This window comes from Agromyces sp. Soil535, from assembly GCF_001428255.1.
Classification (GTDB): domain Bacteria; phylum Actinomycetota; class Actinomycetes; order Actinomycetales; family Microbacteriaceae; genus Agromyces.
The window spans coordinates 1-56,759 of record NZ_LMRW01000002.1; the positions used below are offsets into that span (position 1 = coordinate 1).

Annotated in this window: 51 protein-coding genes and 1 tRNA gene (1 of these 52 running past the window's edge); 13 read left to right on the plus strand and 39 right to left on the minus strand. The window is 70.5% G+C overall.

Annotated features, from left to right (window positions below; genetic code table 11):
* Positions 1 to 121 precede the first annotated feature (121 nt).
* From ASG80_RS03360 to dusB, 9 genes are all read right to left on the minus strand, one after another.
* A tRNA-Asn gene (locus ASG80_RS03360) sits at positions 122 to 194 on the minus strand.
* Positions 195 to 273: 79 nt separating this feature from the next.
* The gene (locus tag ASG80_RS03365; protein WP_056728536.1) at positions 274 to 1,137 is read right to left on the minus strand and encodes an ATP-binding cassette domain-containing protein; all 864 of its coding nucleotides are present in this window, start codon (positions 1,135 to 1,137) and stop codon (positions 274 to 276) included.
* Positions 1,137 to 2,825, minus strand: coding sequence for an ABC transporter ATP-binding protein (locus tag ASG80_RS03370; protein WP_056728538.1), 1,689 nt, complete (start codon positions 2,823 to 2,825; stop codon positions 1,137 to 1,139). Before ASG80_RS03370 ends, ASG80_RS03365 begins: the two co-directional genes overlap by 1 nt.
* Complete coding sequence (locus tag ASG80_RS03375) at positions 2,822 to 3,895, minus strand: ABC transporter permease (RefSeq protein ID WP_056728540.1); 1,074 nt, start codon at positions 3,893 to 3,895, stop codon at positions 2,822 to 2,824. Before ASG80_RS03375 ends, ASG80_RS03370 begins: the two co-directional genes overlap by 4 nt.
* Position 3,896: 1 nt before the next feature.
* Positions 3,897 to 4,991 carry an ABC transporter permease gene (locus ASG80_RS03380; RefSeq protein ID WP_056728542.1) on the minus strand — a complete coding sequence of 365 codons (1,095 nt, stop codon included), beginning with the start codon at positions 4,989 to 4,991 and terminating at the stop codon, positions 3,897 to 3,899.
* A gap of 87 nt (positions 4,992 to 5,078) precedes the next feature.
* Complete coding sequence (locus ASG80_RS03385) at positions 5,079 to 6,713, minus strand: ABC transporter substrate-binding protein (protein ID WP_056728544.1); 1,635 nt, start codon at positions 6,711 to 6,713, stop codon at positions 5,079 to 5,081.
* A gap of 193 nt (positions 6,714 to 6,906) precedes the next feature.
* On the minus strand, positions 6,907 to 8,799 hold the full coding sequence (gene dnaG, locus ASG80_RS03390; RefSeq protein ID WP_056728546.1) for a DNA primase: 1,893 nt from the start codon (positions 8,797 to 8,799) through the stop codon (positions 6,907 to 6,909).
* Between the two features lie 63 nt (positions 8,800 to 8,862).
* A complete protein-coding gene (locus ASG80_RS03395) occupies positions 8,863 to 10,119 on the minus strand; it encodes a deoxyguanosinetriphosphate triphosphohydrolase (RefSeq protein WP_056728548.1) in 1,257 nt (418 codons plus the stop codon).
* Position 10,120: 1 nt separating this feature from the next.
* A complete protein-coding gene (gene dusB / locus ASG80_RS03400; protein WP_056728550.1) occupies positions 10,121 to 11,317 on the minus strand; it encodes a tRNA dihydrouridine synthase DusB in 1,197 nt (398 codons plus the stop codon).
* Between the two features lie 91 nt (positions 11,318 to 11,408).
* Here dusB and ASG80_RS03405 point away from each other — a divergent pair, with 91 nt between their 5' ends.
* Positions 11,409 to 11,891, plus strand: coding sequence for an aminoacyl-tRNA deacylase (locus tag ASG80_RS03405; RefSeq protein WP_056728834.1), 483 nt, complete (start codon positions 11,409 to 11,411; stop codon positions 11,889 to 11,891).
* A 33-nt stretch (positions 11,892 to 11,924) separates the two neighbouring features.
* On the opposite strand, the gene ASG80_RS24695 is transcribed toward ASG80_RS03405, so the two are convergent.
* Together ASG80_RS24695 and ASG80_RS03410 are read right to left on the minus strand one after the other, a co-directional pair.
* The gene (locus ASG80_RS24695) at positions 11,925 to 12,053 is read right to left on the minus strand and encodes a hypothetical protein (protein ID WP_255355572.1); all 129 of its coding nucleotides are present in this window, start codon (positions 12,051 to 12,053) and stop codon (positions 11,925 to 11,927) included.
* Positions 12,050 to 12,715 (minus strand): DsbA family protein, encoded by a 666-nt coding sequence (locus ASG80_RS03410; RefSeq protein WP_056728552.1) that lies wholly within the window; start codon positions 12,713 to 12,715, stop codon positions 12,050 to 12,052. Before ASG80_RS03410 ends, ASG80_RS24695 begins: the two co-directional genes overlap by 4 nt.
* Positions 12,716 to 12,875: 160 nt before the next feature.
* Between ASG80_RS03410 and ASG80_RS03415 the strand changes: the two genes are divergently transcribed.
* Positions 12,876 to 13,433 (plus strand): AAA family ATPase, encoded by a 558-nt coding sequence (locus ASG80_RS03415; RefSeq protein ID WP_056728554.1) that lies wholly within the window; start codon positions 12,876 to 12,878, stop codon positions 13,431 to 13,433.
* A gap of 24 nt (positions 13,434 to 13,457) precedes the next feature.
* Here the strand turns inward: ASG80_RS03415 and ASG80_RS03420 are convergent, their stop codons facing one another.
* Together ASG80_RS03420 and recO are read right to left on the minus strand one after the other, a co-directional pair.
* On the minus strand, positions 13,458 to 14,261 hold the full coding sequence (locus tag ASG80_RS03420; protein WP_056728556.1) for an isoprenyl transferase: 804 nt from the start codon (positions 14,259 to 14,261) through the stop codon (positions 13,458 to 13,460).
* Positions 14,258 to 14,995 carry a DNA repair protein RecO gene (gene recO / locus ASG80_RS03425; RefSeq protein WP_056728558.1) on the minus strand — a complete coding sequence of 246 codons (738 nt, stop codon included), beginning with the start codon at positions 14,993 to 14,995 and terminating at the stop codon, positions 14,258 to 14,260. Before recO ends, ASG80_RS03420 begins: the two co-directional genes overlap by 4 nt.
* Positions 14,996 to 15,138: 143 nt before the next feature.
* Between recO and ASG80_RS03430 the strand changes: the two genes are divergently transcribed.
* The 3 genes from ASG80_RS03430 to ASG80_RS03440 all read left to right on the plus strand — a co-directional run bounded on the left by ASG80_RS03430 (position 15,139) and on the right by ASG80_RS03440 (position 17,963).
* Positions 15,139 to 16,119, plus strand: coding sequence for a phosphodiester glycosidase family protein (locus tag ASG80_RS03430; RefSeq protein WP_056728561.1), 981 nt, complete (start codon positions 15,139 to 15,141; stop codon positions 16,117 to 16,119).
* A gap of 4 nt (positions 16,120 to 16,123) precedes the next feature.
* Positions 16,124 to 17,212, plus strand: coding sequence for a bifunctional glycosyltransferase family 2/GtrA family protein (locus tag ASG80_RS03435; protein WP_056728563.1), 1,089 nt, complete (start codon positions 16,124 to 16,126; stop codon positions 17,210 to 17,212).
* A gap of 91 nt (positions 17,213 to 17,303) precedes the next feature.
* Positions 17,304 to 17,963, plus strand: a complete 660-nt coding sequence (locus tag ASG80_RS03440) for a trimeric intracellular cation channel family protein (RefSeq protein WP_056728836.1) — start codon at positions 17,304 to 17,306, stop codon at positions 17,961 to 17,963.
* 96 nt (positions 17,964 to 18,059) lie between these two features.
* Here the strand turns inward: ASG80_RS03440 and leuA are convergent, their stop codons facing one another.
* The 5 genes from leuA to ASG80_RS03465 all read right to left on the minus strand — a co-directional run bounded on the left by leuA (position 18,060) and on the right by ASG80_RS03465 (position 24,241).
* The gene (leuA, locus tag ASG80_RS03445) at positions 18,060 to 19,835 is read right to left on the minus strand and encodes a 2-isopropylmalate synthase (RefSeq protein WP_056728564.1); all 1,776 of its coding nucleotides are present in this window, start codon (positions 19,833 to 19,835) and stop codon (positions 18,060 to 18,062) included.
* A gap of 213 nt (positions 19,836 to 20,048) precedes the next feature.
* Positions 20,049 to 21,446 carry an ABC transporter permease gene (locus ASG80_RS03450; RefSeq protein ID WP_056728566.1) on the minus strand — a complete coding sequence of 466 codons (1,398 nt, stop codon included), beginning with the start codon at positions 21,444 to 21,446 and terminating at the stop codon, positions 20,049 to 20,051.
* Positions 21,446 to 22,207 carry an ABC transporter ATP-binding protein gene (locus tag ASG80_RS03455; protein ID WP_056728567.1) on the minus strand — a complete coding sequence of 254 codons (762 nt, stop codon included), beginning with the start codon at positions 22,205 to 22,207 and terminating at the stop codon, positions 21,446 to 21,448. Before ASG80_RS03455 ends, ASG80_RS03450 begins: the two co-directional genes overlap by 1 nt.
* Positions 22,208 to 22,379: 172 nt before the next feature.
* Complete coding sequence (locus ASG80_RS03460) at positions 22,380 to 23,054, minus strand: response regulator transcription factor (protein WP_056728570.1); 675 nt, start codon at positions 23,052 to 23,054, stop codon at positions 22,380 to 22,382.
* Positions 23,051 to 24,241, minus strand: a complete 1,191-nt coding sequence (locus ASG80_RS03465) for a sensor histidine kinase (protein ID WP_056728572.1) — start codon at positions 24,239 to 24,241, stop codon at positions 23,051 to 23,053. Before ASG80_RS03465 ends, ASG80_RS03460 begins: the two co-directional genes overlap by 4 nt.
* Positions 24,242 to 24,413: 172 nt before the next feature.
* Here ASG80_RS03465 and ASG80_RS03470 point away from each other — a divergent pair, with 172 nt between their 5' ends.
* Complete coding sequence (locus ASG80_RS03470) at positions 24,414 to 25,049, plus strand: hypothetical protein (RefSeq protein WP_056728574.1); 636 nt, start codon at positions 24,414 to 24,416, stop codon at positions 25,047 to 25,049.
* A gap of 12 nt (positions 25,050 to 25,061) precedes the next feature.
* Here the strand turns inward: ASG80_RS03470 and era are convergent, their stop codons facing one another.
* The 8 genes from era to hrcA all read right to left on the minus strand — a co-directional run bounded on the left by era (position 25,062) and on the right by hrcA (position 32,127).
* Entirely contained in the window at positions 25,062 to 25,955 is an 894-nt protein-coding gene (gene era, locus ASG80_RS03475) for a GTPase Era (RefSeq protein WP_056728576.1), read from the minus strand.
* Positions 25,948 to 27,264, minus strand: a complete 1,317-nt coding sequence (locus ASG80_RS03480; RefSeq protein ID WP_056728579.1) for a hemolysin family protein — start codon at positions 27,262 to 27,264, stop codon at positions 25,948 to 25,950. The genes era and ASG80_RS03480 overlap by 8 nt, the downstream gene beginning before the upstream one ends.
* 2 nt (positions 27,265 to 27,266) lie before the next feature.
* A complete protein-coding gene (ybeY, locus tag ASG80_RS03485; RefSeq protein ID WP_056728581.1) occupies positions 27,267 to 27,728 on the minus strand; it encodes an rRNA maturation RNase YbeY in 462 nt (153 codons plus the stop codon).
* On the minus strand, positions 27,725 to 28,741 hold the full coding sequence (locus ASG80_RS03490; protein WP_082589744.1) for a PhoH family protein: 1,017 nt from the start codon (positions 28,739 to 28,741) through the stop codon (positions 27,725 to 27,727). The genes ybeY and ASG80_RS03490 overlap by 4 nt, the downstream gene beginning before the upstream one ends.
* Before the next feature lie 76 nt (positions 28,742 to 28,817).
* Positions 28,818 to 29,177, minus strand: coding sequence for an HIT domain-containing protein (locus ASG80_RS03495; RefSeq protein WP_056728585.1), 360 nt, complete (start codon positions 29,175 to 29,177; stop codon positions 28,818 to 28,820).
* A gap of 24 nt (positions 29,178 to 29,201) precedes the next feature.
* Positions 29,202 to 29,936, minus strand: a complete 735-nt coding sequence (locus ASG80_RS03500) for a 16S rRNA (uracil(1498)-N(3))-methyltransferase (protein WP_056728586.1) — start codon at positions 29,934 to 29,936, stop codon at positions 29,202 to 29,204.
* Between the two features lie 11 nt (positions 29,937 to 29,947).
* Positions 29,948 to 31,048 carry a molecular chaperone DnaJ gene (dnaJ, locus tag ASG80_RS03505; protein WP_056728587.1) on the minus strand — a complete coding sequence of 367 codons (1,101 nt, stop codon included), beginning with the start codon at positions 31,046 to 31,048 and terminating at the stop codon, positions 29,948 to 29,950.
* Between the two features lie 56 nt (positions 31,049 to 31,104).
* Positions 31,105 to 32,127 carry a heat-inducible transcriptional repressor HrcA gene (hrcA, locus tag ASG80_RS03510; RefSeq protein ID WP_056728589.1) on the minus strand — a complete coding sequence of 341 codons (1,023 nt, stop codon included), beginning with the start codon at positions 32,125 to 32,127 and terminating at the stop codon, positions 31,105 to 31,107.
* A 188-nt stretch (positions 32,128 to 32,315) separates the two neighbouring features.
* Here hrcA and ASG80_RS03515 point away from each other — a divergent pair, with 188 nt between their 5' ends.
* Both ASG80_RS03515 and ASG80_RS03520 read left to right on the plus strand, forming a co-directional pair.
* Entirely contained in the window at positions 32,316 to 32,702 is a 387-nt protein-coding gene (locus ASG80_RS03515; protein ID WP_056728591.1) for a DUF4870 domain-containing protein, read from the plus strand.
* A 114-nt stretch (positions 32,703 to 32,816) separates the two neighbouring features.
* Positions 32,817 to 33,200, plus strand: a complete 384-nt coding sequence (locus tag ASG80_RS03520; protein ID WP_056728593.1) for a DUF4870 domain-containing protein — start codon at positions 32,817 to 32,819, stop codon at positions 33,198 to 33,200.
* Positions 33,201 to 33,206: 6 nt separating this feature from the next.
* On the opposite strand, the gene hemW is transcribed toward ASG80_RS03520, so the two are convergent.
* From hemW to lepA, 3 genes are read right to left on the minus strand one after another with little or no spacing between them, the layout of a single operon-like run.
* A complete protein-coding gene (gene hemW / locus ASG80_RS03525) occupies positions 33,207 to 34,433 on the minus strand; it encodes a radical SAM family heme chaperone HemW (RefSeq protein ID WP_056728595.1) in 1,227 nt (408 codons plus the stop codon).
* A gap of 3 nt (positions 34,434 to 34,436) precedes the next feature.
* Positions 34,437 to 35,087 (minus strand): DUF1990 family protein, encoded by a 651-nt coding sequence (locus ASG80_RS03530; protein WP_056728597.1) that lies wholly within the window; start codon positions 35,085 to 35,087, stop codon positions 34,437 to 34,439.
* A 7-nt stretch (positions 35,088 to 35,094) separates the two neighbouring features.
* Complete coding sequence (gene lepA / locus ASG80_RS03535; protein WP_056728598.1) at positions 35,095 to 36,954, minus strand: translation elongation factor 4; 1,860 nt, start codon at positions 36,952 to 36,954, stop codon at positions 35,095 to 35,097.
* Positions 36,955 to 37,035: 81 nt separating this feature from the next.
* Between lepA and ASG80_RS03540 the strand changes: the two genes are divergently transcribed.
* From ASG80_RS03540 to rpsT, 4 genes are all read left to right on the plus strand, one after another.
* Positions 37,036 to 38,259, plus strand: coding sequence for a sensor histidine kinase (locus ASG80_RS03540; protein WP_056728600.1), 1,224 nt, complete (start codon positions 37,036 to 37,038; stop codon positions 38,257 to 38,259).
* Positions 38,256 to 38,879, plus strand: coding sequence for a response regulator transcription factor (locus ASG80_RS03545; RefSeq protein ID WP_056728602.1), 624 nt, complete (start codon positions 38,256 to 38,258; stop codon positions 38,877 to 38,879). Before ASG80_RS03540 ends, ASG80_RS03545 begins: the two co-directional genes overlap by 4 nt.
* Positions 38,880 to 38,881: 2 nt before the next feature.
* Entirely contained in the window at positions 38,882 to 39,670 is a 789-nt protein-coding gene (locus ASG80_RS03550) for an alpha/beta fold hydrolase (protein ID WP_056728603.1), read from the plus strand.
* Positions 39,671 to 39,903: 233 nt separating this feature from the next.
* Positions 39,904 to 40,164 (plus strand): 30S ribosomal protein S20, encoded by a 261-nt coding sequence (gene rpsT / locus ASG80_RS03555; protein ID WP_056728605.1) that lies wholly within the window; start codon positions 39,904 to 39,906, stop codon positions 40,162 to 40,164.
* Between the two features lie 110 nt (positions 40,165 to 40,274).
* Here the strand turns inward: rpsT and holA are convergent, their stop codons facing one another.
* The 10 genes from holA to ASG80_RS03605 all read right to left on the minus strand — a co-directional run bounded on the left by holA (position 40,275) and on the right by ASG80_RS03605 (position 56,585).
* The gene (holA, locus tag ASG80_RS03560; RefSeq protein ID WP_056728606.1) at positions 40,275 to 41,321 is read right to left on the minus strand and encodes a DNA polymerase III subunit delta; all 1,047 of its coding nucleotides are present in this window, start codon (positions 41,319 to 41,321) and stop codon (positions 40,275 to 40,277) included.
* A 24-nt stretch (positions 41,322 to 41,345) separates the two neighbouring features.
* Complete coding sequence (locus ASG80_RS03565; RefSeq protein WP_056728608.1) at positions 41,346 to 43,742, minus strand: ComEC/Rec2 family competence protein; 2,397 nt, start codon at positions 43,740 to 43,742, stop codon at positions 41,346 to 41,348.
* Positions 43,743 to 44,435, minus strand: coding sequence for a ComEA family DNA-binding protein (locus ASG80_RS03570; protein ID WP_056728610.1), 693 nt, complete (start codon positions 44,433 to 44,435; stop codon positions 43,743 to 43,745).
* A 90-nt stretch (positions 44,436 to 44,525) separates the two neighbouring features.
* Entirely contained in the window at positions 44,526 to 47,099 is a 2,574-nt protein-coding gene (leuS, locus tag ASG80_RS03575) for a leucine--tRNA ligase (RefSeq protein ID WP_056728611.1), read from the minus strand.
* Between the two features lie 89 nt (positions 47,100 to 47,188).
* Positions 47,189 to 48,631 (minus strand): aminodeoxychorismate synthase component I, encoded by a 1,443-nt coding sequence (gene pabB / locus ASG80_RS03580; protein ID WP_056728840.1) that lies wholly within the window; start codon positions 48,629 to 48,631, stop codon positions 47,189 to 47,191.
* 105 nt (positions 48,632 to 48,736) lie between these two features.
* A complete protein-coding gene (locus ASG80_RS03585) occupies positions 48,737 to 50,593 on the minus strand; it encodes a PA domain-containing protein (protein ID WP_056728614.1) in 1,857 nt (618 codons plus the stop codon).
* A gap of 123 nt (positions 50,594 to 50,716) precedes the next feature.
* The gene (cydC, locus tag ASG80_RS03590; RefSeq protein WP_082589724.1) at positions 50,717 to 52,504 is read right to left on the minus strand and encodes a thiol reductant ABC exporter subunit CydC; all 1,788 of its coding nucleotides are present in this window, start codon (positions 52,502 to 52,504) and stop codon (positions 50,717 to 50,719) included.
* Positions 52,497 to 54,149, minus strand: a complete 1,653-nt coding sequence (cydD, locus tag ASG80_RS03595) for a thiol reductant ABC exporter subunit CydD (protein WP_056728617.1) — start codon at positions 54,147 to 54,149, stop codon at positions 52,497 to 52,499. The genes cydC and cydD overlap by 8 nt, the downstream gene beginning before the upstream one ends.
* Positions 54,150 to 54,153: 4 nt before the next feature.
* The gene (gene cydB, locus ASG80_RS03600) at positions 54,154 to 55,158 is read right to left on the minus strand and encodes a cytochrome d ubiquinol oxidase subunit II (protein ID WP_056728619.1); all 1,005 of its coding nucleotides are present in this window, start codon (positions 55,156 to 55,158) and stop codon (positions 54,154 to 54,156) included.
* A gap of 14 nt (positions 55,159 to 55,172) precedes the next feature.
* Positions 55,173 to 56,585, minus strand: coding sequence for a cytochrome ubiquinol oxidase subunit I (locus tag ASG80_RS03605; RefSeq protein ID WP_056728621.1), 1,413 nt, complete (start codon positions 56,583 to 56,585; stop codon positions 55,173 to 55,175).
* Positions 56,586 to 56,672: 87 nt separating this feature from the next.
* Here ASG80_RS03605 and ASG80_RS03610 point away from each other — a divergent pair, with 87 nt between their 5' ends.
* A protein-coding gene (locus ASG80_RS03610) for a BlaI/MecI/CopY family transcriptional regulator (protein ID WP_056728624.1) crosses the window boundary here: on the plus strand, positions 56,673 to 56,759 show its 5' end (the start). 285 nt of this gene lie beyond the right edge of the window; only the first 87 of its 372 coding nucleotides appear in the window; its start codon is at positions 56,673 to 56,675; its stop codon lies off the right edge, out of view.

The following is a 56,759-nucleotide window of genomic DNA, read 5'->3' on the forward strand; positions in this document are numbered from 1 at the left end:
GCAAAACGCTGGGCTGGGAAACCCCAGCCCAGCGCCTGCATAAACTCGTCAACACGGACTAATCACACGCGGTGTTGCAACGACCGATTGAATCCGCCGTCTGCCCGGACGGCCCTTGCTGCTCCCCCACTTGGACTCGAACCAAGAACCTATCGGTTAACAGCCGATTGCTCTGCCAATTGAGCTATGGAGGATCGCTTGTTCAGCAGAGACACTCTAGCAAAGGGAATGCCGGACGCCCAATTCGAGGGCGCCTCGCGAACCGCCTCGTCATCATAGGTTCGGGCCGTCCTCGAGGTCGTCGATCACCGCGTGGCCTGCGTCGAGCGCGCCGGCCAGGGCCATCACGTAGGGATGCCCCGGATCGTGGAACACCTCGTCGATGGTGCCGAGCGCGGCGAGCTCGCCACGATCGAGCACCGCGATCCGATCGGCGGTGCGACGAAGCACCGGCAGGTCGTGGCTGATGATGAGGGCCGAGAAGGAGTGGTGCTCACGGTCGCGGAGTTCGCCGATGAGCTGGGCGACCGCATCGCGCACCGTGAGGTCGATGCCCGCGGTCGGCTCGTCGGCGACGAGCAGCGACGGGCCGAGCACGAGGGCGCGTGCCAGCGCGACGCGTTGGCGCTGCCCGCCGCTCAGCTCGTACGGGTACTTGTCGAGCATGCCGAGCGGAAGCCGCACGCCGTCGATCATCGTCGCGACCCGAGTCTGCAGCGCGCGGCGGTTGTAGCGGCGGTCACGCTCGAGGATGGGGTCGCCGACGAGCTCCGCGATGGTCCGGTCGGGCGGGAGCGTCGATGCGGCGTCCTGCGGGAGGTAGCCGACGTGGAACCGGTACTCGGGCAGCTTGCGGCGTGGCAGTGTACGGAGTCGATGGCCGAGCACCGTGGCCTCCCCGCCCGTGATGACGGGCCGCACCTCGCCCGTGCGCTGCTCGAAGGCCACACCCGAGAGCACCTTCGCGAGCGTGCTCTTGCCACTGCCGGCGCTTCCGAGGAGGCCCAGCACCTCGCCCGGCGCGATGGTGAGCGACAGCCCGTGCAGCGCGACGTGCGCAGGGCTCGCACCGTGCGGCGGGTACTCGAGTGTGAGGTCGCTCAGTACGATCGGGAATCCGTGCGCTGCTTCGCGCATCACACCGCCTCCCGGAGCCGGCGGAGTTCCTCTCGACGTTCCGCTTGCGCGATCGGGTCTGGCACCGGCAGCGACGCGAGCAGGCGCTGCGTGTAGGGATCCGTCGGCGCACCGAGCACCTCCGCCCCCGTACCCTCCTCGACGAGGGCACCGTGGTAGAGCACCGCGATGCGGTCGGCGAGCAGGTCCACGACTGCGAGGTCGTGGCTGATGAAGAGCGACGCGAACCCGAACTCGTGCTGCAGCTCGGCGAAGAGCTCGAGCACGCGCGCCTGCACCGACACGTCGAGCGCCGACGTGGGCTCGTCGGCGATGAGGAGCTCGGGCTCCAGCGCAAGGGCGCGCGCGAGGCTCGCCCGTTGACGCTGGCCACCGGAGAGCTCGTGGGGGTACCGGTCGCCGTAGGCGCGCGGAAGCTGCACCGCCTCAAGCAGGTCGTCCACCCGCGCCCTCGCCGCGGCGGCATTCCTGGCCCGACCGTGGATGACGAGGGGCTCGGCGACGCACTCCGCTACGGTGAGCAGCGGATTGAAGCTCGACGCCGGGTCCTGGAACACGAAGCCGATGCGGCTGCGAAGCGGGCGGAAGTCGCGCTCGCGGATGCCGTTCATCTCTGCGTCGAGCACCTTCAGCGACCCGCCGGTCACCCTGGTGAGCCCGGCGATCGCGCGTCCGATCGTGGTCTTGCCCGAGCCCGACTCGCCGACGAGGCCGAGCACCTCCCCCGGCCGGATCAGGAAGTCGACGCCGCCGACCGCCTGGAATCCGGGTCGGCCGAATCGGCCTGGGTAGACGATCTCGAGGCCCTTCGCCTCGACCACAGCGGGCTGTTCCGTCCAGTTCGTCGGCCGCGCCGCCGCGCGCTCCGCCGCCCGCGCCGTGCCGTGCCCCACATAGGGCACCGCGGCGAGCAGCGCCTTGGTGTAGTCGGCCTGCGGCGCAGCGAACAGCGTGTGCACGTCGGCTTCCTCGACCACGTTGCCCTGGTACATGACGGCCACCCGGTCGGCGAGGTCGGCGACGACGCCCATGTTGTGCGTGATGAGCACGATCGCGGTGCCGAACTCGTCTCGGCATCGGCGTAGCAGGTCGAGGATCTCGGCCTGTACCGTCACGTCGAGCGCGGTGGTCGGCTCGTCGGCCACGATGAGTCCCGGGTCGAGTACGAGCGCCATCGCGATGACGACACGCTGCTTCTGACCTCCTGAGAACTGGTGCGGGAAGTGGTCGACCCGCTCCTCGGGGTCGGGGATGCCGACTCGCCCGAGGATCTCGATGGCCTTGGCCCGGGCCTCCTTCCTCGAGAGGTGGCCGTGGGCACGCAGCCCCTCCATGATCTGCCAGCCAACGGTGTAGACCGGATTGAGCGCGGTGGACGGCTCCTGGAAGACCATGGCGACGTCCGTGCCCCGCACCTCGCGCAATTGGTGCTTCGACAGGCTGATGACGTCGTTCTCCCTGGTGCCCTCCCGGTTGGTGAGCACGACCGCCCCACGTGTCGTCGCGGTCTCGGGCAGCAACCCGAGGATCGTCTTCGCGGTCACGGTCTTGCCGCTGCCGGACTCGCCGACGATCGCGAGCACCTCGCCTCCAGCGACGGAGAGCGAGACATCCTCGATCGCCTTGACGGCACCCGCATCCGTGGCGAACGAGACGCCGAGGTTCCTGATTTCGACCACCGTGCTCATCGCTTGACCTCGATCCCGTGCTCGTCGAACGTCTCTCCGTCTTCGAGGCCGCTGAGCCCACCCGGGCCGGCCGACAGTGCGCCGCCGGGAACGACCGACGTCGCTGCGACCTCGCCGGCCGCCTGGGCGACGCGACGGCGACCGCGGAGCCGCGGATCGGCCAGGTCATTGAGGCTCTCGCCGACCAGCATGATGCCGAGCACCGTGAACACGATGGCGAGGCCGGGGAAGAGCGCGGTCCACCAGATGCCGCTCGTGACATCGGACTGCGCCTTGAACAGGTCGTAGCCCCACTCCGCCGCCGCGGTCGGTTCGATGCCGAATCCCAGGAAGCCGAGGGCGGCGAGGGTGAGGATCGCCTCCGCGGAGTTCAACGTGATGATGAGCGGGAGCGTGCGCGTCGCGTTGCGGAAGACGTGCTTGAACACGATCCGGGAGTTGGACGCCCCCAGCACCTTCGCGGACTCGACGAACGGCTCGGCCTTGATACGGACCGTCTCGGCGCGGATGACGCGGAAGTACTGCGGGATGAACACCACCACGATCGACCCTGCCGCCGCAAGGACGCCGCCCCACAGGCTGCTTTGCCCGCCGGAGATGACGATCGACAGGACGATGGCAAGCAGCAGCGAGGGGAACGCATAGATCGCGTCGCAGATGACGACGAGGATGCGGTCGAGCCAGCCGCCGAAGTATCCGGAATAGAGACCGAGCGCGACGCCGATGAAGAGCGACAGGATGACCGCGACGACGACCACGAGGATCGCCGTCTGCGTGCCCCAGACCACGCGCGAGAGCACGTCGTAGCTCCCCACGGTGGTGCCGAACAGGTGCTCGGGCGACGGTGGCTGCTGCGAGCCGAACGAGCCCGACGCATCCGCTCGTTGCGCGAAGCCGTAGGGCGCGATCAGCGCGGCGAAGATCGCGGTGAGGATGAAGATCGCGAGCATGACGAGGCCGGTGACGAGCATGCCGCGCTGGAGGCCGACACTCTGCCGGAGCTGGTGCACGACCGGAATACGGTCGCGGAGCCGCCGCTTCGGGACGGCGGTGACGGGTGCTGCGGTCATGTCAGTACCTCACCCTCGGGTCGATGAACGCCGCGAGGATGTCGACGACGAAGTTCGTGATGGCGACGATGACCGCCAGCATCACCACGATGCCCTGCACGGCGACGAAGTCCCGTGACTCCAGGAACTCGGCGAGGATGAAGCCGAGGCCCTTCCATTCGAACGTCGTCTCGGTGAGCACCGCGCCCGAGAGGAGCAACGCGATCTGGAGGCCGATGACGGTGACGATCGGGATCAACGCCGGCCGGTAGGCGTGCTTGCGGAGCAGCCGGTACTCGGCCACGCCGCGTGAACGTGCCGCATCGACGTAGTCGGTCGCGAGCGTGCCGATCACGTTCGTACGGACGAGCCGGAGGAAGATGCCGGCCGTGAGCAGGCCGAGGGCGATCGCGGGGAGCACCGCGTGCGAGAGCACGTCGCCGAGGACCTCGGGATCTCCGGTCATCAGCGCGTCGATCGTGTAGAACCCCGTCTTGTTGGGGAGCGTCTGCATCTGCAGCTCCGCACCGACACTCGCCCGCCCGGCGATGGGGAACCACCCAAGCCACACCGAGAAGATCAGCTTCAGGATCAGGCCTGCGAAGAAGACCGGAACCGCGTACCAGTAGATGGCGAGCACGCGGAACACCGCGTCCTGCGGCTTGTCCCGGAAGTAGGCCGTGAAGAGTCCAAGGGGGATGCCCACCCCGAAGGCGACGATGAGCGAGTAGAAGACCAGCTCGAACGTGGCCGGACCGTACGTGGCGAGCACCTCGATGACCGGCTGGCTCGTGGTCAGCGTCGACCCGAAGTTGCCCGTGATGAGCTGTCCGAGGTACTCGAAGTACTGGATGAACAGCGGCCGGTCGTATCCGGCGGCGGCGCGCAGCTCTGCGAGTGCCTCGGGTCCGAGCCGGCCGCCCTGTGCCGCCGTGATGGGGTCGCCCGTTGTGCGCATCAGGAAGAACACGAGGGTGACGAGGATGAAGATCGTGGGGAAGATCAGCAGGAATCGGACGAGCAGGTACCTGCCGAACCCGCCGCCCTGCGATTTGGGCTTCGGGCGGCCCGAGACGGGCGCTCCCTCCGCCAGCGGAACGGTGTCAAAAGTGCTCATGGATTCCTCAGGGGGTACAGGGGAACGGGGGCGACCCGCGGTAGCAGGTCGCCCCCGTCGTCGAGCTTCAACGACTCTAGTCCGTCATCAGCCCTTTGAGAGCGCCGCGTAGCGGAACTTGAAGGACCCGTCGAGCGTGTCCTCCGTCCCCTCCACGTCCGTGCCGGTGACCGCGACCTGCGCGCCCTGCATGTACGGGATCGTGGACAGGTCGGCCGCGACCTTGTCCTGGATCTCGCCGATGAGCGCCTCGCGCGCGGCGGGGTCGGGCGTGACCGCCTGCTCGAGGATGAGGTCGGTCACCTCGGGGTTCTCGTAGTGGTTCACGAGGAAGTTCTCCGGGAGGAAGAACGGCGTGAGGTAGTTGTCGGCATCCGAGTAGTCGGGGAACCAGCCCATCTGGAAGACGGAGTACAGGTCGGCGACGCGGTCCTTCGAGTACTGGACCCACTCGGTCGACTGCAGGTTCACCGTGAACAGGCCGCTCGACTCGAGGCTGTCCTTGATGACGGCGTACTCGTCGCTCGACGACGGCCCGTAACGCTCGGCCACGTACTGGATGTTCAGCTCGACCGGCGTGGTGATGCCGGCGGTCTCGAGGCGGCCGGCGGCCTTCTCGGGGTCGGGCTGGCCGCTGCCGTCGCCGTACTGGTCCTTCAGCGCCTCGTTCGCGCCGGCGAGGCCGGCAGGAATGTAGGAGTAGAGCGGCGTGAAGGTGCCCTTGTAGACGTCCTCCGAGATCGCATCGCGGTCGATGAGGTCCGCGATCGCCTGACGGACGGCGAGCGCCTTGGCGGGGTCGGCCTCGGCGGTCGTGGCGCCGAACGGCATCGTGTCGAAGTTGAACACGAGGTAGCGGATCTCGCCGCCGGGGCCGTCGACGACCTTGACGTTGTCGTTGCCGCGGAGGTCCTCGATGTCGGTCGCGCTGAGCGTGCGGTTCGCGACGTCGATGTTGCCCTCCTGCACGTCGAGCTTGAGGTTCGACGCCTCGGTGTAGTACTTGACGTTCACGGTCTCGGTCTTGGCCGGGGGCAGGAGGCCCTTGTAGTCGGGGTTCGCCTTGTAGGAGACCAGGTTGTTGAAGTCGTAGCTCTCGATGACGTACGGGCCCGCGAACGCGTTCGCCTCGACGATCTCGTCGTCGGGAGTGATCTCGTCGGGCGAGAACACCTCGTCGTCGACGATGGCGCCCGGGAAGCTCGTGAGGATGAGCGGGAAGACCTGGTCGTTCTCCGCCTTCAGGTGGAAGACGACGGTCGTGTCATCCGGAGCTTCGACGCTGTCGAGGTTGTAGAGGAGCGACGACGGCCCGTTCGGGTCTGCGATCTTGAGCTGGCGGTCGAACGTGAACTTCACGTCGGACGAGGTGAGGTCGTTGCCGTTCGCCCACTTCAGGCCCTCGGGGAGCGTCACCGTGTACTCGGTCGGCGAGGTGAACTCGGCCGACTCGGCGAGGTCGGGCTGCACCTCGGTGCTCTGGTAGTCGGTGTTCAGCAGGTAGGGGAAGACCTGCGTGTGCACCGCGAGGGTGCCGTTGTCGTACGAACCCGCCGGGTCGAGCACCGTGATCTGCTCGGTCGTGCCGATCGTGATCGTGCCACCGGCCGCCTCGGTGCTTCCGCCGCCACCCGGCGCGCAAGCGGCGAGGGTGAGGGCGGCCACAGAGACACCGGCCGCCGCAAGGATGGCGCGACGCCGGTTCGTGGATGCGGATGTCATATCCGTCTACCTCTTCCTGTCAGGACTGAAACGCACAGCAATGGATGGCGGCGCGTTGTCGTATCCCCCAGACCTAGCACACGGGCCCGAGGATGTTGCACGGTCGGCCGGGCGGACGGCGGAATATTTACCGATCTGCAACCTTCGACGCAACCGATGCGCGTGCGGGCCCGCTTCGGGCGACGGATGCCGCTCAGTCGCCCCTGAGCGCCCGACGCTCGGTCTCGAGCTCGACGAGCGCGCGCTGCAGGCTCCCGTAGTTCTCCGTGTCGCTCCGGTCGGTGCGTTGGAGCCGGCCGAGCAGCTCGGACTTCTGGCGGAGCAGCTCGCGGTCGATGAGGGCGCTCACGACGCCGGTGACGTAGGCCGTGAGCTCCGCCTCGCTGCGCTGTGGCACGGGTGCGACGGCGAGCTGGCGCACCACCCCCGCGAAGGGCGCCGGCACCTCGTCGACCACGCGGTCGACCCGTACCGCCGGATCGGGTGAGGCCAGCACCGAGGCGATCCCGTCGCGCACGACGGCGAGCGAGGCGTTGCCGAAGCGGCTGTCGACGGCATGGCGGAGCAGGTCGGCGCCGAGGGTGTCGGGGTACTGCAGCATGGCCTGAAGGGCGTCGCGCTCGAGGCGGGTGGAGGGGTCGTTCGGCAGCTCGGTGATCGAGAACGGGCGGGTCGCGGCATCCGTGCCCTGGGCCTCGCCAACGCCTTGACCGGGCGACCCGGTGGACCCCGACGCCGCGGATGCACCCCGCTCCTCCGGTGCCTTCGACCGTCCGGTCGCCGATCGCACGGCCCGCGTGACCTCGCCGAGTTCCATGCCGAGCATGCGCGCGAGCTCGTGCGTGTAGCCGGGGCGGAGCGCAGGATCGCGGATCTCGGCGACGACGGGGGCGGCCGCCCGCAGCGCAGCGACGCGCCCTTCGACGGTCTCGAGGTCGTAGCGGGAGAGGGTGTGGCGGAGCACGAACTCGAACATCGGCGTGCGCGTCTCGACGAGGGAGCGCACCGCCGCGTCGCCGCGCGCGAGCCGCAGGTCGCACGGGTCGAGCCCGTCGGGGGCGACCGCGACGAAGGTCTGCGCGGCGAATCGCTGCTCCTCGGCGAAGGCCCGCATCGCCGCCTGCTGCCCGGCCGCGTCCCCGTCGAACGTGAACACGACCTCTCCGACCCCCGAATCGTCGCCGAGCACCCGCCGAAGCACCTTGATGTGCTCGACGCCGAACGACGTGCCACTCGCCGCGATCGCCGTGGTGACGCCCGCCAGGTGGCACGCCATGACGTCGGTGTACCCCTCGACCACGACGACGCGATGGGTCTTCGCGATGTCGCGCTTCGCGAGGTCGAGCCCGTAGAGCACCTGCGCCTTGTGGTAGATCGCGGTCTCGGGGGTGTTCAGGTACTTCGGACCCTGGTCGTCGTCGAGCAGGCGGCGTGCACCGAACCCGACGGTCTGCCCGGTGACGTCGCGGATCGGCCACACGAGCCGACCGCGGAACCGGTCGTACACGCCCCGGTCCCCTTGCGAGACGAGACCGGATGCCGCGAGCTCCTCGGTCGTGAACCCCCGGGCCTTCAGGTGGTTGGTGAGCGCTTCCCAGCTCTTGGGCGCGAAGCCGACCCCGAACCGGCGCGCCGCCTCTGCGTCGAACCCGCGCTCGCCGAGGAAGCGGCGGCCGACCTCCGCGTCTGGTGATCCGAGCCGTTCGACGAAGAACTCCGCGGCCGCCTGGTTCGCCGCGAGCAGCCGCGCGCGATTGCCGTGGTCGGACGCCTGGCCGCCGTCCTCGTAGTGGAGCTCGAAGCCGATACGGCCGGCGAGACGCTCGACGGCCTCGGCGAACGAGACGTGGTCCATACGCTGCAGGAACGTGTAGACGTCGCCCGATTCGCCGCATCCGAAGCAGTGGTAGTACCCGAGCTGCGGACGCACGTGGAAGCTGGGGCTCCGCTCGTCGTGGAACGGGCAGAGGCCCTTCAACGAGCCGACGCCGGCGGATTTCAGGCTCACGTGCTCGCCGACGATGTCGGCGATGTTCGTGCGGGCTTTCACCTCGTCGACATCGCCCTGTCGGATGCGGCCCGCCATGGCTCTCATCCTAGTTCCCGTCGCCGGGGCGGCCGGATGCGACGACGCTCACGGATGCCGACATCAGCGCTGCACGAGCCGCTCGTACCACGCCAAGGCGGACTGGTCGGTGAGACTCGCGACCTGGTCGACCACCACCCGCTTGCGTGCGTCGTCGTCGCCCGCCGCACGCCAGTCGGCGCCGAAGCCGGGGTCGAGGTGCTCGTCGCCCGACTCGAACAGCGCGTCGGCGAGCGACGTGAGCACCTGGCGCTGTTGCACGTAGATCGGCTGCCGGGTGTTCTTCGACATCACGAACGCGGCGACGATGCCCTTCAGCACCGCGATCTCGGCCTGGATCTCGCGGGGTACGACCACGTCGGCGTCGAAGCGGATGAGGCTCGCGAGCGGGAACGCCGAGCGAGTCGCCTCGGTTGCGGCGTGCGCGAAGCGCCCGATGAGCTGGCTCGTGAGGTTCTTGAGGCGCCCCTGCTCGTGCCTGCTGCCGCTCCACGTCTCGAGCCAGCCGTCGAGCGAGTCGAGGCGATCGAACGCGGCGATGAGCTCGTCGTGCGGGATGGCGCCGCCGATCCACTCGTACATGGACGACACGAGCGCGTCATGGTCGACGCGGGCGCCGAGGGCGGCGACATCGACGTAGCCGTTCACGATCGCGTCCTCGAAGTCGTGCACCGAGTACGCGATGTCGTCGGAGAGGTCCATCACCTGGGCCTCGATGCAGAGGCGCCGCTCCGGCGCCCCCGCGCGCATCCACTCGAACACGGCCAGGTCGTCGCGGTAGAATCCGAACTTCGCCCGGCCGCTGGGGTCGGCGACCGATGTCGCCTCGGGCCACGGGTACTTGCAGCTCGCGTCGAGGCTCGCCCGCGTGAGGTTGAGCCCGTAGCTGCGACCGTCGTCGCCGAACACCTTGGGCTCGAGCCGGGTGAGGATGCGCAACGTCTGCGCATTGCCCTCGAACCCGCCGATGTCGGCCGCCCAGGTGTTGAGCGCGCGCTCGCCGTTGTGCCCGAACGGCGGATGGCCGAGGTCGTGCGCGAGGCAGGCGGTGTCGACGACATCGGGATCGAGTCCGAGGCTCGTCGCGAGCTCGCGGCCGACCTGCGCGACCTCCAGCGAGTGCGTGAGCCGGTTCCGCGCGAAGTCGAGGCCCGCGGTGGGGCTGAGGACCTGGGTCTTCGCGGCGAGCCGCCGCAGCGCGCTCGAGTGGAGCAGCCTCGCCCGGTCGCGAGCGAAGTCGCTGCGGCGGCTCGTGTGCTCCTCGGGCAGCCAGCGTTCGGTGTCGGCGTCGTGATAGCCGCCGAAGAGTCGCTCCCGCATCTCAGCCGCCGCTCGTGTCGAGCTCGGCGTCGACGAGCGTGGTGCGGTCGTGGCCCACGAGCTCCTGCGAGTTCAGCCAGCCCTCGGGCAGCGCCGGGTTCTTCGGGGTGCCGGCTCGCCCGCGCGGCCCTTCGGCGCCCTCGCCCGGGTACGGCATCGACCAGTCGAGCGTCGCGAGCAGGTCATCGAGCTGCGTGAGCGACTCGACGGTGGCCAGCTTCGCGCGCAGTTCGCCACCCACGGGGTAGCCCTTGAAGTACCACGCCACGTGCTTGCGGATGTCGCGGCATCCTCGCTCCTCGCTGTCGAAGAACTCGGTGAGCAGCTCGGCGTGGCGTCGGAACGTCTGGGCGACCTCCCCCAACGATGGATGCCGCTTCTGATATGCCGGCGTTGTGACGCCGGGCGCGGCGCTACCGCCCCGCGCACCGCGGAACGCGGCGGCGAGGTCGCCGAAGAGCCACGGCCGGCCAAGGCATCCGCGCCCGACGACGACGCCGTCGCATCCGGTCTCGGCCACCATGCGCAGCGCGTCGTCGGCCGACCAGATGTCGCCGTTGCCGAGCACCGGCACGGTGGTCACGGCCTCCTTCAGCTTCGCGATGGCCGACCAGTCGGCCTCGCCGGAGTAGAACTCGGCGGCGGTGCGGGCGTGCAGGGCGACTGCGGCGACGCCCGCGCCCTCGGCGATGCGACCGGCCTCGAGGTAGGTGAGGTGGTCGGCGTCGATGCCCTTGCGCATCTTCACGGTGAGCGGGATGTCGCCTGCCGCGCGCACGGCACCTTCGACGATGTCGCGGAACAGCCTGCTCTTCCACGGCAACGCCGCTCCCCCGCCCTTGCGGGTGACCTTGGGCACGGGGCATCCGAAGTTCAGGTCGATGTGGTCGGCGCGGTCTTCGGCGGCGAGCATCGTGACCGCCTCGGCGACGGTCTTCGGGTCGACGCCGTAGAGCTGGATCGATCGCGGCGTCTCGGACTCGTGATGCGTGATGAGCCGCATGGACTCGGGCGTGCGCTCGACGAGCGCACGCGAGGTGATCATCTCGCTCACGTAGAGCCCTGCACCGAACTCGCGGCACAACCGCCGGAACGCCGTGTTCGTGATGCCCGCCATGGGAGCGAGCACGACGGGCACGTCGAGATCGAGGTCGCCGATCGTGAGCGGAGCGGTAGGGAGCGTGGAGGAAGCGGACATCACCCTCGATTCTCCCAGAGATGCCGGGGTCGTCGCCCGCCGGCGACTCGCGCGCCTAGGATTCCGAGGAGGACGAGGTGTGGAGGACCAGATGACCGACGGCGGGCTCACGGGTGCCGACCGCGTGCGGGCGGATGCTTCGGCGCGCGGCCTCGACGTCGAGATCATCGTGCGGCCGCCCGCCCGGAGCCTCGAGGAGGCCGCCGAACTCCTCGGCATCACGCCCGGCGAGATCGTCAAGTCGCTCGTCGTGAAGCGCAGCGACGACACGTACGTGTTCGCGCTGGTACCGGGCGGCCGCAAGATCTCGTGGCCGAAACTGCGAGGCCTCCTCGGCGTGAACAAGCTGCAGCTGCCGGATGCCTCGCTCGCCCTCGCGGCGACCGGCTACGAGCGCGGCACCATCACGCCGCTGGGCTCCACGAACGCGTGGCCCGTCGTCGTCGACGCGACGATCCCCGGACGGCGCGTGTCGATGGGCGCGGGCGAGCACGGCCGCAGCCTGTGGGTCGACGCCGACGACCTCATCCGCGCGTTCGACGCGACGGTCGCCGATATCACCGACCCCGAATAGCCCCAGCAGGCCTCCTGCAGGAGGGCATCGACGTCACGGCGTGTCGCCCGCAGTTCCCGGGATGGAGCAGACGTCGCCCTCGCACACCATCGCGAACGGATCGCCCGTCACCATCGTGAAGGGGGCCGGCGTCGCGGCATCCGTCGGCGAGCGGTCGGTCACGCCGCCGCCTCATCGCGCTCGCCGGCGACCTGCGTGAGCACCTGCGAGAACACCTCGGCGGGCTGCGCGCCCGAGACGCCGTACTTGCCCTCGAACACGAAGAACGGCACGCCGTTGACGCCGTAGGCGACCGCCTGGGCGAGGTCGGCCTGCACGGCGTCGGCGTACCGGCCCGACTCGAGCGCGCCGCGCGCGGCATCCGCGTCGAGTCCGACCTCGGCGGCGAGCTCGACCAGCTCGTCTATGCGGCCGACGTGGCGGCCCTCTGTGAAGTACGCACGGAACAGGCGCTCGGAGAGCTCGAGCTGGAGGCCGTGCGACTTGGCGAAGTGCAGGAGCTCGTGGGCCTTCAGGGTCTTGGTGTGCTGCAGGGCGCCGAAGTCGTAGTCGAGGCCCGCGTTCGCGGCCACACCCGTGACGTGCTGCAGCATCTGCTGCACGCGCTCGGCCGGCAGGCCCTTGTGCTTCGCGAGGAAGTCCACCTCCGACCCCTCGAAATCGACGGGGGTGTCGGGTGCGAGCTCGAACGAGTGGTACTCGATCTCGACCTCCGGTGCGTCGTCGCCCAGCGCGGCGATGCCGCCCTCGAGGTTCCGCTTGCCGATGTAGCACCAGGGGCAGGCGATGTCGGACCAGATGTCGATCTTGATGGGTTCACTCACGACGAACTGGAACCGGGCTCCATGCGTTCGTATTCCCACGGCGCGTGGTCATCACAGGGTACGGGTCGAAGGTTGCTCGTCGCGACACACCGGTCCCGCTTGGCGTGTCGCGGCGATCCCGCCTTCGACTCGTACGGCGGCCCATCGGTAGGCTGATCGGATGCCTCCGACCGCTCCCCTCGCGCCGCCCACGCGGATCATCGTGGCGGGCACGAGCGGTTCTGGCAAGTCGACCCTAGCACGGCGGATCGCCGAGGCATCCGGCATGCCGTATGTGGAGATCGATGCCCTGTTCCATGGACACGGCTGGACGCCTCGGCCGACGTTCGCGGCCGACGTCGACGCCTTCACCCGACAGCCGGCCTGGGTGACCGAGTGGCAGTACGCAGCGGTGCAGCCGATGCTCGCGGAACGAGCCGACGTGATGATCTGGCTCGACTATCCCCGCTCGCTGGTCATGACCCGCGTCATCCGGCGCACCGTCGGCCGCCGGATCCGTCGCGAGGAGTTGTGGAACGGCAACCGCGAGGCTCCGCTGCGCGCGGTGTTCACGGACCGGGACCACATCATCCGGTGGGCGTGGCGCACCCACGGTGACCGCGCTGCCCTCGTCGCGGAGGCGGCGCGGCGCAATCCCGGACTCGCCGTGGTCCGGTTGCGCCGTCCGCACGAGACCGAACGCTGGCTCCGAGCGACGTTCGCCGGACACGGCACCTGACAGGGCTGAGGAGCACCCGACGACTCACGCGCTCGGCGTGTCGGTCGCGCCGCCGAACCGGCGGTTGCGGCCGGCGTAGAGCTCGATCGCCTGCCACAGGTCGGTGCGCGAGAAGTCGGGCCAGAGGGTGTCGAGGAACACCATCTCCGCGTATGCCGACTGCCAGAGGAGGAAGTTCGAGGTGCGCTGCTCCCCCGAGCTGCGCACGAACAGGTCGACGTCTGGCAGCTCGGGCACGTAGAGCCGCTTCGCGATGAGCCTCTCCGACACGGCCGACGGCCTGATGCGACCGGATGCCACGTCGTCGGCGATCGACCGCACCGCATCCGTGAGCTCGTTGCGGCCGCCGTAGTTCACGCACATCGTGAGCGTGAGCGTGTCGTTGCCCGCGGTCAGCCGCTCGGCGAACTGGAGCTCGTTGATGACGGACGCCCAGAGCCGCGGCCGGCGGCCCGCCCATCGGATCCGCACTCCCCACTCGTTGAGCTGGTCGCGGCGCCGGTGCAGCACGTCGCGGTTGTAGCCCATGAGGAAGCGCACCTCCTCGGGCGATCGCTTCCAGTTCTCGGTCGAGAACGCGTACACCGAGAGGTGTTTCACCCCGATCTGCACGGCGCCCGCGACCACGTCGAGGAGGGCCGCCTCGCCCGCCTTGTGTCCTTCGATTCGCGTGAGGCCGCGGCGGTTCGCCCAGCGGCCGTTGCCGTCCATGACGATCGCCACGTGGTCGGGCACGGCGCCCTTCGGCAGTTCGGGCGGGTAGAGGCCGGTCCAGTCGATCGGCCGGTAGGGCACGGCGTCGCGATGCGTGTAGGGCTTGGGGCTCACGTGGTCGTCGTTTCTCTGGAAACGTACGGCAGCGAGCGGAGTCCGCGCTCGAGGTGCCACTGCGTGTAGGCGGCGACGATCCCGCTCGCCTGGTTGCGGTCGCCGGGCGCGGATGCCTCGGCGTACGCCCAGTCCCCCGCGAGCAACGCGCCGAGGAGCGCCACCGTGGAACGCGCGATGCGCGGGGTTCCGGGCGGGGCGCAGTCGTCGCAGACGACACCGCCGAGCTGCACCACGACCGCGGTGTGGTCGCCGGCCTTGCCGCACCGCGCGCAGTCCTGGAAGCTCGGCGCCCACCCCGCGAGGGCGAGTGCGCGCAGCAGGTACGAGTCGAGCGTGAGGCTCGCGCCGTGCTCGGCGCGGGCGAGCGAGCGCAGCGCACCGACGAGCAGCAGGTACTGCTGCAGCGACCCCTCGGCCTCGGTGAGCTTGTCGGCCGCCTCAACCATCGCGTTCGCGGCGGTGTACGACGCATAGTCCTGGGTGATCTCGGCGCCGTAGGACCCGATCGACTCCGCCTGCGTCACCACGTCGAGGGTGCGCCCCTCGTAGAGCTGCAGGTCTGCGACCATGAACGGCTCGAGCCGTGCCCCGAACTTCGAGCCCGTGCGTCGCACGCCCTTCGCGACCGCGCGCACCTTGCCGTGCCGCCTCGTGAGGAGCGTGACGATGCGGTCGGCCTCGCCCAGCTTGTGGGTGCGCAGCACGACGGCTTCATCTCGGTACACGGGCACCCCTCGATTCTCCCACTGCGTTCGGCGCCCGCCGCCCACGACGCACAGCGTTCGTGACGCACAGCGTTCGTCCAGTCCGCCCACAGCTTGCCCGTGGGCTCCTCATGGCGACCGCCACCAGTCCGGCGGCTAGAACGGTCGACATGGCACGACACGAACACACCTCACGGCGCGGCATCCGGCGTTGGCTCATCGCCGGCGCGCTGGCCGTGCTCATTCCCGCGGGTGCCGGCACCGCATGGGCGCTGGACCGATTCGTCATCGAGCACGTCGAGATCGCGGATGTCGATGCCTATGAGGCCGAGGAGGCGGCGACCTCCCAGACCTCGAAGACGACGGGGTCGGATGAGACGAGCGAGACGACGGATGCCAGCGTGACCGCGACCTCGTACACCTCCGACTCGGCGGACATCGAGATCTCGACCGTGGTCACCGGCACCGGTGACGAGACCGTGACGTACTACGTCGCCGACGTCACCCTCGGCGATGCGACGGTGCTGCGCTCCGCGTTCGCCGACAACTCGTTCGGCGAGAACATCACCGAGACCACCTCGGCCATCGCGGCGGACAACGGCGCGATCTTCGCGATCAACGGCGACTACTACGGCTTCCGCGACACCGGGATCGTGATCAGGAACGGCGTCGCCTATCGCGACGAGGGCGCTCGCGAGGGCCTCGCCTTCTACCAGGACGGCCACGTCGAGGTCTACGACGAGTCCACTGTGAACGCCGACGACCTCGTCGCCGAGGGCGTCTGGAACACGCTCTCGTTCGGCCCCGCGCTCGTCGAGGACGGCCAGATCCTCGACGGCATCGAAGACGTCGAGATCGACACGAACATCGGCAACCACTCGGTGCAGGGCGACCAGCCGCGCACCGCGGTCGGCGTCATCGACGACAACCACCTGGTGTTCGTCGTCGTCGATGGGAGGAGCGAGGGCTACAGCGCGGGCGTCACCATGACCGAGCTCGCCCAGATCATGGTCGACCTCGGCGCGACCACGGCGTACAACCTCGACGGCGGCGGGTCGTCGACGATGTACTTCAACGGCGGTCTCGTGAACAACCCGCTCGGCACGGGTACAGAACGCGGCACCTCCGACATCCTCTACATCGCGGGGTGACGCGATGATCGTGCTCATTCCCGCATATCAGCCCGGTCGGCGCATGCTCGACCTCATCGATGAACTGCACGCCGCGCGGCCGTCACTCGGCATCGTGGTCGTCGATGATGGATCGGGGCCCGCCTACGACCACGTCTTCGCCGCGGCCGACAGCGCCGGATGCACCGTGCTGCGTGTCGCTCGCAACCACGGAAAGGGCTACGCGTTGAAGGAGGGCTTCCGACACATCGCGGCAGTGTCGCCCGTCGAGCAGGTCGTCACGGCGGACTGCGACGGGCAGCATTCGGCGCGGGACATCCTGCGCGTCGGCGACCGCGTCGCTGATTCCGCCGGCATCATCGTGCTGGGATCCAGGCGCTTCGGGCGCGACGCGCCGGCGCGGAGCCGCATCGGAAACACCCTGTCTTCGCTGCTGTCGGCCCCGGTGATCGGGCGCCGCCTCCGTGACACGCAGACCGGGCTGCGCGGCTTTCCTGCGTCCTCGCTGGAGTGGCTGATCGGGGTGCCGGGCGACCGCTTCGACTTCGAATTCCGCATGCTCCTCCGTGCCGAGCGCGCCGGCGTGCTGATCGAGGAGCTCGACATCGAGACGATCTACCTCGACCGAAACGCCTCGTCGCACTTCCGTGCCGTCGCCGACTCGGCGAAGGTCTTCGCGCCGCTCGGACTCTTCGCACTCTCGGGGTTGGTCGCGTTCGCGATCGACACCGTTGCGCTGCTCGCGCTCACCGCGCTCACCGGGTCGATGCTCCTGGCGGTCATCGGCGCACGCATCGCCAGCGCGACCGTGAACTTCACGACGAATCGGCTCCTCGTCTTCGATCGGCGACGCGCCACGCGCACCGGCTATGCGGCCGTCAGGTACTTCACGCTGGCGCTGATCCTGCTCGCCGCGAACTACGGCACGCTCGACGCGCTCACGAATGCCGGGGTGCCGCTCCTCGCGGCGAAGGTCATGACCGAGGCTGCGCTCTTCGCCGTGAGCTTCACCGTGCAGCGCGATGTCGTGTTCTCCGCACGGCATCCGGCCTCGGACACCGGTTCGCGCCTCCGCGCAACCGCAGTCGAAGGCACTGCTCGCTCGCGACCCTGACACCCAGGACCGGCCACCTGCGTGACCGGTGCAGGCCGAGGGCATTGCGCCCGGGTCCGGTCACGGTATCGGCTCGTGGTTCACTGGTGCCGTGGCATCCGCGCTCTTCGTCATCCCCCTGTGGCTCGACCTCACCGCTGTCGCGATCGGCGCCATCCAGGGCGCGATGTTCGCGGGCCGGCTCACCGAGCGGCGCATCGACCTGCTCGGCGTCGCGCTCATCGGGGTGATCGTCGGGCTCGGCGGCGGGCTCATGCGCGACATCCTGCTGAACCAGCTCCCGGCGGCGATCTCCGACAACTGGTACATCCCGGTCGCGACCGCGGCCGCCCTGCTCGGGATGCTGCTGCAGCGCCTCTTCACGAGGCTGAACGGGCTCATCATCGCCCTCGACGCGGTGACGATCGGGCTCTTCGGCGCGATCGGCACGTCGAAGGCCCTCGCCTACGGCGTGCCCGTGGTGCCCGCCGTGTTCGTCGGCGTGCTCTCGGCGGTCGGCGGCTCGATCCTCCGCGACGTGGCGCTCAACCTGCCGATCGCGGTCATGCACGTCGGGTCCCTCTACGCGATCGCGGCGACCGCCGGGACCACGCTCCTCGTCGTGCTCGTCGCGTTCGACGTGAACATCGTCATCGCCGGCACGGCGTGCGTCATCGTCACGACCCTCACCCGCCTCGGCTCGGTGCGATTCGGCTGGAGCCTGCCCGAACAGCGGGCGCTCGGCAGCTGGCGGGTGTGGCGGCGCGCCTGACGGGCGCGACCGAGGAGGCCGGATGCCGCGCCGGGCACGGGTGACGAGCGAAGCGGATGCCGCGAGCCGGCGCCCGGCCGCGGCATCCGCTCATCGTCAGACCGCGACCGCCTCGCGAGCCTTCTCGGCCGCGACGGTGCCGCGCAGTGCCCGGTTGACGGCGGACACGACCGCCTTCAGCGACGCCGTCGAGATGTCGGCGTCGATGCCGACGCCCCACAGCACCCGGCCGTCGACCTCGAGCTCGACGTAGGCGGCCGCCTGCGAGTCGCCGCTCGCCGCGAGCGTGTGCTCGACGTAGTCGCGCAGCTTCACGTCGACGCCCTCGGAGCTGAGCACTGCGAGGAACGCCGAGATGGGGCCGTTCCCGCTCGCGTCGGCCTCGATGCGCTCGTCGCCGTCGCGCAGCCCGATGCGCACGTTGACGACGCCGTCGAGGGCGCTCTCGGTGCGCAGCGACAGCAGCTCGAAGCGGCCCCACTTCTCGTCGGGGAGGTCGGCAGGCGCGGGCAGGTACTCGTCGTTGAAGACGCGCCAGATCTCGGCGCTCGAGACCTCACCGCCCTCCGCGTCGGTCTTCGCCTGCACGACGCCCGAGAACTCGATCTGCAGCCGGCGCGGCAGGTCGAGCGCGTGGTCGGCCTTCAGCAGGTAGGCGACGCCGCCCTTGCCCGACTGCGAGTTGACTCGGATCACGGCCTCGTAGCTGCGGCCGAGGTCCTTCGGGTCGACCGGCAGGTACGGCACAGCCCACTGGAGCTCGTCGAGCGTCACGCCGCGGCGCTCCGCCTCGGCGTCCATGGCCTCGAACCCCTTCTTGATCGCGTCCTGGTGCGAGCCGCTGAACGCCGTGTACACCAGGTCGCCCGCCCACGGACTGCGCTCGTGCACCGGCAGCTGGTTGCAGTACTCCGCCGTGCGCTTGACCTCGTCGACGTCGGAGAAGTCGATCTGCGGGTCGATGCCCTGGGTGAACAGGTTGATGCCCAGCGCGACGAGATCGACGTTGCCGGTGCGCTCGCCGTTGCCGAACAGGCAGCCCTCGATGCGGTCGGCGCCGGCCATGTAGCCGAGCTCGGCCGCGGCGATCGCCGTGCCCCGGTCGTTGTGCGGATGCAGCGACAGGATCACGTTCTCGCGATGGGCGAGGTGCCGGCTCATCCACTCGATCGAGTCGGCGTAGACGTTGGGTGTCGCCATCTCGACCGTCGCGGGCAGGTTGACGATCACCTTGCGGTCCGGGGTGGGTTCGAGGATCTCCAAGACCTGGTTGCACACCTCGACCGCGAACTCGAGCTCGGTGCCCGTGTAGCTCTCGGGCGAGTACTCGTAGTAGACGGTGGTGCCCGGAACCCTCGCCTCCATCTCACGACAGATGCGCGCGCCGTGCAGGGCGATGTCGATGATGCCCTGCTTGTCGGTGCGGAACACGACGTCGCGCTGCAGCACGCTCGTCGAGTTGTAGAGGTGCACGATGGCCTGCTTGGCGCCGGCGATCGACTCGTAGGTGCGCTCGATGAGGTGGTCGCGCGCCTGCGTCAGCACCTGGATCGTGACGTCGTCGGGGATCGCGCCCTCGTCGATGAGGCTGCGCACGAAGTCGAAGTCGGTCTGGCTCGCGCTCGGGAACCCGACCTCGATCTCCTTGTAGCCCATGCGCACGAGCAGGTCGAACATGATGCGCTTGCGCTCGGGGCTCATCGGGTCGATGAGGGCCTGGTTGCCGTCGCGGAGATCGACGGCGCACCAGCGCGGTGCGGTCGTGATGCGCTTGGACGGCCACGTGCGGTCGGGCAGGTCGACGCGGATCTGCTCGTGGAACGGGCGATACCGATGCACGGGCATCGGCGACGGCTTCTGGGTGTTCTGCATGGGGTGCTCTTCTCGCTTTTCGGATGGATTCAGCCGACGACGAACTCCGCAGCGAGGGAGGCCTGGGTTAGGACTCGCTGCGGCAGCTAAGGAGAAGCAGGCCGTGAAGCACGAGCCTAGGGTAACACCCACCGCGCGGCGGGGCGCAATCATGACGTGCGAGCGGATGCCGCAGCGCACGCGGCATCCGCTCGTCGACGGTCCTCCGACGGCCTACTCCACCGCGAGGGCGACCACCGGCGCGACCCGCATCGCCCGGCGCGCCGGCGCGATCGACGCCACGAGCGTGAGGAATCCCGCTGCGACGAGGAGCACACCGAACATCACCCACGGAATCGCGGGCAGGACGAACACGGGCTCGCCCTGCGCTCCCCCGAGCAGGGACTGCGCGCCGGCCCAGCCGTAGCCGAAGCCGAGCACGATGCCGGTGACGGTCGCCGCGACGGTGAGGGCCGCGCTCTCGGCGACGATCATGCGGCGCAGTTGCCGGCGCTCGAAGCCGAGCGCCCGGAGGAGGCCGAGCTCGCGGGTGCGCTGCATGACGCTCAGCGACAGCGTGTTCACCATCCCGATCGCGGCGATGAGGGCGCTGAAGCCGATGAGCACGGTGAAGACGGTGACCGTGACGTTCAGCATCTCGTCGATGCCGGCGTACACCTCGGGCTGCGCGCGCTGCGCGGCCAGCAGCATCTCGCGATAGGACTCCATGGTCACGGCGAACGTGGTGACGAGTGTCACGCCGATCACGAGCCCGATGGTCATGCGCGAGCTGCGCTCGGGGTGGCGCACGGCGTTCTCGGCCGCGAGGCGGGCGGCCGGCGAGGCGCCGAGGGCGTGACCCACGAGCCGGAGCACGGGCGGCATCACCACGTGCGCGCCGAGCACGATGCCGGTGAACGAGACGATGCCGCCGACCATGCCGACGAGTACGCCGTACGGCTCGGTGAGCCCCCACACGACTCCCGCGGCCAACAGGCCGATGCCCAGCACGAAGAGCACGAGCGCGGTGACGTTGCGCACGCGCCGTCGGCCGAGCTCCTCGCGGTCCTGCTCGTTCGAGTTGCCGATCGCCTGCATCGGGCGCACCCGCAGCACGCGCCGCGAACCGACCCACGAGGCGAGCCAGGTGGTGATCACGACGGCGATGGCCGGCAACACGACCGCCGGGTTCAGGTAGTCGTACTCGGTCGGCGGCGTGAGGTCGTTCGCCTCGGCGACGGCCTCGAGCGCGAACCCGGCCCCGGTGCCCGCGACGACTCCGATCGCCGCGCCCGCGAGGCCCACGAGCAGGCCCTCCCTGGCGATCTGGGCTCGCTGTGCTCGTGCGCTCGACCCGATGAGGCGCAGCAGTGCGATGAGACGCGTGCGCCCCGCGACGACCGTGGACACCGTGTTGGCGGTGACGATGGCGCTCACGTACACGGCGATCACGATGAACACCGTCGCGACGATGCCGAGCATGAGCGCGACGGTGCCGCTCTCCCCCGTCACGTCGTCCGCCGCGATCGCCGCGGCGAGGAGGCCCGTCACGTGCAGCAGCGCCACCCCGAAAGTGCCCGCGAGCGCCGCGACGAGGAGCGTCGGCCACTGGTCCGCGAATCGGGTGCGCATCAGGCCACGACCTCCATCGACAGCATGAACGCCGAGATCTCCTCCGCAGAGGACCGTGCGGCGTCCCGGACGATCCGGCCGTCGGCGAGGAACAGGATGCGGTCGGCATGGCTCGCGGCGACGGGGTCGTGCGTGACCATGGCGATCGACTGGCCGTGGCGCGCGCTTGCGGTGGCCAGGAGGCCGAGCACCTCGCGGCCGGTGCGCGAGTCGAGGTTGCCCGTCGGCTCGTCGGCGAACACGAGATCCGGACGGGTCGCGAGCGCGCGGGCGATGGCCACGCGCTGCTGCTGGCCGCCCGAGAGCTCGTGCGGGCGGTGGCGCAGGCGTGCGCCGAGCCCGAGGGTGTCGACGAGCTCGTCGATCCACGCCTGCTCCTCGCGGCTCGGCCGTCGGCCGTCGAGGTCGAACGGCAGCACGATGTTGCCCTGCGCGTCGAGGATGGGCACGAGGTTGAACGACTGGAACACGAATCCGATCCGGCGGCGGCGCAGCACGGTGAGCGCCGAGTCGGGGAGCTCGGTGATGTCGGTGTCACCGAGCCAGGCGCGGCCGGACGTCGGCGAGTCGAGGCCGGCCATGATGTGCATCAGCGTCGACTTGCCGGAGCCCGACGGCCCCATGATCGCGGTGAACTCGCCGCGGCGGAGGCCGAGCGAGACGTCGTCGAGGGCGGTGACGGTGCCGGCACCGTGTCCGTAGCGCTTGCCGAGGCCCGTGACGCGGGCGATGAGACCGAGGTTTGAGGGTTGGATCCGCATGGGATCGACGCTACGGAGCCCGCTCGGGGCGGGGCATCCGCCCGTCGGATGGTTCGGCGTCATCCTCGAGGATGATCGCACCGCGGGTTGAGGAGCGACCGGCGCAGCCGGACGCGTCTCGAAACCGCCACGTCCCGCAACCGGGTTTCGAGACGCCGACTGCGTCGGCTCCTCAACCCGCGGAGGGGTCGAGGTCGTGTTCGTAGGCGAACACCACCAGCTGCACGCGATCGCGGAGTGCGAGCTTCGCGAGGATGCGGCTCACGTGCGTCTTCACGGTCGCCTCGGAGAGGAACTCGGATGCCGCGATCTCGGAGTTCGAGAGGCCACGGGCCGCGAGCCCGAAGATCTCGCGCTCGCGCGGCGTCAACTCCGACCACGCCGCGGGCGCCGGACGGCGCCCGCTCCCGCGCGCGACGTGGGCGAACAGCTCGCGTGTGGCGGTCGCCGCGATCACCTGGTTTCCCTGGTGCACCGTGCGGATCGCGGCGAGCAGGAACTCGGGGTCCGCGTCCTTCAGCACGAACCCGCTCGCTCCGGCCCGGATGGCACGGGCGGCGTTCTCGTCGAGGTCGAACGTGGTCAGCACGAGGATCCGCGGCGGCGTGCGACCGTCGCGATCGGCCTCGGCGAGGATGCGCCCTGTCGCGGCGATGCCGTCCTGCAGCGGCATCCGCACGTCCATGAGCATCACATCGGGGCGGGCCCGTGACGCGAGGTCGACCGCGGCGACGCCGTCACCGGCCTCGCCCGCCACCTCGAGGTCGGACTGCGACTCGACGAGCATCCTGACACCGGCGCGGAACAGGGCCTGGTCGTCGACGAGGGCGACGCGGATGACGCTCATGCGGGTGCCGCCGGCTGTGCGGGGATGCGCGCGTGCACCCGGAACAACCCGTCGTCGCCCGCCTCGGCGCTGAGACGACCGCCGGCGAGCTGGGCGCGCTCGCGCATGCCCGGGATGCCGTGCCGGATCCCGTGCGACTCGCCCGACGCGGCATCCGCTCGCATGGCGTTGACGACCGCGAGGTCGACGCCGCCGTCGTCCCAGGTGAGCCGTAGGTCGACCGGAGCGGTCGTGTCACCGTGTCGGAGCGCGTTCGTGAGGCCCTCCTGGGCGATGCGGTACACCGCGATCTGGTGCCCGGTGCCGAGCTCGAGGCGGTCGCCGGTCTCGGTGAAGCGCACGTCGAGGCCGGCGGCGCGGAGCCGCTCGAGCAGGCCGTCGAGGTCGTCGAGCACGGGTTGCGGCGAGCCCGACTCGTCATGGCGGAGCTCCGCGAGGAGCACACGCACGTCGCCCAGCGCGCCGCGGGCGATCCCCGCGATCGTGTCGAGTGCGCCGACGGCGGCCTCGGGACGGGCGCGGGCAGCGAAGCGCGCGCCGTCGGCCTGGGCGATCACGACGGCGAGCGAGTGCGCGACGACGTCGTGCATGTCGCGGGCGATGCGGTTGCGCTCCTGCTCGACCGCATAGCGGTACTCCACGAGGGCGCGCTCGCGGTTCGCGGCATCCTCGCGGCGGCGCACCTCGCGGGAGTCGCGGATGGAGCGGATGAGCAGGCCCGCCGTCCAGGCGAGCACGAGCACCGCGATCGACGCCACGAACAGGAAACCAGCGAGGAACAGCGTGCTCCACGGGTTGTCGCCGACCGGCGCGGCCTGGTCGAAGATCGGCTTCACGACGGCGAGGTACGCCGTCGCGACGAGCGCGCCGACTCCGGCGCTACCGAGTCCGAGCCACTTCACGACGCGCCCGCCGTGCGCGGCCGTCGAGTACAGCACACCGAGCACTGCGGCGTCGTAGAGCTGGAGGTCGCGAAGGGTCGCCATCTGCAGGATCGCGGCGCCCCAGGCGATGCCGAGCGCCCACCCCGGCGAGAGCCGGCGCACCGCGAGGGCGCCGACGAAGCCCACGAGCACCACCAGGTCGACGGGCGTACCGAGCAGGGCGAACGGCAGGCAGACGAGCCCGAACACGACGGCGAGCACGACGTCGGTCGTGATCCTGCCTCGGCTCAGGGACGTGCGCACCGAACCACCGTACGCGGTGCCGACAGGTCGGATCGGCCGTCTGGGCGGGAATCATCCTCGAGTCGTACATCCGCTCGGGCCGGCGCGGCAGCCGCTCGCAGACGAACGACGGGGCGGAAACGTTGGGTCGCGCCGGGCCGCGTCGGCTCCGAGAATGGCAGTGGAGGCAACGATGCGGAATCGGACCATCGGCGTGCTGCTCGCGGCATCCGTCGCACTGCTCGTGGCCGGATGCGCCGGCCGCGGCGCGCCAGCGGGCGGCGCACCGGATGGGGCCTGGACGCCCGCCCTGCCGAGCGTGCCGGCGGAGGTCGCCGCGGTCGGCACCGTGCTCGAAGCGGATGACGGCCCGGTGCTCTGCCTCGGCGCGATCGCGGAGTCCTACCCGCCGCAGTGCTCGGGGCCAGGGGTGATCCGCTGGGACTGGACCGCGGTCGACGGCGAGGAGACGGCGTCGGATGTCACCTGGGGCGCGTACGCGGTGTGGGGCGATTGGGACGGCGAGACGTTCACCGTGACCGGCGAGCCCATGCTCGCCGCGCTCTACGACCCGATGGTCGACCCGTCGGCTCCGAACCCGTGGGACCCCTCGCTCCCACCCGGCCCCCTGCCGGAGCCTGAGGCCGAGGTCGTGCAGGCCGAGGTCGTTGACGCGCTGCCCGACGTGCTGGGCGCAGCGTTCGTCAACGGCCGCGTCGTCGCGGAGGTGATGTTCGACGACGGCACCCTGCAGGCCTCGGTCGACGAGCGGTACGGTGACGACGCGGTCGTGGTGATTCCGAGCCTGATACCAGCGGACGCGGGCTGAGCCGGGCGCGCGTCAGAACCCGAGCCGCCCGAGTTGCTTGGGGTCGCGCTGCCAGTCCTTCGCGACCTTCACGTGCAGTGCGAGGTAGACCTTGCGGCCGAGGAGCCGCTCGATCTGGACGCGCGCGGTCGCCCCGACCGCCTTGAGCCGCGAGCCGCCCTTCCCGATGATGATGCCCTTCTGGCTGTCGCGCTCGACGTAGAGGTTCGCGTACACCTCGACGAGGTCCTTGTCGTCGCGCTCGATCATGTCGTCGACCGTCACGGCGATCGAATGCGGCAGCTCGTCGGACACGCCCTCCAGCGCGGCCTCGCGCACGTACTCCGCGATGCGCTCGGTGACGTCCTCGTCGGTGAGGATGTCGGCCGGGTAGAGCGCGTGCTCGGCTTCAGGCATCAGTGCGAGCAGCTCGTCGACGAGCACGTCGAGCTGCTCGCCCCTCGGCGCCGACACGGGGATGATCGCCGCCCACTCCCGCAGCTCGGACACCGCGAGCAGCTGCTCGGCCACCTTGGCCTTCGACGTGGCATCCGTCTTCGTGACGATCGCGACCTTCTTCGCGTTCGGGTACTGCTCGAGCTGCTCGCTGATGAACCGGTCGCCCGGGCCGATCGCCTCGTTGGCCGGCACGCAGAACGCGATGACGTCGACGTCGCCGAGCGTCGACTGCACGAGCGTGTTGAGGCGCTCGCCGAGCAGGGTCCGCGGACGGTGAAGGCCGGGCGTGTCCACGAGGATGAGCTGTCCGTGCTCGCGGTGCACGATGCCGCGGATGGCGCGGCGCGTGGTCTGCGGCTTCGAGCTCGTGATCGCCACCTTCTCGCCGACGAGCGCGTTCGTGAGGGTGGATTTGCCGACGTTCGGCCGCCCGACGATCGAGACGAATCCGGCTCGGTACTCAGCCACGGTGGTTCCTTTCTTCGGATTCGCCGTTCTCGAACGCCGTCTGGGCGTCGATCAGCGCCTGGTCGCGTTCGACCAGGATCGTGGCGATGCGCTTGCGCCGGCCCTCGGTGCGCTCCGCCTCGAGGACCAGCCCCGACACGGTGACGCGCTCCCCCGGCTGCGGGAGACGGCCGAGCTCCTTCGCGAGCAGGCCGCCCGCCGAGTCCACGTCCTCATCCTCGAGGTCGAGGCCGAACAGTTCGCCGAGCTCGTCGATCGGGAGCCGCGCGTTCACACGGTAGCGTCCGTCGCCCAGCTCCTCCACCTGAGCGGCCTCCCGGTCGTACTCGTCGGAGATGTCGCCGACGAGCTCTTCGATGAGGTCCTCCAGCGTCACGAGGCCGGCGATGCCGCCGTACTCGTCGACGACCATCGCGAGGTGGTTGGACTCGAGCTGCATCTGGCGCAGCAGGGCGTCTGCCTTCATCGAGTCGGGCACGAACAGCGCGGGCCGCACGAGCTCGCCCACCGTGAGCCCTTCGGCGTCGAGCGGCCGCTCGAACCCGAGCCGGGCGAGATCGCGGAGGTACAGGATGCCGGTGACATCGTCGGCATCGCGCTCGATCACCGGGATGCGCGAGTAGCCCGCCTTCAGGAACAGCGCCATGGCATGCGGCAGGTGCGCCGACGCGTCGATGGTGACCATGTCGGTTCGTGGCACCATCACCTCGCGCACGACGGTGTCGTTGAACTCGAAGATCGAGTGGATGAGCTCGCGGTCGCCCTCCTCGAGCACGTCGAGCTCGGTGGCCTCGTCGACCATGCTGAGCAGCTGCTCCTCGCTCGAGACGCCGGCGAAGCGGATCCGGCCCGGCGTCACGCGGTTGCCGAGCGACACGAGCGCGTTCGCCAGCGGGCCGAGGAGCACGCGCAGGAAGTGCACGAGCGGCGCCGTGAGACGCAGCACGGTCGCGGCGTGCGCGCGGCCGACGCTGCGCGGGCTCGCGCCGACCAGCACGAAGGAGACGGCGGTCATGATGAGCGCCGAGTAGAGCAGCACGAGCCACACGTTGTCGAGGAACGACGCGAACGCGAGCGTGACGAGCACCGCGGCCGTCGTCTCCGCGATGATGCGCATGAAGTTCACGGCGTTCACGTGCGCGCCGGTGTCGTCGGCGATCGCCAGCAGGGAGCGACGCGCCCGCGAGCCGAACGCGAGCTCGGTGACATCCGCTCGGCTCGACACCCCGATCGCCGAGTCCACGGCCGCCATCAGGCCGCCGAACGCGACGAGCAGGAAGGCCGCGCCGACGAAGAGCCAGGGCTGCATGGTCAGCGACGCCGCTCCTGCATCGCGAAGCCGACGAGGATGTCCCGCTGGACGCCGAACATCTCCCGCTCCTCCGCGGGCTCCGCATGATCGAAGCCGAGGAGGTGCAGGATCCCGTGGGTCGTGAGCAGCAGCAGCTCATCGAGGAGCGGATGCCCCGCGGTGCGCGCCTGCGCCTCCGCGACCTGCGGGCAGAGCACCACGTCGCCGAGGAGGCCGGGCGGGGCGGGCTGGTCCTCGGTGCCGGGGCGCAGCTCGTCCATCGGGAAGCTCAGCACGTCGGTGGGACCGGGCTCGTCCATCCACTGCACGTGGAGCTGCTCCATGGCGCCCTCGTCGACGAGGACGATCGCCAGCTCGGCGTCGGGGTGCACGTGCATGGCGTCGAGCGCGTACACCGCGAGCCGCTGGAGGGCGGCCTCATCGACCTCGACCGCCGACTCGTTGTTGACCTCGATGCTCACGAGCTGCCCTTCCTCGGCAGGTGGTCGCGCGGTGCGTGGCCGCGGCGCTCGGCGCGGTTCGCGAACTCGCGCGCCTGCTCGCGCTCGAAGCGCTGCGCCTGCGTGCGCTGGTCGTACTCCGTGTAGGCGTCGACGATGCGCCCGACGAGGCTGTGCCGCACCACGTCGTCGCTCGTGAGGCGCACGAAGTGGATGTCGTCGACGTGGTCGAGGATGCGCGTGACGAGTCGCAGCCCGCTCGCGCCGCCCGGCAGGTCGACCTGCGTGATGTCGCCGGTCACGACCATCTTCGAGCCGAAGCCGAGGCGCGTGAGGAACATCTTCATCTGCTCGGGCGTGGTGTTCTGCGCCTCGTCGAGCACGACGAACGAATCGTTCAGGGTGCGCCCGCGCATGTACGCGAGCGGTGCCACCTCGACGGTGCCCGCAGCGAGGAGCTTCGGCACCATCTCGGGGTCCATCATCTCGTTGAGCGCGTCGTAGAGCGGCCGCAGGTAGGGGTCGATCTTGTCGGTCAGCGTGCCGGGCAGGAAGCCGAGCCGCTCGCCCGCCTCGACCGCCGGCCGGGTCAGGATGATGCGGTTGACCTCCTTGCGCTGGAGCGCCTGCACGGCCTTCGCCATGGCGAGGTAGGTCTTGCCGGTGCCGGCAGGGCCGATGCCGAACACGATCGTGTTCTCGTCGATCGCGTCGACGTACTCGCGCTGGCCCTCCGTCTTGGGCCGGATCGACCGGCCCCGGGCGGAGACGATGACCTGCCCGAGCAGCTCGGACGGCCTGGAGTTGGGATCGGCGTCGAGCATTCGGGCCGAGCTCCTCACTTCGGTGGGTGTCGGGTCCTGGCCCGCGCGAACGAGCTCCAGGAGTTCCTCGATGAGTCGGCGCACGCGCATGCGCTCGTCGGCGTCGCCGCGGATCGCGATCTCGTTGCCGCGCACGTGCACCTCGACGCCCGGGTACTCGCGCTGGATCGACGTGAGGAGGCGGTCCTGCGGGCCGAGGAGCCGAACCATGGCGATGCCGTCGATGCGAAGACGTTCCTCGTCGTTGCGGACGGGCTGCGGCGCAGCCGCGTCTGGACCCTGCGGATCAGCCGGCAAGCGATCCCTCCTCGAGGCGGCCCGCGAGGAGGTGGGCGTGCACGTGGAAGATCGTCTGGCCGGCGCCGCCGCCGGTGTTGAAGACGAGGCGGAAGTCGCCGTCGGCGAGGTCGTCGGCGACGTCACGGGCGACCGCGACGAGCTCGGCCAGCAGCGCAGGGTCGCCCTCGGCGAGCTCCACGACGTCGCGGTATCCGGCCTGCTTCGTGGTGACCACGACGTGCACGGGCGCCTTCGGGGCGATGTCGTGGAAGGCGATCACGCGATCGGTCTCGGCGACGATCCGAGCGGGGATCTCACGCGCGGCGATCCGCTCGAAGATGGTCGGCTCTGTGGCGGACTCGGTCATCCTCCCATCGTAGCGACGGATGACTCACCACCGCCCGAGCGTCGCGTTCAGCACGGCGATCGCGGCCGGTCCCGCCGTCGAGGTGCGCAGCACGGATCCCCCGAGCCGGACGGGCTCGGCGCCCGCCGCCACGAGTCGTTCGAGCTCGGCGGGGGCGATGCCGCCCTCGGGGCCGACGACGAGGGCGAGGTCGCGCCCGTCGGGCCGGAGGCCGGTGAGCGTGGTCGTCGCGGTCGGCTCGAGCAGCAGCATCCGGTTGCCCTCGAGCGCTGCCGTGAGTCCCGACGTCGCGCTCACCGCCGCAACCGACGGGAGCCACGGGCGGATGGACTGCTTGACGGCCTCGCGCACGATCGCCGCCCACCGCTGCCGGCCCTTCTCGGCCTTCTGGCCCTCCCAGCGCGACACCGATCGCGCCGCGGCCCACGGCACCACGGCGTCGACGCCGAGCTCGGTCGCGGCCTGCACGGCGAGCTCGTCGCGATCGCCCTTCGCGAGCGCCTGCACGAGGGTGATGCGCGGCGATGACGCCTCCGCAACGACGACCTCCGCTGCCTCGAGGGCGAGCTCGCGCGGGCCGGTGGATGCCACGACCCCGTGCACGAGGATGCCGCGGCCGTCGCCGATCGCGATCCGCTCGCCGGCGCGCACGCGCGACACGGTGACCGCATGGCGCGCCTCGTCGCCCGTGAGCTCGACGATCGCGCCGGGGGCGACCGACGAGAGGTCGAGCGACTCATCGAGGTAGAGATGGCTCATCGCGGCATCCGTCAGCCGAGGAACCGGTCGCGCAGGCGCGCGAACAGGCCCTGCTGGAAGTGCGTGAGTTCGGGCGCGGGCGCCTTCTTCGACGCCGCGAACTGATGCATGAGATCGCGCTCCTTGGCCGAGAGCTTCGTCGGCGTCACCACTTGCACGCCCACCTTCAGGTCGCCCCGCCCGGCGCCGCGCAGCCTCGTGACGCCGCGGTCCTTCACGGTGAGGATCTCCCCGCCCTGCAGGCCGGGCCGGAGCTCCACCTCGACGTCGCCGTCGAGCGCCGGGATCGTGGTGGTCGTGCCGAGGATCGCGTCGGTCATCGCGACCTCGAGCGTGCAGAGCAGGTCGTCGCCGTTCCGGCTGAACACCTCGTGGTTCTTGACCTTGATCTCGAGGTAGAGGTCGCCGTTGGGGCCGCCCGCGGGGCCGGCCTCGCCGGAGCCGGGCATCTGCAGCCGCACGCCCGTGTCGACGCCGGCGGGGATGTCGACCGGCACCGTCCGGCGCGCGCGCACGCGGCCCTGGCCCTGGCAGGTGATGCACGGGGTCGCGATGATCGTCCCGTAGCCGCGGCACGTGCCGCAGGGGCTCGACGTCATCACGTTGCCGAGCAGCGAGCGCACCGAGCGCTGGATGGAGCCCGTGCCGCGGCAGATGTCGCAGGTGACGGGCGACGTGCCGGGCTGGCAGCACGACCCGTGGCAGGTCTCGCACGTCACGGCCGTGTCGACGTCGATTTCGCGATGGGTGCCGAAGATCACCTCGTCGAGGCCGACCTCGACGCGGATGAGGGCATCCTGGCCGCGCTCGCGCCGCGAACGGGGCCCTCGGGTCTGCTGGCCGGCTCCGAAGAACGTCTCGAAGATGTCGCCGAACCCGCCGAAGCCCTGGCCGCCGAAGCCGCCCTGGCCGCCGCCGAGGTCGTACTGCTGGCGCTGCTTGGGGTCGGAGAGCACGTCGTACGCGTGCGTCACCGCCTTGAACCGCTCGGATGCCTCGGCACCGGGGTTCACGTCGGGGTGGAGTTGACGCGCCAGGCGGCGGTAGGCCTTCTTGATCTCATCGGAGGTGGCGTCACGCGAGACGCCGAGGACCTCGTAGTGGTCTGCCACGGAGGGCGTGTCCTTTCGATTGCCGGATGCCGGTGGGGTTCGTCGGGAAGCGGGAGTCAGCTCTCGCCGAGCGTGCGGGAGAGGTAGCGTGCGACGGCGCGGACGGCCGCCATGCTCGTGGAGTAGTCCATGCGGGTCGGTCCCACGATGCCGAGGCGGGACACGTCGCGACCCGGGATCGCGAACGCGCTGGACACGATGGAGGTCTCACCCAGGCCGAACGGGGCGTTCTCGCGCCCGATGCGCACCGCCACGGCGTGCTCGTCGCCCGCCATCTCGCCGAAGAGCTTCAGCAGCACGACCTGCTCCTCGATCGCCTCGATCACGCCGAGGATGGAGCCCGCGAAGTCCTGTTCGGTGCGCACGAGGTTGGCCGCGCCGGCCACGACCAGACGGTCCTGGCGCTGGGCACGCGCCTGGTCGGCGAGCGTCGCGGCGAGCGTGTGCAGCAGGGCGGCGTGTCGGCGGTCGGCGCCGGGCACCTCCCCGGACAGCGCCTCCGCGGCATCCGCCATCGTACGACCGCCCGCGATGTCGTTGAGCCGGACCCGCAGCGCGGTCAGCGTCTCCTCGCCGACGGGGTGCTCGAGCTCGACGAGCCGCTGCTCGACCTGGCCCGAGTCGGAGATCAGGACGCAGAGCACCCGGTTGGGCGCGAGCGAGACGAGCTCGACATGGCGCACCCGCGCGCTGCCGAAGCTCGGATACTGCACCACCGCGAGCTGCTTGGTGAGCTGCGCGATGAGGCGAACGGTGCGGGCGAGGAGCTCGTCGAGGTCGCTCGACTCCCCGAGGAACGTCTCGATCGCCTGCCGCTGCGCCCGGGTGAGCGGGCGGATCTCGGTGAGCTGATCGACGAAGACGCGGTACCCCTTGTCGGTGGGGATGCGCCCCGACGACGTGTGCGGCGCTGCGATGAGCTCCTCCTCCTCGAGGAGGGCCATGTCGTTGCGGATCGTGGCCGCCGAGACGCCGAACGCGTGGCGCTCGACGATCGTCTTCGAGCCGACCGGCTCGCGCGACGCGACGTAGTCCTGCACGATGGCTCGGAGCACCGCGAGACTGCGTTCGGAGACCATGGTCCTCGCTCCCTCATCGCTTAGCACTCGTTCTTCCTGAGTGCCAATCCTATCGCGACATGCTGGAACCCGACCGTTGCCACCCGCCGGCGCCCGGCGCTACCGTATGGGTAATCCGCGAGTCACCCCTGGCTGCGATCCCCCCATTCCGCAGTCGCGGTTCACCCTGAACCCCTGAAAGGCACGCAATGACCGACCCCAACGCCCAGTCCTCCGACCCGAACGTCCCGCCCGCTCCTGCCACCGCCGCACCGCTCACCCCGGAGCAGGACATCCAGTGGGGCTCGTTCGCCCACCTGGGCGGCATCCTCGGATTCCTGCCGTCGCTGATCATCTGGCTCGTCTTCAAGGACCGCGGCTCGTTCACCGACACCGAGGCCAAGGAGGCGCTGAACTTCCAGATCACGCTGATCTTCGGCTACGTCATCTCCACGATCCTCCTCGTCGTCTTCATCGGCGCAGTGCTGATGTGGGCGGTCTGGATCGTCGGCGTGGTCTTCTCGATCATCGCCTTCCTCCAGGCGAAGGACGGCAAGCACTACCGCTACCCGTTCGCGATCCGCCTCATCAAGTAACCCCCGGCCTCAGCCGTATCGCCCTCCGCGGGAGTGCCTATTCCCGCGGAGGGCGTTGCTGTGCCAGCATGGGAGCGACCGAGTCTCGCGAGAGGCCCCGAAGAAGGAGACCGCATGTCTGACACGACCCCGCCTCCCCCGCCTCCGCAGACCCCGTACGAGCAGAGCAACGCGCTCAGCCCCGCCGACGAGAAGCTCTGGGCGACGCTGGTGCAGATCGGCGGCATCTTCTTCAGCTTCATCCCGGCACTCATCGGGTACTTGATCCTGAAGGACCGTGGGCCGTTCGTGCGCGCGTACACCGCCACCGCCCTGAACTTCCAGATCACCATGGCGATCGCCTACCTGATCAGCTATGTCCTCTGGCTCGCGGTGATCGGCATCTTCCTCACGATCGCGATCGCCGTCATCGTCATCGTCTTCAGCATCATCGCCGCGGTGAAGGCCAACCAGGGCCAGCCCTACACCTACCCGCTCTCGATCAAGTTCGTGAGCTGATCGGGCTCAGTCTTCGAGCAGGCGCCTGACGACGGCGTCCGCGAGCAGCCGCCCTCGCCTGGTGAGCGTCAGCACACCGGCCAGGGCGGCTTTCGCGTCGACGAGGTCGTCGGCGATGAGACCTGCGACGGCATGCCGGCCTCCCCCGGACAAAGACCGCACGTCGATGCCCTCCCGGATGCGCGTGAGCAGGAGCACGCGTTCGGTCTCCCGGGTGGGCTCGTCGAGCAACTCCCGCCCGACGGCGGGCGACAGCCCCGCCGTCACCCGCTCCGCGTAGGCGGCGGGATGCTTGGCGTTCCACCACCGCACGCCGCCGACATGGCTGTGCGCGCCGGGCCCGACGCCCCACCAGTCGTCGCCGCGCCAGTAGCCCAGGTTGTGCCGTGAGCGATGCCCCGGCGCGGTGGCCCAGTTGCTCACCTCGTACCACTGGTACCCGGCCGCGGCGAGCAGGTCGTCCGCGAGCTCGTACATGTCCGCCTCGAGGTCGTCGCTCGGCTCAGCGAGTTCGCCCCGCCGGATCTGCCGCGCGAGCTTCGTACCGTCCTCGACGATCAGGGCGTAGGTACTCAGGTGATCGGGTCGCTCGCCGATCGCCGACTCCAGGCTCCGTCGCCAGTCGGCGAGCGACTCCCCCGGCGTGCCGTAGATCAGGTCGAGGCTCACGTCGAGGCCGGCGTCGCGAGCCCAGGCCACCACGAGCGGGATGCGCTCGGGGTCGTGCGTTCGGTCGAGCGCAGCGAGCACGTGCGGCACGGCGGACTGCATGCCGAACGAGACGCGCGTGAACCCGCCGTCGGCGAGGCGGCGCAGGTCGTCGCGCCCGACGGAGTCGGGGTTCGCCTCCGTGGTCACCTCGGCACCAGGCGCGAGCCCGAACCCGTCGCGCACGGCTCCGAGCATGCGCACGAGGTCGTCGGCGGGCAGCAGCGTGGGGGTTCCGCCGCCGAAGAACACGGTCACGGCGGGGCGGTCGGGCAGGCCGGATGCCTCGAGCACGCGACGCGACATCCGGATCTCGTCGATCGCGTGGTCGGCGTAGTCGACCTGCCGTGCCCCCCGCAGCTCGCCGGCGGTGTACGTGTTGAAGTCGCAGTACCCGCAGCGCACCCGGCAGAACGGCACGTGCAGGTAGACGCCGAACGCCCTCTCGCGCGCGCCGACCGACGCCGAGGCCGGCAGCAGGCCGTCCAGCGGTGCGGGCTCGCCGAGCGGCAGGGCGGAGCCCACCGGCTACACGCCACCCGCGGGATGCAGCGCCCGCAGTTCGACGCGGGTCAGCTCGCGGCGCTTGCGACGCTGGCGCGGCGAGAACAGGCGACGGATGCCGCCGCGCGTGCGGAGGATCGACCGGATCGTCAGCCACACCGTGTCGTCGTCGCGACGCTCGAGGATGAACGACTCCTCGCCGCTCTCGGGGCCAGGGGCCGTCGTGCCGTAGGCGAAGCCGATGCGGTCGGGCTCGTCGACGACGTACACCACGAGCACCGGGGTCGAGCGCGTGCGGACGCGGCCCTTGCGGCGGAGCGTCGCCGTCATGCCCGCGGTGATGTACGGCGTGCCGTCTGCGCTGTAGCGGTCCTCCGTGCGAGGCCCGGGCTGCTCGGCGAGGGGCATGCCCTCGGCGTCGTAGACGATGCCCGGGTACTGGGCGCCCGTGCCCGCCGAGAGATCCGCCACCGTGAAGCCGGCGCCTCGCTGGATGCCCCAGGTCATGAGCGACTCGGCGGCGCGCTCGAACCGCTCGGCTCCGCTGCCGAGGCGCACCGAGTCCTCCGCGGGGCGGTAGCCGTCGGGCGGGTAGCGCAGCAGGTCGGGCGCGAGGGTCGCGCCGATCGCGCCGTACGTGACCGACTGGTCGGTGAAGGTGCTTCGTCGGGACATCCGGAACCTACTTCTTCTTGACTTCCTTGCCCTCGGTGTCGCCCGAGAGCGCGGCGATGAACGCCTCCTGCGGGACTTCGACGCGGCCCACCATCTTCATGCGCTTCTTGCCCTCCTTCTGCTTCTCGAGCAGCTTGCGCTTGCGGGTGATGTCGCCGCCGTAGCACTTGGCGAGCACGTCCTTGCGCATCGCGCGGATCGACTCGCGCGCGATGATGCGCGCACCGATCGCGGCCTGGATGGGCACCTCGAACTGCTGCCGCGGGATGAGCTCGCGGAGGCGCCCGGTCATGAGCACGCCGTAGGCATACGCCTTGTCGCGGTGCACGATGGCGCTGAACGCGTCGACCTGCTCGCCCTGGAGGAGGATGTCGACCTTCACGAGGTCGGCGGCCTGGTCGCCCGACGGCTCGTAGTCGAGCGACGCGTACCCGGCCGTCTTCGACTTCAGCTGGTCGAAGAAGTCGAAGACGATCTCGCCGAGGGGCATGTTGTAACGGATCTCGACACGGTCTTCGCCGAGGTACTCCATGCCGAGCATGGTGCCGCGCCGAGACTGGCAGAGTTCCATGATGGTGCCGACGTAGTCCTTCGGCGCGAGGATCGCGGCGCGCACCATCGGCTCGCGAACCTCGGCGATCTTGCCGCCCGTCGGGAACTCGCTCGGATTCGTGACGGTGACCGTCTTCTTGTCCTCCGTCGTGACCTCGTAGACCACCGACGGTGCCGTCGCGATGATCTCGAGCCCGAACTCGCGTTGCAGCCGCTCGGTGACGATCTCGAGGTGCAGCAGGCCGAGGAATCCGGCACGGAAGCCGAAGCCCAGGGCGACCGAGGTCTCGGGCTCGTAGACGAGCGCCGCATCCGAGAGCTTCAGCTTGTCGAGCGCCTCGCGCAGTTCGGGGTAGTCGCTGCCGTCGATCGGGTAGAGGCCCGAGAACACCATCGGCAACGGCTCGGTGTAGCCGGCCAACGCCTCGGTCGCAGACTTCGAAGCCGTCGTGACGGTGTCGCCGACCTTCGACTGCCGCACGTCCTTCACGCCGGTGATGAGATAGCCGACCTCGCCCACCCCGAGTCCCTTGGTGGGCGTCGGCTCGGGTGCGCTCACGCCGATCTCGAGGATCTCGTGCGTCGCCCTGGTCGACATCATCTGGATCCGCTCGCGCGGGTTCAGGTGGCCGTCCACCATGCGCACGTAGGTGACCACGCCGCGGTAGCTGTCGTACACGGAGTCGAAGATCATCGCCCGCGCCGGGGCATCCGCGTTGCCCACCGGCGCCGGGATGCGCTCGACGACGCGGTCGAGCAGCTCCTCGACGCCGACACCCGTCTTGCCCGAGACGCGCATGACGTCGTCGGGCGTGCCGCCGATGAGGTCGGCGAGCTCCTTCGCGTACTTCTCGGGCTCGGCGGCCGGCAGGTCGATCTTGTTCAGCACGGGGATGATCTCGAGGTCGTTCTCGAGCGCGAGGTAGAGGTTGGCGAGCGTCTGGGCCTCGATGCCCTGCGCCGCGTCGACGAGCAGGATCGCGCCCTCGCAGGCGGCGAGCGAGCGGGAGACCTCGTAGCTGAAGTCGACGTGGCCCGGCGTGTCGATCATGTTGAGCGCGTACGACGTGTCGCCCGCCTGCCACGGCATGCGCACCGCCTGGCTCTTGATGGTGATGCCGCGCTCGCGCTCGATGTCCATGCGGTCGAGGTACTGCGCGCGCATGTCGCGGTCGGACACGATGCCCGTGATCTGCAGCATGCGGTCGGCGAGGGTCGACTTGCCGTGGTCGATGTGCGCGATGATGCAGAAGTTGCGGATCAGCGCGGGATCGGTGGCAGCGGGCACCGGAGGATTGGCGGCTCGAGGGGACATCCCGACGATTCTCCCATGACTTTCCGATCGCACTTTCGACGGATGCCGCCGCGCAGGCGCCGGGGCTACGCTCGAAGCACCATGACCGTGATCGACGAGACCGACGCGCGCGTGGCGCCCTCGGCCCTGCGCCCGGTCTTCCTGACGCTGCGGCTCGGACTGCACCTGCTCGTCGTCGGACTCGCGCTCTTCGTCGTCGTCCGCGCCCTGCTCGCCGACGCCCCCTTCGAGGTGCAGATCACGATCCTCGCGGTCGCCTTCCTCGCCTGGTACGCCGCCGGCGTGGCCGCAGCGCACCGGCATTTCCCCACGTGGGCACGCGTGCTCTGGCTCGTGGCGCTGCTCGCGCTGTGGGTGGCGATGTCGGCGCTCACCCCGGATGCCGCGTTCCTCGCGTTCCCCCTCTTCTTCCTGGAGTTGCACGTGCTCGCGGCACCCATCGCCGTGCCGCTCGTGGTGGTCACGTTCGGGCTGTCGGTGTGGGGCACGGCCACGCACCTCGGCTTCGAGGTGGGCACGATCCTCGGCCCGCTCATCAGCGCGGGCGTCGCGATCGTCATCGGGCTCGGGTACCGCGCCATGGCGCAGGAGTCCCGAGACCGCCAGGCGCTCGTCCTCGACCTGCTCGCGACCCGTGAGGAGCTCGCTGCGGCCAGCCGCGAGGCCGGCACCCTCGCCGAGCGCGAACGCATCGCCCGCGAGATCCACGACACCGTCGCGCAGGGGCTTTCGAGCATCCAGATGCTGCTGCATGCCGCCGAGCGCGACGTCGGCGACGAGCGCACGCGCGACAAGCTCCGCCTCGCGCGCGAGACGGCGGCCGAGAACCTCGGCGAGACGCGCCGGTTCATCCGCGAGCTCACTCCCGTATCCCTCGACGAGCAGACGCTGCCCGCTGCGCTGCAGCGGCTCGCCGACGCGGTGAACGAGCAGGCGGAGCAGTCCGGGTCCGCGACCAGGGTCACCTTCCGCACGAGCGGCGACGCCGTGGTCCTGCCGATGGCCGTCGACGCGACACTGTTGCGCATCGCGCAGGGTTCGCTCGCCAACGTGCTGCGACACTCGGATGCCGCCCGCGCCGAGCTCACGCTGAGTTACCTCGGCGACGAGGTCGCGCTCGACGTCGTCGACGACGGCCTCGGGTTCGAGCCTCGCGCCGCGCAGCGCGAGGAGGTCGACGGGGTCGCCTTCGGCCTGCGCGCGATGCGGCAGCGCGCCGAGCGGCAGGGCGGGTCGATCGAGATCGAGTCCGCACCCGGCGAGGGCACCGCGGTGTCCGTGCGCCTCCCGGTGGTGACGCCATGATCCGCCTGCTGCTGAGCGACGACCACCCGGTGGTCCGGGCCGGGATCCGCGCGTTGCTCGAGTCGGAGCCCGACCTCGAGGTGGTCGACGAGGCCGCGACGGCGGAGGACGCGGTGCGCCTCGCCGCGGCATCCGATGTCGACCTCGTGCTCATGGACCTGCAGTTCCCCGGCGCCATGCAGGGCGCGGAGGCGACCCGCCGGATCCGCTCGCACGAGGGGGCGCCGCGTGTGCTCGTGCTCACCAACTACGACACCGACGCCGACATCCTCGGCGCCATCGAGGCGGGTGCGAGCGGCTACCTGCTGAAGGATGCCCCGCCGGCGGAGCTCGTCGCCGCCGTGCGCGCCGCCGCAGTCGGCGAGTCCGCGCTCGCTCCCGCCGTCTCCTCGCGGCTCGACGCGTCGCGCTCGAATGCGGAGCGGCTGACGGTGCGCGAGGCCGAGGTGCTCACGCTCGTGGCGGACGGCCGATCGAACCGTGACATCGGCCGCCACTTGTTCCTCAGCGAGGCGACGGTCAAGTCGCACCTGGTGCACATCTTCACGAAGCTCGGCGTGGGCTCGCGCACCGCCGCGGTCGTCCGCGCACGCGAGCTCGGGGCGATCAGGGCGGGCTGACGATGCCGCGCGCCCGGGTGGTGCTCGTGCACGGTCTGCGCACCTCCGCCACGATGTGGCGGCGGCAGGTCGCCGCGCTCGCGCGCCACGACATCGAGGCCGTCGCGGTCGACCTGCCCGGACACGGTTCGCGGATGGGCGACGCGTTCTCGATCGACACGGCGCTCGACATCATCGACGCGGCGTTCCGGGCCGACGATGCCGCCGCGCCCGGCGACCACGCCGACGGCCGGGTGCCCCGACTGCTCGTGGGACTGAGCCTCGGCGGGTACCTCGCCATCGAGTACGCGGCGACGCATCCGGGCCGGATCGACGGCCTCGTCGCCGCGTCGTGCGGCACCAGGCCCCGCGGCGCCGGCCTTGCCGGATACCGGCGCCTCGCGGCCGCGATCCACCGCCTGCCCGACCGCGGGCGCGCCCTCAACGACCTCATGGTTCGCGTGCTCATCCCCCGCGACGGCGTCGACGACGTGCTGGCCGGCGGGGTGGCGCTCGACGTCATGGCTCCCGTGCTCGAGGCGGTCGGCCGCCTCGACCCCGAGGCGGCGCTGGGGCGGGTCGACGTGCCGGTGTGGCTCGTGAACGGCCGCTTCGACCACTTCCGCTTCGAGGAGCGGCGGATGCTCCGTGCCGCCCGGCGGGGCCGGCTCGTCGTCGTGCCCGGCGCGACGCACCTGGTGAGCCTCGCTCGCCCCGACGACTTCACGGCCGTGGTCCTCGGCGCGGTCGCGGAGCTCGAGCACCACCTGGCTCGGGAACGTCGCAGGACCCGGCTCGGGGCCGGCGAGTAACCCGCGTCCGGCGATCACACGCCTAGGGGCATGGGCGATCGTCGTCCTCGACGACGGGCCCGGCGATGAACGGCACGAGGACGTACCCCGCGCTTTGGTGACGTCGACGGCGAACTGGTATCGTTGTCTGTTGGCTTGCGTGTGGGTCCCACCCCGCACGATTCGCCGGCGAGGCCCCTCTACCTTCGCCCGGCACATCCGGTACCCACACACGAACACGAAAGACGAACCACGTGGCAAACATCAAGTCGCAGATCAAGCGCATCCGCACCAACCTGAAGGCGCAGGAGCGCAACAAGGCCGTCAAGAGCGAGGTCAAGAGCGCCGTCCGCGCGACGCGCGAGGCGATCTCCTCGGGCGACAAGGAGAAGGCGACCACCGCCCTCCGCGTCGCGACCCGTAAGCTCGACAAGGCCGCCAGCAAGGGCGTGATCCACAAGAACCAGGCCGCGAACCGCAAGTCGTCGATCGCGAAGCAGGTCGCCGCGCTCTGACGCATGACATCCACGAGGGCCCCGCGTGTCGTGCGGGGCCTTCGTCGTTCCTGGGATGTCTCGGGCGCGCGCGGGGGTCGTGGCGGCGCCGTTCACGGCGCGGTACGGCTTCAGGCCAGGTCGCGGCCGCGGGCGGAGATGACGCCGATCAGTCGTTCGAGGGCGAACACCGGATCGCGCTCGGCGCCCTTCACCGCGGCATCCGTCGCGGCGAGCGACTCGATCGCCCGGCGGAGGCCCTCGTCGCTCCACCCCGCGAGGTCGCGTCGGGCACGGTCGACCTGCCAGGGCGCGAGCCCGAGCGAGGAGGCGACCTGCGGCCCACCGCCCCGCACCCCCGACACCTTCGCCATCGTGCGCACCTTCATCGCGAACGCTGCGACGATCGGCACGGGGTCGGCGCCGCTGTCGAGAGCGTGACGCAGGGCGATGAGCGCCTCGCCGTGCCGGCCCGCGATGGCGGCGTCGGCGACGGCGAAGGCGTTGGTCTCGACCCGGCCGCCGTAGTAGCGCGCGACCACTGTCTCGGTGATCTCACCGGGAGCGTCGGCGATCAGCTGCCGACACGCGGCGGAGAGCTCGGCGAGGTCATCGGCGAACGCGGCCACGAGCGCCCGGAGTGCCCGCGGGTTGATGCTGCGCCCTGCCGCTCGGAACTCGGCGACCGCGAAGTCCTGCTTCTCGACGTCCCTCTTGAGCTCGGCGCACACGATCTCCACACCGCCGCCCACCCCCGCACGGACGGCGTCGAGGAGCTTCCTGCCCCGTTGGCCGCCCGCGTGGCGGAGCACCAGCGTGGTCGACTCTGCCGTCTGCTCGAGGTATTCGAGCGCGTCGATGAGGAAGTCGTCGCTCGCTCGCTCGACGCCGGTGACCCGGATGAGACGCGGCTCGCCGAACAGCGAGGGACTCGCGAGGGTGAGGAGCTCGCCACGGCGGTAGCCGTCGGCCTCGAGGTCGCTCACCTCGAGCGCCGGGTCCTCGGACCGAAGGAAATCGCGCAGCATGCCGCTCGCCCGCTCGGCGAGCACGCCCTCGGCGCCCGAGATGAGGACGACCGGTGCGGGGCGAACCTCGTTCCACGACAGTTGGGGGATGGACGCGGCCTTCGCACGCGCCACCCCGCCGGCCCGCGCCGCGCCTGATCGTGCTGCCACCGCACCTCCCCGTTCCGGTCAAGTCTATGGGCCGGGTCCGACGTCGGCCCGCTCCGACCAGAGTGCGAACCCGCCCTCGCCGTCGGCCGAGAGGGTCACCGTTCCCGAGCGATCGGTGCGCACGGCGGTCGTTCCCGCGTCGTCGAGGAGATCCAGTAGACGGTCGGTGGGGTGCCCGTAGCCGTTGTCCTCGCCGACCCCGATGAGTCCCACCGTTGCGCTGAGCTCGCTGTAGATGCGATCGCTCTGATCTGCGGACCCGTGATGCGCCACCTTCACGAGGTCGACCCGGCCGAGGTCGGTCGACGCGAGCATGCGGGTCTGTGCACCCTCGCCGAGGTCGCCGAGGAACATCGCCCGATACTCGGGCGCATCGAGATCGATCACGACGCATCCGTCGTTGCCGGGCACGGCATGTGCGGTCGGCCAGATCACACGCCAACGGGCCTCACCGAGTTCGCCACCATCCCCCGCGACGACCTCGGCCATTTCGGCCCCACCGCTGCGGAGCGGGCCGAGCACCCGGTCGGACCGTTCGCCGTCGAGCGGGCCGTGGATGACGGTCTGGGCCCGCCCGACGACGGCCGCGACTCCCCCGACGTGGTCGGCATCCCAGTGGGTCAACACGAGCAGGTCGATGCGCGTGATGCCGAGCAACGCAAGACAGCGCTCGAGGGGCGCCGGCTCACGTCCGGTATCGATGAGCGCGATCGCGCCCGCCGATTGGACGAGCATCGCGTCGCCCTGGCCGACATCGCAGGCGGCAACATCCCAGTCGCCCGGCCTGGTCGCACCGACGACGAGCGGAGCGCCGATCGACACGCCGATCGGCACGGCAAGTCCGACCGCGAGGGTGGCGGCTGCGAGCGCCCGCCGCCGAGGACGCCGCGCACGGGTGAGCACGAGCCACAGTGCGAGGGCCGTGCACCCTGCGACGAGCAGCGCGCCCGGGGCATCCGGCAACCAGGGCAATCGCGCGCCGGGAAGGCCGGCCGCGCCGTGTGCGACGAACCCGATCCACGAGGCCGGCAGCCACGCGACCTGCAGCAACGCCATTCCGACCGACGGGAGCACGGGCAGCAACAGGCATGCGAGGAGGCCGACCACGGTGCCGACCGGCGCAGCCGGCGCGGCGAGGAGATTGGCGGGAACGCCGTACAGCGCGATCGCCGGATCAAGGAGGATCAGGATCGGTTGGCAGGTGAGCTGGGCAGCGAGCGGCACCGCGAGCCCGACCGCGAGCGGCCTGGGCATCACGCGCGCGAGCCGTGCGGCGAGCGGGGCGGCGAAGAGGAGAAGTCCGGCCGTGGCCGCCGCCGAGAGCGCGAACCCGTAGTCCCGGGCGAGCCACGGGTCGAAGGCGAGCAGGCCGATGACCGCGACCGACAGGGCTGCGACCCCACCGCCTGGCCGGCCCGACGCGATCGCTGCGAGCACGACCACGGCCATCGCGCCGGCGCGCACGACGCTCGGCTGCGGCGTCACGAGCACGACGAACCCCGCGAGGGCGACGAGCGCCACGGCGACCCGGAAGCCCCTGCGCAGGCCGCACAACGCGGCGAGGGCGAACGCTGCGGCGGTGACGATCGCGCAGTTCGCCCCCGAGACCGCGGTGAGGTGGCTCAACGAGCTCGCCTCCATCGCTGCGTCGAGTTCGGCGTCCACGGCATTGGTGTCGCCGATGGCGAGGCCGGGCACGAGCGCGGCGCCGTCGCCGTCGAGCGCGCCCGCGGCATCCGCGAGGCCCGAGCGCAGGCCGACCGACCAACCGAGCCACGCGGGAGGCGTCGCGGCGACGTCGACATCGCCGACGGCGCGCAAGCGGAACGCGCTCTGCTCGGCCGCGGGGAGCACCGACACCTGCGCCGGAACTGCGATTCGCGTGCCGAGCGAGAGGCGCTGTGCGGGCAGGTCGAGCATCGTCGTGACGGGTACCGCCTGCGCGGCACGCCCGTTCACGCCGACGAGACGGGCGTCGACCCGGAACGTCGGTGCGCTCGCCGGAGCGCTCGACGCAATGCCCCACGCGGGCTCTCGCATCGGCACCGGTGCCGACACGACCTCGATGACGACATCGACGGTGCTGTGCGCTGCCGCCGCATCGGCGAGGGGCGACGCCGCCCGATGTCCGAGGCTCGCCGCCGCGGAGGTCGCGACGAGACCGGCGCCCGCGAGGACGACGAGCTCGATCGCGGCGATGGTCGCGAGCCGGCGCATCCCAGGTCTCCGGGCGCCGGCGCCCATGAGTGGGCGCCATGACCGGTGCGTCGCCGCGGCCAGCGTCGCGAGCACGCCCGCTCCGAGCGTCCAGATCACCCACGCGACGATGGTGGGCTCGATCCCCACGTCGGCCGCTGCGACGGCACACCACGCGGTGGCCCAGGCCGACGCGGCGGGCAGGAGCAGGCGGAGGTCGCGCACTCAGGGCGCCACCTTGTCGGCGAGGCCCAAGAACACCGCGTCGCCGATGCCGGCGACGTCGAGCAGTTGGTCCACGCTCGTGAACGGGCCGTTCGCCTCGCGCCAGTCGATGATGCGCTGCGCCAGCGCCGGGCCGATGCGCGGAAGCGTGTCGAGCGCCGCGAGGTCGGCCGTGTTCAGGTGCACCACGCCGTCGGCCGTCGGTCCGGAACCGGCCGCCCCCGCGCCGGAGGACGCGTCCGGCGGCGGGACCTGTCCGATCGCGAGCACGACGAGCTGCTCGCCGTCGACGACCGGCCGCGCGAGATTCACTCCGGCCGGATCCGCCTCGGGAGTGAACCCGCCGGCCGCGGCGACGGCGTCGACGACACGCGCGCCGGAGGCGAGTTCCACCAGCCCGGGCCGTGCGACCGCTCCGAGCACGTGCACGAGGAGCGGCGGCGTGTCGACGTCGACAGCCGGGTCGGCAACCTCTCCGCCCGCATCGGCCGCTGCATCCGTTCCGCCGTCGTTCGCGGCGATGGTGCCCTGCGCGCCGCCCCCGTTCGCGGCGAACGACAGCATTGCGGCGACCGCCACCGCCGCGATGAACAGGACGACGGCGGCGCCGACGGCGACACGCACCCTCGGCCCTGCTCGCCGGGAGGCGGGCTCGAGGGCGTCCAGCGGGTCGGGGTCGGGGCTCGCGGGCATGCCCGCACGCTACGCGGCGCGGTCACGCGCGACGCCGTCAGGGGTGTTCTGCTGCGACGATCACGACGGCATCCGGCTGTCGAGGAGGAGTCAGCGCCTCGTTGCGATGTTCACGAGCCTGGGCGCGCGCACGATCACGTTGGCGATCTCACGTTCGCCGATCGCGCGGGCCACGCCCGCCGACTCACGCGCGAGCGCCTCGAGCTCCTCGCCCGAGATCTTCGGCGACACGTCGAGCCGGTCGCGCACCTTGCCGTCGACCTGCACGATCGCCGTCACCGACTCCTCGACGAGGAGCGCGGGGTCGGCCTTGCGCCACGGGACCAGCGCGACGCTCGGCTGGTAGCCGAGGCGCTGCCACATGTCCTCCGCCGTATAGGGGGCGAAGAGGTCGAGGATCATGGCGGTGACCTCGGACGCCTCGCGCACGGCGGCATCCGCCGGGCCGGCACCTGAGTCGATCGTCTTGCGAGTCGCGTTCACGAGCTCCATGAGGCGTGCGACCACCACGTTGAACTTGAACGCCTCGATGAGCGCCGGTGCATCCGCGAGCAGGCGGTGGGTCATGCGCCGCAGCGACGTGTCGCCGGTTTTCCACTCCACCTCGGGGCTGGAGGTCACCTCGCCCGAGATCCGCCACGCGCGGGCGAGGAACTTCGCCGCGCCGACGGGCGAGACATCCGCCCAGTCGATGTCGTCTTCGGGCGGGCCGGCGAACGCGAGCGTCACGCGCAGCGCATCGGCGCCGTGGGCCCCGAGCTCGCTCGCGAACTCGACGAGGTTGCCCTTGGACTTCGACATCTTCGAGCCGTCCATGATGACCATGCCCTGGTTCAGGAGCGAGGTGAACGGCTCCGTGAAGCTCAGGTAGCCGAGGTCGAACAGCACCTTCGTGACGAAGCGCGAGTAGAGCAGGTGCAGGATGGCGTGCTCGACGCCCCCGACGTACTGGTCGACCGGCATCCACTTCTCGGCCTCGGCCATGTCGAACGCCTGGGTCTCGTCGCTCGGGTCGAGGTAGCGCAGGTAGTACCACGAGCTGTCGACGAAGGTGTCCATCGTGTCGGAGTCGCGCCTGGCCGCGCCGCCGCAGTTCGGGCACGCGACGTTCACCCAGTCCTCGGCAGCGCCGAGGGGGCTCGCGCCCTTGGGCTTCAGGTCGAGGCCCGCGGCATCCGGAAGCCGCACCGGGAGGTCGGCTTCGGGAACCGGGACCTCGCCGCAGTCGGGGCAGTGGATGATCGGGATCGGCGTGCCCCAGTAGCGCTGGCGGGAGATCAGCCAGTCGCGCAGGCGGAAGTTCTTCGCCGCGTGCCCCGTGCCGCGCTGTTCGAGGATCTCGATGATGCGGCGGATCGCGTTGGACTTGGAGAGCCCGTCGAGGGGGCCGGAGTTGATCAGTCGGCCTTCGCCGGCAAGCGCGACACCGGTCGACGCCGGGTCGCTGGGCGGCACCTCGTCGGGCAGGATCGGGTCGCCGTTCTCATCGAGCTTGATCACCGGGATCACGCCCGTGACGGGCGCGTTGGTGTCGACGACGACCCGCACGGGCAGCTCGAACGCGCGCGCGAAGTCGAGGTCGCGCTGGTCGTGCGCGGGCACCGCCATGATCGCGCCGTGGCCGTAGTCGGCGAGCACGTAGTCGGCCGCCCAGATCGGCAGGCGCTCCCCGTTCACCGGGTTCACGGCGTACCGCTCGAGGAACACGCCGGTCTTGGGGCGTTCGGTCGACAGGCGGTCGATGTCGCTCTCGGCGCGCACCGAGTCGAGGTAGTCCTGGAAGCGGGCCTGCACCTCGGCGGATGCTCCGGCCGCGAGCTCCACGGCGATCTCGGAGTCGGGGGCGACCACCATGAACGTCGCGCCGTAGAGCGTGTCGGGGCGGGTGGTGAACACGGAGACCGGCTCGTCGCGGCCCTCGATCGCGAACTCGACGTCGGCGCCCGACGAGCGACCGATCCAGTTGCGCTGCATGGTGACGACCTTCGACGGCCACGAACCCTCGAGCTGGTTGAGGTCGTCGAGCAGGCGGTCGGCGTAGTCGGTGACGCGGAAGTACCACTGCGTCAGTGCCTTCTTCGTGACGACCGCCCCGCAGCGCTCGCAGTGCCCGTCGACGACCTGCTCGTTGGCGAGCACCGTCAGGTCGACCGGGCACCAGTTCACGAGGCCCGCCTTGCGGTAGGCGATGCCCTTCTCGTAGAGCTTCAGGAAGAGCCACTGGTTCCACCTGTAGTACTCGGGGTCGCTCGTGTGGAGCTCCCGCGACCAGTCGAACGACGGCGCGTACTGGCGGAACGAGCGCTTCTGCTGCTCGATGTTCTCGTAGGTCCAGGCACGGGGGTCGACACCGCGCTTGATCGCGGCGTTCTCTGCAGGCAGGCCGAACGAGTCCCAGCCCACCGGGTGCAGCACGTCGAAGCCCTGGTGCCGCCAGTAGCGGGCCACCGTGTCGCCGTAGCCGAACGCCTCGGCGTGGCCCATGTGCAGGTCGCCCGAGGGGTACGGGAACATGTCGAGGATGTACTTGCGCGGCTTCTTCTCGCCGGGTCGGCCGGCCCGGAACGGGCGGAGTTCGTCCCACACGGGAAGCCACTTCGCCTGCAGTGCGGCGAAGTCGTACGCGCCGGCGTCGGCGTTGGCCTGGTCCTGATCGTGTGCCACGTGACTCTCAATCGTGTGTCGCTGCGGTAGGGGCATCCGCACGTCTTCCGGGCGCGCCGGAACGCAGCGCACTCGGACATCCAGCCTACTCACTCCTCGGGCACGGATGCCGCGCCGAGCACCGCGAGCAGGGCGCGCGCCTTGACGCGCGTCTCCTCGATCTCCTCCTCGGCGACCGAGAGCGCCGTGATGCCCCCACCGGTGCCGATGCTCGCCCCACCGGGCGTTAGGACGATGGAGCGGATGACCATGGCGAGGTCGGCGCTCCCGTCGACGCCGAGGTAGCCGAAGGCGCCCGAGTAGATGCCGCGCGGACCGTCCTCGAGCTCATGCAGGATCGTCATGGCGCTGTGCTTGGGCGCTCCCGTCATCGAGCCGGCCGGGAACGCCGCCTGCACGACGTCGAGCGCGGTGAACGGGGCCCGGATGCGGGCGCGCACCGTCGACACGAGCTGGTGCACGTGAGCGTATTCCTCCACGTCGAGCAGGCTCGGCACGGTGACGCTCCCGAGCTCGGCGATGCGGCCGAGGTCGTTCCGCATGAGGTCGACGATCATCAGGTTCTCGGCGCGCTCCTTCTCGCTCTCGAGGAGCTCGCGGCGCAGCTCGGCGTCGAGCCGGGCGTCGGCGCCGCGCGGGCGCGTTCCCTTCATCGGCTTCGTCGAGACGACCCCGTCGGGGTCGACGTGCAGGAACTGCTCGGGCGAGGCGCTGAGCAGGGCGATGTCGCCGAACCGCACGTAGCCGCCGTGGTGGGTCGGGCTCGATGCGCGCAGCGCGAGGTAGGTCGCTGCAGGGTCGGGGCGGGTGTCGACGTCGACCCGGTTCGTGAGGCAGAGCTGGTACGCGTCGCCGCGCACGATGGCGGCCTGGCATTCGGCGATGAGCTCCGCGTAGCGCTCGGGCGCGTGGCGCCAGCGCACCGCCGGGTTCTCGGACGGTGCTGGTGCAACCGACGCGCCGAGCGTGCCAGCCACGATGGGGGTCGCGGATGCCGCGGGCTCCGCCTCGAGCACTGCGACGAGCTCGTCGGCCCAGCGTTCCGCCTCATCGTGGGCGCTGTCGTCCTCCTCGAGCCACAGGAGGCGCACCGTGCGAGCGGCGTGGTCGAATACGATCGCGCGGTCGAGGAAGAGGAACGCGGCATCCGGTGTGTCGGCGGTCGACACCGGGACCTCGTTGAGCCTCGCCCCCAGCTCGTATCCGAACCACCCGAACCAGCCGAGCGGGCCGGTGCGGTCGACCGCCGCCTCGCGCAGGGCCTCGCCGAGCACCTCGAACACGGATGCCTCGACCACGACCTCGCCGGGGTCCGCATCCACGGGCCTGCTCCGCGTCACCGTCCGGCGCCCCCCGTCCGCCGTGACGAACTCGCTGCCCGCGTGCGCCGCCGCGATGACGCTCACGCCCGACGCGGCATCCGCTCCCCCGTCGAGCCAGACCGCGTACACGGCATCTGCGAACCGCGTGCGGAACACGTATTCGGGATCCCGCCACACGCGCAGCGGACGGGAGCGGATGCGGCGCGGCATCTTCTCAGCGTACGGCCGTTCACGTGCTGCCGATGCGGCGCGGACGTACGTCACCGCCCGGCCGCGGCGAGATCCGCTGCAGCCGGGCGGCGAGCATTCAACCGATCACGGACCGGTGTACTGGAAGATGTACACCCCGCTGTCACGGTCGGAGGCGAGCACGTACTTCTGGCCGTTCGGGTGCTGGTGCACCTCGACGCCCCAGAAGTTGTTGCCGCCCTCGTCGATGAAGTGGCCGACCTCCGTCAGGGTGCCGCCGCTGTAGTCGAGCACGCGGAATCCGCCGGCGTAGTACGAGATGTACGCGAGGCTCTCGTCGGGGTCGGTCGCCACCTCGTGCACCGAGAGGTCACCGAAGCCGCTCGCGAACGCCGGATCCTGGCTCTCGGGGATGTAGTACTGGTCGAGGTCCTGCATCGTGTCGGTGTCGTACAGGTGGACGTACCCCCAACCGTCGAACACGGCCTTGATGTCGACGTCCTGGCCGACGGTACCGACCGCGGCGCTGAACGGCGTTCCGCCGGCATCGTCGCACGTGTACCCGGCCGGGACTCCGCCCGTGACGATGCGGAAGCCGTCGGTGCGCGAGACGAACACCGCCGGGATGCCCGCTTCGACGAGCATCGAGACGAGCGTCTCGCAACCGTCGACGCCGGTGCGGTTGAACACGACCGCGCCGACGTAGCCGGCTGCCTCGACGTTCTGCACCTTCACGGTGAAGTCGCACACGCCGCGTTCGATCACGGCGATCTCACCGGCTGCCGCCGGCGGGATGGCGACAGCGTCGCAGGCCAGTCCGACGAACCGCGTCGGGCCCGCCAGGGTGGTGTCGGGATCGATCTGCGGCACGTCGGATCCCTGGATGGCGGTGAACTCGGTTCCGTCCTCCATCGTCGCGGTCACGCGGTAGGGATTGAAGTCCTCGTCGGTGGCGATGAAGAACTCATCGTCGTTCGTGAACTCCGACTGATGGGCGTTGCCCTCGGGAGAGATCGACTCCCCAGCCACCTCGAGTCGCACGGGATCGAACTCCTCGAAGTCCGTGTCGGCGATGAGCACCGGGTTCGCCGGATCGTCCACGTCGAGCTTCGCGTACCCGCCGTCCCAGTACGACGCGAGCATCGTCTGCACGCCGTCGATCTCCTTCACCACGACGTCGTGGAAGAAGACCGAGTCGCCGTGCACGGCGCCGAGGGGCTGCGAGATGAGCTCGTCGAGCCCCGTCTCCGAGACGAGCACCGGCCGCGACGGGTTCGTGATGTCGAGGATGTCGATGTCGGTCTGCTCGAGGTCATCGACGAGCACCGCGTAGGCGTTGTCGCCGTCGACCCACATCCGCACCGAGTGCGTCTCGTTCGACTTCGTCTGCGCCTTGCCTGCGACCGAGAAGTCGCCCGCGCCCTCGACGAGCTTCTTCGGGTTCGTCGGGTCGGTGACGTCGACCAGCGTGATGCCGCCGACGCCCTTGGTCTCACCCGGACAGATCTCGTTCTGGTAGGCGAGGACCTCGCCGGTGAAGAACGGGGTCTCGAGGTGGATGACCTGCGATCCCTCACCGCTGTACGTGCCGCGGTGACTCGGGATGAGGCTCACGAAGTCCGGCGACGCGGGGTCGGAGATGTCCACGATGTAGACGCCCCCTCGATCGCACTCGGGTTCCCAGAACGCGGTGAGGTAGGCGTAGTTGCCGAAGGCCGAGACGTCGGCGATGCGGCCCGGCTCCTCCATGTCGGCGAAGAGATCGAAGTTGCCGACCTTCACCACGTTCGAACTCGACGCGGGAAGATGGCCCTCCTCTTCGCCGTGCTGCTGCGAGTGGTGGTTGTGGGTCTCCTCACCGGAGTCGAGGACTCCGTCGTCGACCCACTCGGTGTCGTCGTGGGCGAGCGCCGGCCCACCGCTCAGCACGAGCGCGGCAGCTGCGATGAGGGCGGTACCGACGGTTGTTGCTCTCCTGTTCATGAAGGCTCCTCTGCCTGGAATGCAGTCGTCCGTGGATGTGGCTGGATTCAAGCAGAACCGAGGCGGGTAGGACTAGGGGCTGCGGGTATCACGCAACAACCGTGCGCGACGCGCCGGAAACTGTCAGGCCGGAGACGGGCGGGCAGGGGCGGCACCTTCCCGCGCGACGAGCCGGCTCAGGTGGTCCAAGTGGGCACCACGCGTCACGCGGCCGCCCTCGAGGGTCACCACACGGTCGACGAGGGCCGGATCGACGGGCGCGTGCGAGATGAGCACGACCGTGCGGCCCGACCGGCTCGCGGCATCCGTGAGGTCTCGGAGGAGCGCGTCGGCGCGCTTCGGATCGACGCTCGCGGTCGGCTCGTCGAGCACCAGCACCGGGAAGCCGGCGAGCATCGCGCGCGCGAGGGCGATGCGCTGGGCCTGACCGCCGGACACCAGCGCTCCGCGCTCGCCCACCTTCGCCCCGAGCCCGCCACGCTCGCCGACCCACGCTCGCAGGCCCACTCGGTCGAGCACCTCGAGCAACTCGTCGTCGGTCGCGGTGTCCCGTGCGAACAACAGGTTCTGGCGCACGTCCTCGTCGAAGAGCCACGGCCGCTGCTCCACGAGGCCGACGATGCTCCGCACCGCATGCGGGTCGAGGTCGGATGCCTCGACGCCGCCGAGGCGGTACGAGCCCTCGTAGTCGAGGAACCGCACCAGCACGTGGGCGAGCGTGGTCTTTCCTGCGCCGGAGCCGCCGCGCACGAGCAGGCGCTCGCCGGGGGCGACGACGAGGTCGACACCGTCGAGCGCCGCGGGCCGGCGAACGGATGCCGCGGCCGCAACGCTCTCGTCGCCACTCGATACGTCGGACCAGTGCGCCCGGACCCCGCGCAGCTCGATCGAGGGCGACGGGTCACCGGTGGGTGGCGTGACCGGCTCGACTGGCGGCACCGGGATGCCGGCCGGCACCTCGGCGGGAACGGCCTGCGCGACCCGCTCGGCGCTGGTCCGCGCGAGGCGCAGCGCGCTCGTGGCCAGCGGCACGGCCGACGCCACCTCCGCGATCGCGAGGGGCACGAGGCAGAGCACGGCGAACGTCGGACCGTCGATCCGACCGGACTCGAGGAGCGGCGCCGAAGCGGCGAGGCTCGCGGCCACGGCGAAACCCCCGACGGCCGACATGACGGCGGATGCCGCACCTGTGGCCGCCGCCCTCGCCCGGGTCGCGCGGGCGAGGCGATCGCCGATCGCCTCGATCCGGCGTCGCCCCGCTACGGCGGCGTCGAACGCGACGAGCACGTCGAGCGCCTGCACGTGCTCCACGATCACCGCCTGCAGGTCGCCGCGGAGCGGCGCGAGCGTGCGTTCCGCCCGTACGGCCGCCGCGCGCTGCAGCAGCAGCGTGGCGGCGATGCCGGCCGCGAGGCAGCCGAGCACCGCCGCGGCCGACGCGGGGGCCAGCAGCGCGATCCCGGCCACCGCGAGCACGAGCACGACGACGGCGCTGACGATCGGCTGCACCACGCGCAACGGCACGTGCTGCAGCTCGTCGACATCGCCGACGAAGCGTGCGAGCAGGTCGCCGCGACGACTCGAGGCGAGGCCGTCGGGCGCGAGCGGAAGCATCCGCTCGAAGACGCCCGAGCGGATCCCGGCGAGCTGCCGGAACGAGGCGTCGTGGCCCGTCAGTCGCTCGAGGTACCGGAACACCGCGCGCCCCAGCGCGAAGGCGCGCACGCCGACGATGGCGAGCGAGAGATAGAGGACGGGCGGCTGCTCGGCCGCGCGCGCGATGAGCCAGGCAGAGCAGGCGAGCAGCGCCACGCTCGAGCCGGCAGACGCGATGCCGGCGAGGATCGCCGGCGCCAGGCGCGAGAACCTGGGCACGGCGCTGCGCAGCATGGCACGGGTCGGATCAGACATGGGCACCTGCCAGCGCGATCGAGCGGTCGGCGGCCTCGACGAGGCCGGAGCGGTGCGTCGTGACCAGCACGATGCGGCCGTCGGCAGCGAGCTCGCGAAGCCGCTCCCCCAGGCGCGTCTCGCGGTGCGCGTCCTGCGCGGACCCCGGCTCGTCGAGGAGCAGCAGGCGGCCGTCCCGCGCAAGCAGCCGGTGGATCGCGCGAGCCGTCGCCACGCGCTGCGCCTGTCCGCCCGAGAGGCCACTGCCGGCGGGCCCGAGTCGCCGCTCGGGGTCGAGTTCAACCCCGGCGAGGTCGAGCGCCCGCGTGAGGAGGTCTGGGTCCGCGTCGTCGTCGCCCAGGCGGACGTTGTCGGCGATGGTGCCCGCGAGGAGCGAGGGCGTCTGGCCCGCCCACGCGATCGACGACCGCTTCCCCCGCTCGAGTTCGATGCCGTCGAGCGCCACCTCGCCGTCGGCCTCTGCGAACCCGAGGAGTGCCGCGAACAGGCTCGACTTGCCGGAGCCGCTCTCCCCCGTGATGGCGACGACCTCCCCGGGACGCGCCTCGAGATCGACACCCTCGAGCACCACACGAGCGCCACGGCGAACGCGAAGTCCCGTGATGACCAGGCCCGAGTCCGTTCGCCTGGTCAGCGCCGGCGTCGCCGCGTCGTCGCGGATGCCGCCTGCGGCGGCGGGCGGGGCGTGTCGGTGCTCCGCCGCGGCGAGCAGGTCGAACGCGTCGGCCGACGCCGTGACCCCTGCGGACGACGAGTGGAAGGCCGCGCCGACGTTCCGCAGGGGCAGGAACACCTCCGGGGCCAGGACGAGGACGAACAGGCCCGGCGCGAGGGTGAGGTCGCCTGCAACCAGACGGAGGCCGATCGACACGGCGACGAGTGCCACCGACAGGCTCGCGGCGAACTCGAGCGTGAACCCCGACAGGAAGGTGATCCGCAGGACACTCATGGTGTGCCGCCGGTAGTCGTCGGTCACCTGCCGGATGCGTCCGACCTGCCGCTCGGCGCGTCCGAACACCGTGAGCGTGGAGAGCCCGCCGACCACCTCGAGGAAGCCCCGCGAGAGCGTGGCCAGGCTGTCCCACTGACGGCGCTGCACCGCGGCGGTGGCCATGCCGATGAGCGCCATGAACACGGGGATGAGGGGCAGCACGACCACGAGCACGAGCCCCGAGAGCGGGTCGGCGATCCAGGCTGCCGCAACGCAGGCGGGGGTCGCGACTACCGTGAGCACGAGCTGCGGGAGGTAACGGCCGAAGTACTCGTCGAGGGCGTCGAGCCCGGGGCCGAGCAGCGTGGCGATCCGTGCGGTGGGGAACCCCGGCACGCCGCCCGGCTGCCGCTCGAGGGCGGCGAGCAGCTCGCTGCGGAGTTCGGCCTTGACGCGCATCGCGCCCGCCGAGCCGGCGAGGTCCCAGAGCCAGGCGGCGCCGGCCCGTGCGGATGCCGCGACGACGAGTGTCACGAGGAGCGGCCAGGCCTGCGGCATCCGCATGCCGTCGATGAGTCCCGCGACGAGCGACGCGAGCGCCCATGCGAATGCGATCGTGGCCGCCGCCTGCGCGATCGCGAGCAGGCCGCCGGCGAGGAGGAACCAGCGCGCCGCGCGCGAGCGGCGGACGAGTCTCGGATCGAGCGGCTTCACGTGATCAGTGCGCGGCGGCCTCGATGGCGGCGCGCGTCACCCTCTTGCGGAACACCCAGTACGTCCAGCCCTGGTAGGCCAGCACGAGCGGGAGGAAGACGAGCGCCACCCAGCTCATGACCGTGAGGGTGTACGCCGTGCTGGACGCGTTCGCCACGGTGAGGCTGTTCGCCGGGTCGTTCGACGCGGGCATGACATCGGGGAACAGCGACGCGAACAGCGCGAGCACCGCGGTCGCGACCGTGATGGCGAGGAGCGTGAACGCGGTGCCCTCCGCGCCGCGCGCGTTGGCGAGCCACCCGCCGATGAGGGCGAGGGCGGCGACCGCCGCGAGGATCCAGAACCAGAGCGTGCCGAACGCCAGGCCCGTCCAGACCAGGAAGCCGGCGGCGACCAGGATCGTCGCAAGACCTGACCGCGCCGCGAGTCGACGGGCGCGCTCGCGCAGGTCGCCCTCGGTCTTCAACGACACGAACACGACCCCGTGCGTGAAGAAGAGGAGGAGCGTGGTGAGGCCGCCGAGGAGCGCGTACGGGTTCAGCAGGTCGAACAGCGTGCCCGTGTAATTGTGGTCGGCGTCGAGCGGCACGCCCTGCACGATGTTCGCGAACGCGACGCCCCAGAGGAGCGCCGGCACCGCCGAGCCGACGATGATCATGCCGTCGAACCATCGCTTCCACCGGGACTCGGGTCGCTGATGGCGGTACTCGAACGACACGCCGCGGGCGATGAGCGCGAGCAGGATGAGCAGCAGCGGGAGGTAGAAGCCCGAGAAGAGGGTGGCGTACCACTCGGGGAACGCCGCGAAGAGCGAGGCTCCCGCCACGATCACCCACGTCTCGTTGAGGTCCCACACCGGGCCGATCGTGTTGATGAGCACGCGACGGTCCGTGTCGTCGCGGCCGAGGAACGGCAGCGACATGCCGACGCCGAAGTCGAAGCCGTCGAGCACGAAGTAGCCGACGAAGAGGAACGCGACGATCCAGAACCAGAGCACCGAGAGATCCATTTGTCCGTTTCCTCCTAGTACACCGTGGTGGCGGGTTCGACCCGGCCGGTCTCGGGATGGGGCTCGCCCACCTCGGGTGGGCCCTTCCTGATCGCGCGGATCACGAGCCGCACCTCGACGACCGCGAGGGCGCCGTAGACGAGCGTGAACGCGATGAGCGAGATCAGCACATCGAGGCCGGTCACGTTCGGCGACACCGCCGACGCCGTCGGCAGGAGGCTGAAGACGATCCACGGCTGGCGACCCATCTCGGTGAAGATCCAGCCGACGCTCATCGCTGCGAGCGACAGCGGGAAGCTCCAGATCGCGACCTTCCACACCCATGCCTGCCTCGGCATGCGACCCTTGCGGGTGAGCCAGAGGCCGACGACCGCGATGATCACGTGGAGCAGCCCGAGGCCGATCATCCAGCGGAACGCCCAGTACGTGACCCAGATGATCGGCGTGTAGTCGCCTGGGCCGTAGAGCGCCACGTACTGCGCCTGCAGGTCGTTGATGCCCTCGACGCAGCCGTCGAAGGTATGTGTCGAGAGGAATGACAGCAGGTAGGGCACCCGGATCGAGAAGAGCTCCGTCGTGCCGTCGGGTGTGCCGAGCGTGAACAGCGAGAACGAGGCATCGGCAGCGCAGACCGTGTCGTAGGTGGCCTCGGCGGCGGCCATCTTCATCGGTTGCGTGGCGACCATCGCGAGGCTCAACTGATCTCCGAAGACGGTCGTGAGGATGCCGGCGGCCACCATCGTCCAGAGGCCGAACTTGAGGGCCGGGCGCATGGTGTCGAGGTGCTGGTTGCGCGCCAGGTGCCACGCCGACGCGCTGATGATGAGGCCTGCGGCGACCATGAAGCTCGAGGCGATGGTGTGCGGGAATGCGGCGAGGACGACCTGGTTCGTGAGCACAGCCCAGATGTCGACGAGCTCGGCGCGGCCCTTCTCGGCGTTCATCTCGTAGCCCACGGGGTTCTGCATGAACGCGTTCGCGGCGAGGATGAAGTACGCCGAGACCACCGAGCCGACCGCGGTCGCCCAGATGGTCGCGAGGTGGAGGCCGCGGGGCAGCTTGTCCCATCCGAAGATCCAGAGCCCGATGAACGTCGCCTCGAAGAAGAAGGCGAGCAGGCCCTCCATCGCGAGCGGCGCACCGAAGACATCGCCGACGAAGCGCGAGTACTCAGACCAGTTCATGCCGAACTGGAACTCCTGCACGATGCCGGTGACCACGCCCATCGCGAAGTTGATGAGGAAGATCGTGCCGAAGAACCTCGTGATGCGGATGTACTCCGTCTTGCCCGTGCGGTACCACGCGGTCTGGAAGACTGCGGCGGTGGTCGCGAGGCCGATCGTGATCGGGACGAAGAGGAAATGGTAGATGGTCGTGATGCCGAACTGCCATCGGGCGAGAAGCAGCGGGTCGAGCAGTTCGTTCACGGATGCACCTTTCGTGCGATGGCGACGTCCCGGATCATTCTTCTACAGAGCGTAGAACATTCAGGGTCGCGACGGTAGTCTGGTGCCATGGCGAGTCTCGGCGAGTTGGAGCGCTCCGTGATGGAGGTGCTCTGGACGAGCGACGCCGCCCTCACGGCCAACGAGTTGCGCGAC

What these genes read in the sequence shown, in the direction of transcription:
- ASG80_RS03365 (WP_056728536.1), bottom strand. Translation starts at nt 1,137, where the DNA reads ATGCGCGAAGCAGCGCACGGATTCCCGATCGTACTGAGCGACCTCACA.
- ASG80_RS03370 (WP_056728538.1), bottom strand. Translation starts at nt 2,825, where the DNA reads ATGAGCACGGTGGTCGAAATCAGGAACCTCGGCGTCTCGTTCGCCACG.
- ASG80_RS03375 (WP_056728540.1), bottom strand. Translation starts at nt 3,895, where the DNA reads ATGACCGCAGCACCCGTCACCGCCGTCCCGAAGCGGCGGCTCCGCGAC.
- ASG80_RS03380 (WP_056728542.1), bottom strand. Translation starts at nt 4,991, where the DNA reads ATGAGCACTTTTGACACCGTTCCGCTGGCGGAGGGAGCGCCCGTCTCG.
- ASG80_RS03385 (WP_056728544.1), bottom strand. Translation starts at nt 6,713, where the DNA reads ATGACATCCGCATCCACGAACCGGCGTCGCGCCATCCTTGCGGCGGCC.
- dnaG (WP_056728546.1), bottom strand. Translation starts at nt 8,799, where the DNA reads ATGGCGGGCCGCATCCGACAGGGCGATGTCGACGAGGTGAAAGCCCGC.
- ASG80_RS03395 (WP_056728548.1), bottom strand. Translation starts at nt 10,119, where the DNA reads ATGCGGGAGCGACTCTTCGGCGGCTATCACGACGCCGACACCGAACGC.
- dusB (WP_056728550.1), bottom strand. Translation starts at nt 11,317, where the DNA reads ATGTCCGCTTCCTCCACGCTCCCTACCGCTCCGCTCACGATCGGCGAC.
- ASG80_RS03405 (WP_056728834.1), top strand. Translation starts at nt 11,409, where the DNA reads ATGACCGACGGCGGGCTCACGGGTGCCGACCGCGTGCGGGCGGATGCT.
- ASG80_RS03415 (WP_056728554.1), top strand. Translation starts at nt 12,876, where the DNA reads ATGCCTCCGACCGCTCCCCTCGCGCCGCCCACGCGGATCATCGTGGCG.
- ASG80_RS03430 (WP_056728561.1), top strand. Translation starts at nt 15,139, where the DNA reads ATGGCACGACACGAACACACCTCACGGCGCGGCATCCGGCGTTGGCTC.
- ASG80_RS03435 (WP_056728563.1), top strand. Translation starts at nt 16,124, where the DNA reads ATGATCGTGCTCATTCCCGCATATCAGCCCGGTCGGCGCATGCTCGAC.
- leuA (WP_056728564.1), bottom strand. Translation starts at nt 19,835, where the DNA reads ATGCAGAACACCCAGAAGCCGTCGCCGATGCCCGTGCATCGGTATCGC.
- ASG80_RS03450 (WP_056728566.1), bottom strand. Translation starts at nt 21,446, where the DNA reads ATGCGCACCCGATTCGCGGACCAGTGGCCGACGCTCCTCGTCGCGGCG.
- ASG80_RS03455 (WP_056728567.1), bottom strand. Translation starts at nt 22,207, where the DNA reads ATGCGGATCCAACCCTCAAACCTCGGTCTCATCGCCCGCGTCACGGGC.
- ASG80_RS03460 (WP_056728570.1), bottom strand. Translation starts at nt 23,054, where the DNA reads ATGAGCGTCATCCGCGTCGCCCTCGTCGACGACCAGGCCCTGTTCCGC.
- ASG80_RS03470 (WP_056728574.1), top strand. Translation starts at nt 24,414, where the DNA reads ATGCGGAATCGGACCATCGGCGTGCTGCTCGCGGCATCCGTCGCACTG.
- ASG80_RS03480 (WP_056728579.1), bottom strand. Translation starts at nt 27,264, where the DNA reads ATGCAGCCCTGGCTCTTCGTCGGCGCGGCCTTCCTGCTCGTCGCGTTC.
- ASG80_RS03490 (WP_082589744.1), bottom strand. Translation starts at nt 28,741, where the DNA reads ATGGTTCGGCTCCTCGGCCCGCAGGACCGCCTCCTCACGTCGATCCAG.
- ASG80_RS03495 (WP_056728585.1), bottom strand. Translation starts at nt 29,177, where the DNA reads ATGACCGAGTCCGCCACAGAGCCGACCATCTTCGAGCGGATCGCCGCG.
- ASG80_RS03500 (WP_056728586.1), bottom strand. Translation starts at nt 29,936, where the DNA reads ATGAGCCATCTCTACCTCGATGAGTCGCTCGACCTCTCGTCGGTCGCC.
- hrcA (WP_056728589.1), bottom strand. Translation starts at nt 32,127, where the DNA reads ATGGTCTCCGAACGCAGTCTCGCGGTGCTCCGAGCCATCGTGCAGGAC.
- ASG80_RS03515 (WP_056728591.1), top strand. Translation starts at nt 32,316, where the DNA reads ATGACCGACCCCAACGCCCAGTCCTCCGACCCGAACGTCCCGCCCGCT.
- ASG80_RS03520 (WP_056728593.1), top strand. Translation starts at nt 32,817, where the DNA reads ATGTCTGACACGACCCCGCCTCCCCCGCCTCCGCAGACCCCGTACGAG.
- ASG80_RS03530 (WP_056728597.1), bottom strand. Translation starts at nt 35,087, where the DNA reads ATGTCCCGACGAAGCACCTTCACCGACCAGTCGGTCACGTACGGCGCG.
- lepA (WP_056728598.1), bottom strand. Translation starts at nt 36,954, where the DNA reads ATGTCCCCTCGAGCCGCCAATCCTCCGGTGCCCGCTGCCACCGATCCC.
- ASG80_RS03540 (WP_056728600.1), top strand. Translation starts at nt 37,036, where the DNA reads ATGACCGTGATCGACGAGACCGACGCGCGCGTGGCGCCCTCGGCCCTG.
- ASG80_RS03545 (WP_056728602.1), top strand. Translation starts at nt 38,256, where the DNA reads ATGATCCGCCTGCTGCTGAGCGACGACCACCCGGTGGTCCGGGCCGGG.
- ASG80_RS03550 (WP_056728603.1), top strand. Translation starts at nt 38,882, where the DNA reads ATGCCGCGCGCCCGGGTGGTGCTCGTGCACGGTCTGCGCACCTCCGCC.
- ASG80_RS03570 (WP_056728610.1), bottom strand. Translation starts at nt 44,435, where the DNA reads ATGCCCGCGAGCCCCGACCCCGACCCGCTGGACGCCCTCGAGCCCGCC.
- pabB (WP_056728840.1), bottom strand. Translation starts at nt 48,631, where the DNA reads ATGCCGCGCCGCATCCGCTCCCGTCCGCTGCGCGTGTGGCGGGATCCC.
- ASG80_RS03585 (WP_056728614.1), bottom strand. Translation starts at nt 50,593, where the DNA reads ATGAACAGGAGAGCAACAACCGTCGGTACCGCCCTCATCGCAGCTGCC.
- cydC (WP_082589724.1), bottom strand. Translation starts at nt 52,504, where the DNA reads ATGTCTGATCCGACCCGTGCCATGCTGCGCAGCGCCGTGCCCAGGTTC.
- cydB (WP_056728619.1), bottom strand. Translation starts at nt 55,158, where the DNA reads ATGGATCTCTCGGTGCTCTGGTTCTGGATCGTCGCGTTCCTCTTCGTC.